This is a genomic window from Achromobacter sp. ESBL13 (genome assembly GCF_036668755.1).
Classification (GTDB): Bacteria; Pseudomonadota; Gammaproteobacteria; order Burkholderiales; family Burkholderiaceae_B; genus Achromobacter.
In genome coordinates this window covers 341,857-398,590 of record NZ_JAZEVT010000003.1, presented here as the reverse complement: position 1 = coordinate 398,590, position 56,734 = coordinate 341,857, and the positions used below count along the sequence as shown (strand labels likewise).

55 protein-coding genes (2 of these 55 running past the window's edge) are annotated in these 56,734 nt (G+C 64.3%); 37 read left to right on the top strand and 18 right to left on the bottom strand.

Features of this window, described 5'->3' with window-relative positions; all coding sequences use genetic code 11:
- A protein-coding gene (locus V6F88_RS16030; protein WP_332610669.1) for a Maf-like protein crosses the window boundary here: on the bottom strand, positions 1-107 show its 5' end (the start). Its footprint begins 496 nt before the window's first position; the window shows 107 of its 603 coding nt (coding positions 1-107); the start codon lies at positions 105-107; the stop codon falls past the left edge of the window.
- 196 nt (positions 108-303) lie between these two features.
- On the opposite strand from V6F88_RS16030, the gene V6F88_RS16025 reads away from it, so the two are divergent.
- The 18 genes from V6F88_RS16025 to V6F88_RS15940 all read left to right on the top strand — a co-directional run bounded on the left by V6F88_RS16025 (position 304) and on the right by V6F88_RS15940 (position 17,197).
- Positions 304-903, top strand: coding sequence for a YceD family protein (locus V6F88_RS16025; RefSeq protein WP_332610667.1), 600 nt, complete (start codon positions 304-306; stop codon positions 901-903).
- Positions 904-955: 52 nt separating this feature from the next.
- On the top strand, positions 956-1,138 hold the full coding sequence (gene rpmF / locus V6F88_RS16020; RefSeq protein ID WP_006218037.1) for a 50S ribosomal protein L32: 183 nt from the start codon (positions 956-958) through the stop codon (positions 1,136-1,138).
- A gap of 59 nt (positions 1,139-1,197) precedes the next feature.
- Positions 1,198-2,265, top strand: coding sequence for a phosphate acyltransferase PlsX (gene plsX, locus V6F88_RS16015; protein ID WP_046802597.1), 1,068 nt, complete (start codon positions 1,198-1,200; stop codon positions 2,263-2,265).
- Positions 2,265-3,251, top strand: a complete 987-nt coding sequence (locus V6F88_RS16010) for a beta-ketoacyl-ACP synthase III (protein ID WP_046802598.1) — start codon at positions 2,265-2,267, stop codon at positions 3,249-3,251. The genes plsX and V6F88_RS16010 overlap by 1 nt, the downstream gene beginning before the upstream one ends.
- A 94-nt stretch (positions 3,252-3,345) precedes the next feature.
- A complete protein-coding gene (gene fabD, locus V6F88_RS16005; protein WP_332610665.1) occupies positions 3,346-4,281 on the top strand; it encodes an ACP S-malonyltransferase in 936 nt (311 codons plus the stop codon).
- Between the two features lie 4 nt (positions 4,282-4,285).
- The gene (fabG, locus tag V6F88_RS16000) at positions 4,286-5,035 is read left to right on the top strand and encodes a 3-oxoacyl-ACP reductase FabG (RefSeq protein WP_332610664.1); all 750 of its coding nucleotides are present in this window, start codon (positions 4,286-4,288) and stop codon (positions 5,033-5,035) included.
- A 215-nt stretch (positions 5,036-5,250) separates the two neighbouring features.
- Positions 5,251-5,490, top strand: coding sequence for an acyl carrier protein (gene acpP, locus V6F88_RS15995; protein ID WP_003813816.1), 240 nt, complete (start codon positions 5,251-5,253; stop codon positions 5,488-5,490).
- Positions 5,491-5,675: 185 nt separating this feature from the next.
- Positions 5,676-6,905 carry a beta-ketoacyl-ACP synthase II gene (gene fabF / locus V6F88_RS15990; RefSeq protein ID WP_332610663.1) on the top strand — a complete coding sequence of 410 codons (1,230 nt, stop codon included), beginning with the start codon at positions 5,676-5,678 and terminating at the stop codon, positions 6,903-6,905.
- 486 nt (positions 6,906-7,391) lie between these two features.
- Positions 7,392-7,991, top strand: a complete 600-nt coding sequence (gene rpoE / locus V6F88_RS15985) for an RNA polymerase sigma factor RpoE (RefSeq protein ID WP_006223829.1) — start codon at positions 7,392-7,394, stop codon at positions 7,989-7,991.
- A gap of 12 nt (positions 7,992-8,003) precedes the next feature.
- On the top strand, positions 8,004-8,519 hold the full coding sequence (locus V6F88_RS15980; protein WP_050727851.1) for a sigma-E factor negative regulatory protein: 516 nt from the start codon (positions 8,004-8,006) through the stop codon (positions 8,517-8,519).
- Complete coding sequence (locus V6F88_RS15975) at positions 8,519-9,589, top strand: MucB/RseB C-terminal domain-containing protein (protein ID WP_332610661.1); 1,071 nt, start codon at positions 8,519-8,521, stop codon at positions 9,587-9,589. The genes V6F88_RS15980 and V6F88_RS15975 overlap by 1 nt, the downstream gene beginning before the upstream one ends.
- Before the next feature lie 46 nt (positions 9,590-9,635).
- Entirely contained in the window at positions 9,636-11,111 is a 1,476-nt protein-coding gene (locus V6F88_RS15970) for a DegQ family serine endoprotease (RefSeq protein WP_332610659.1), read from the top strand.
- A 228-nt stretch (positions 11,112-11,339) separates the two neighbouring features.
- Positions 11,340-13,133, top strand: coding sequence for a translation elongation factor 4 (gene lepA / locus V6F88_RS15965; RefSeq protein WP_175129663.1), 1,794 nt, complete (start codon positions 11,340-11,342; stop codon positions 13,131-13,133).
- Positions 13,134-13,156: 23 nt separating this feature from the next.
- Positions 13,157-14,041 (top strand): signal peptidase I, encoded by an 885-nt coding sequence (lepB, locus tag V6F88_RS15960; protein ID WP_104143027.1) that lies wholly within the window; start codon positions 13,157-13,159, stop codon positions 14,039-14,041.
- A 2-nt stretch (positions 14,042-14,043) separates the two neighbouring features.
- Positions 14,044-14,805, top strand: a complete 762-nt coding sequence (gene rnc / locus V6F88_RS15955) for a ribonuclease III (protein ID WP_006218051.1) — start codon at positions 14,044-14,046, stop codon at positions 14,803-14,805.
- Positions 14,802-15,692: a GTPase Era gene (gene era, locus V6F88_RS15950; RefSeq protein WP_046802608.1), complete on the top strand. Its 891-nt coding sequence runs from the start codon at positions 14,802-14,804 to the stop codon at positions 15,690-15,692. Before rnc ends, era begins: the two co-directional genes overlap by 4 nt.
- On the top strand, positions 15,685-16,272 hold the full coding sequence (gene recO, locus V6F88_RS15945; RefSeq protein ID WP_046802609.1) for a DNA repair protein RecO: 588 nt from the start codon (positions 15,685-15,687) through the stop codon (positions 16,270-16,272). Before era ends, recO begins: the two co-directional genes overlap by 8 nt.
- Before the next feature lie 16 nt (positions 16,273-16,288).
- Positions 16,289-17,197: a LysR family transcriptional regulator gene (locus tag V6F88_RS15940; RefSeq protein ID WP_332610654.1), complete on the top strand. Its 909-nt coding sequence runs from the start codon at positions 16,289-16,291 to the stop codon at positions 17,195-17,197.
- A gap of 95 nt (positions 17,198-17,292) precedes the next feature.
- Here V6F88_RS15940 and V6F88_RS15935 read toward each other — a convergent pair whose 3' ends face one another.
- The 9 genes from V6F88_RS15935 to V6F88_RS15895 all read right to left on the bottom strand — a co-directional run bounded on the left by V6F88_RS15935 (position 17,293) and on the right by V6F88_RS15895 (position 26,106).
- Positions 17,293-18,393: a pyridoxal-phosphate dependent enzyme gene (locus tag V6F88_RS15935; protein WP_332610653.1), complete on the bottom strand. Its 1,101-nt coding sequence runs from the start codon at positions 18,391-18,393 to the stop codon at positions 17,293-17,295.
- A 2-nt stretch (positions 18,394-18,395) separates the two neighbouring features.
- Positions 18,396-19,376, bottom strand: coding sequence for a succinylglutamate desuccinylase/aspartoacylase domain-containing protein (locus tag V6F88_RS15930; protein WP_332610652.1), 981 nt, complete (start codon positions 19,374-19,376; stop codon positions 18,396-18,398).
- Positions 19,377-19,425: 49 nt separating this feature from the next.
- The gene (locus tag V6F88_RS15925) at positions 19,426-20,382 is read right to left on the bottom strand and encodes a Bug family tripartite tricarboxylate transporter substrate binding protein (RefSeq protein ID WP_332610651.1); all 957 of its coding nucleotides are present in this window, start codon (positions 20,380-20,382) and stop codon (positions 19,426-19,428) included.
- Between the two features lie 91 nt (positions 20,383-20,473).
- Complete coding sequence (locus tag V6F88_RS15920) at positions 20,474-21,808, bottom strand: NTP/NDP exchange transporter (protein ID WP_332610650.1); 1,335 nt, start codon at positions 21,806-21,808, stop codon at positions 20,474-20,476.
- A 4-nt stretch (positions 21,809-21,812) separates the two neighbouring features.
- On the bottom strand, positions 21,813-22,730 hold the full coding sequence (locus V6F88_RS15915) for an aldo/keto reductase (protein WP_332610649.1): 918 nt from the start codon (positions 22,728-22,730) through the stop codon (positions 21,813-21,815).
- Between the two features lie 69 nt (positions 22,731-22,799).
- A complete protein-coding gene (locus tag V6F88_RS15910) occupies positions 22,800-23,510 on the bottom strand; it encodes a Bax inhibitor-1/YccA family protein (protein WP_006218060.1) in 711 nt (236 codons plus the stop codon).
- A gap of 118 nt (positions 23,511-23,628) precedes the next feature.
- The gene (locus tag V6F88_RS15905; protein WP_332610647.1) at positions 23,629-24,042 is read right to left on the bottom strand and encodes a hypothetical protein; all 414 of its coding nucleotides are present in this window, start codon (positions 24,040-24,042) and stop codon (positions 23,629-23,631) included.
- A gap of 62 nt (positions 24,043-24,104) precedes the next feature.
- Positions 24,105-24,575 (bottom strand): DNA polymerase III subunit chi, encoded by a 471-nt coding sequence (locus V6F88_RS15900; protein ID WP_332610645.1) that lies wholly within the window; start codon positions 24,573-24,575, stop codon positions 24,105-24,107.
- Positions 24,576-24,597: 22 nt separating this feature from the next.
- On the bottom strand, positions 24,598-26,106 hold the full coding sequence (locus V6F88_RS15895; protein WP_046802617.1) for a leucyl aminopeptidase: 1,509 nt from the start codon (positions 26,104-26,106) through the stop codon (positions 24,598-24,600).
- A 57-nt stretch (positions 26,107-26,163) separates the two neighbouring features.
- Here V6F88_RS15895 and lptF point away from each other — a divergent pair, with 57 nt between their 5' ends.
- Complete coding sequence (gene lptF / locus V6F88_RS15890) at positions 26,164-27,273, top strand: LPS export ABC transporter permease LptF (protein ID WP_332610643.1); 1,110 nt, start codon at positions 26,164-26,166, stop codon at positions 27,271-27,273.
- A gap of 51 nt (positions 27,274-27,324) precedes the next feature.
- Here lptF and V6F88_RS15885 read toward each other — a convergent pair whose 3' ends face one another.
- Positions 27,325-28,245 carry a LysR family transcriptional regulator gene (locus V6F88_RS15885; protein WP_332610642.1) on the bottom strand — a complete coding sequence of 307 codons (921 nt, stop codon included), beginning with the start codon at positions 28,243-28,245 and terminating at the stop codon, positions 27,325-27,327.
- Between the two features lie 213 nt (positions 28,246-28,458).
- Here V6F88_RS15885 and V6F88_RS15880 point away from each other — a divergent pair, with 213 nt between their 5' ends.
- The 4 genes from V6F88_RS15880 (at position 28,459) to V6F88_RS15865 (ending at position 32,878) form a co-directional block, all read left to right on the top strand.
- Complete coding sequence (locus V6F88_RS15880) at positions 28,459-29,676, top strand: ABC transporter substrate-binding protein (protein ID WP_332610640.1); 1,218 nt, start codon at positions 28,459-28,461, stop codon at positions 29,674-29,676.
- A gap of 97 nt (positions 29,677-29,773) precedes the next feature.
- Entirely contained in the window at positions 29,774-31,267 is a 1,494-nt protein-coding gene (locus V6F88_RS15875) for a CoA-acylating methylmalonate-semialdehyde dehydrogenase (protein WP_332610638.1), read from the top strand.
- Positions 31,268-31,362: 95 nt separating this feature from the next.
- Positions 31,363-32,307: a CysB family HTH-type transcriptional regulator gene (locus V6F88_RS15870; protein WP_006218069.1), complete on the top strand. Its 945-nt coding sequence runs from the start codon at positions 31,363-31,365 to the stop codon at positions 32,305-32,307.
- Between the two features lie 247 nt (positions 32,308-32,554).
- Positions 32,555-32,878, top strand: a complete 324-nt coding sequence (locus V6F88_RS15865; RefSeq protein ID WP_035212827.1) for a DUF2325 domain-containing protein — start codon at positions 32,555-32,557, stop codon at positions 32,876-32,878.
- A 223-nt stretch (positions 32,879-33,101) separates the two neighbouring features.
- Here the strand turns inward: V6F88_RS15865 and V6F88_RS15860 are convergent, their stop codons facing one another.
- The gene (locus V6F88_RS15860; protein WP_332610635.1) at positions 33,102-33,773 is read right to left on the bottom strand and encodes a C40 family peptidase; all 672 of its coding nucleotides are present in this window, start codon (positions 33,771-33,773) and stop codon (positions 33,102-33,104) included.
- Positions 33,774-34,020: 247 nt separating this feature from the next.
- Here V6F88_RS15860 and V6F88_RS15855 point away from each other — a divergent pair, with 247 nt between their 5' ends.
- The 6 genes from V6F88_RS15855 (at position 34,021) to ltaE (ending at position 42,088) form a co-directional block, all read left to right on the top strand.
- Positions 34,021-35,949 (top strand): propionate--CoA ligase, encoded by a 1,929-nt coding sequence (locus V6F88_RS15855; RefSeq protein ID WP_332610871.1) that lies wholly within the window; start codon positions 34,021-34,023, stop codon positions 35,947-35,949.
- Entirely contained in the window at positions 35,946-36,353 is a 408-nt protein-coding gene (locus V6F88_RS15850; RefSeq protein ID WP_006218075.1) for a heme-binding protein, read from the top strand. Before V6F88_RS15855 ends, V6F88_RS15850 begins: the two co-directional genes overlap by 4 nt.
- 11 nt (positions 36,354-36,364) lie before the next feature.
- Complete coding sequence (locus tag V6F88_RS15845; protein ID WP_332610869.1) at positions 36,365-37,693, top strand: MFS transporter; 1,329 nt, start codon at positions 36,365-36,367, stop codon at positions 37,691-37,693.
- Positions 37,694-38,027: 334 nt separating this feature from the next.
- The gene (acs, locus tag V6F88_RS15840; RefSeq protein ID WP_332610633.1) at positions 38,028-40,007 is read left to right on the top strand and encodes an acetate--CoA ligase; all 1,980 of its coding nucleotides are present in this window, start codon (positions 38,028-38,030) and stop codon (positions 40,005-40,007) included.
- Positions 40,008-40,133: 126 nt separating this feature from the next.
- Positions 40,134-41,021 carry a DMT family transporter gene (locus V6F88_RS15835; RefSeq protein ID WP_332610632.1) on the top strand — a complete coding sequence of 296 codons (888 nt, stop codon included), beginning with the start codon at positions 40,134-40,136 and terminating at the stop codon, positions 41,019-41,021.
- Between the two features lie 56 nt (positions 41,022-41,077).
- Positions 41,078-42,088 (top strand): low-specificity L-threonine aldolase, encoded by a 1,011-nt coding sequence (ltaE, locus tag V6F88_RS15830; RefSeq protein ID WP_332610631.1) that lies wholly within the window; start codon positions 41,078-41,080, stop codon positions 42,086-42,088.
- Positions 42,089-42,116: 28 nt separating this feature from the next.
- On the opposite strand, the gene V6F88_RS15825 is transcribed toward ltaE, so the two are convergent.
- Together V6F88_RS15825 and V6F88_RS15820 are read right to left on the bottom strand one after the other, a co-directional pair.
- Positions 42,117-43,442: an aspartate aminotransferase family protein gene (locus V6F88_RS15825; RefSeq protein WP_332610630.1), complete on the bottom strand. Its 1,326-nt coding sequence runs from the start codon at positions 43,440-43,442 to the stop codon at positions 42,117-42,119.
- A gap of 147 nt (positions 43,443-43,589) precedes the next feature.
- Positions 43,590-44,477, bottom strand: coding sequence for a GntR family transcriptional regulator (locus V6F88_RS15820; protein ID WP_332610629.1), 888 nt, complete (start codon positions 44,475-44,477; stop codon positions 43,590-43,592).
- 192 nt (positions 44,478-44,669) lie between these two features.
- On the opposite strand from V6F88_RS15820, the gene V6F88_RS15815 reads away from it, so the two are divergent.
- The 5 genes from V6F88_RS15815 to V6F88_RS15795 are packed head-to-tail and all read left to right on the top strand — an operon-like array spanning position 44,670 to position 51,002.
- A complete protein-coding gene (locus tag V6F88_RS15815; RefSeq protein WP_332610867.1) occupies positions 44,670-45,770 on the top strand; it encodes a C45 family peptidase in 1,101 nt (366 codons plus the stop codon).
- A 21-nt stretch (positions 45,771-45,791) separates the two neighbouring features.
- Positions 45,792-47,393, top strand: a complete 1,602-nt coding sequence (locus V6F88_RS15810) for an ABC transporter substrate-binding protein (protein ID WP_332610628.1) — start codon at positions 45,792-45,794, stop codon at positions 47,391-47,393.
- A 6-nt stretch (positions 47,394-47,399) separates the two neighbouring features.
- Positions 47,400-48,344: an ABC transporter permease gene (locus V6F88_RS15805; RefSeq protein ID WP_046802627.1), complete on the top strand. Its 945-nt coding sequence runs from the start codon at positions 47,400-47,402 to the stop codon at positions 48,342-48,344.
- Between the two features lie 7 nt (positions 48,345-48,351).
- A complete protein-coding gene (locus V6F88_RS15800) occupies positions 48,352-49,188 on the top strand; it encodes an ABC transporter permease (protein ID WP_332610626.1) in 837 nt (278 codons plus the stop codon).
- Positions 49,185-51,002, top strand: a complete 1,818-nt coding sequence (locus V6F88_RS15795) for an ABC transporter ATP-binding protein (protein ID WP_332610625.1) — start codon at positions 49,185-49,187, stop codon at positions 51,000-51,002. The genes V6F88_RS15800 and V6F88_RS15795 overlap by 4 nt, the downstream gene beginning before the upstream one ends.
- Positions 51,003-51,006: 4 nt before the next feature.
- Here V6F88_RS15795 and V6F88_RS15790 read toward each other — a convergent pair whose 3' ends face one another.
- The 4 genes from V6F88_RS15790 to V6F88_RS15775 all read right to left on the bottom strand — a co-directional run bounded on the left by V6F88_RS15790 (position 51,007) and on the right by V6F88_RS15775 (position 55,108).
- On the bottom strand, positions 51,007-51,351 hold the full coding sequence (locus V6F88_RS15790) for an antibiotic biosynthesis monooxygenase family protein (protein ID WP_332610624.1): 345 nt from the start codon (positions 51,349-51,351) through the stop codon (positions 51,007-51,009).
- Positions 51,351-52,451: a cytochrome gene (locus V6F88_RS15785; protein WP_332610623.1), complete on the bottom strand. Its 1,101-nt coding sequence runs from the start codon at positions 52,449-52,451 to the stop codon at positions 51,351-51,353. The genes V6F88_RS15790 and V6F88_RS15785 overlap by 1 nt, the downstream gene beginning before the upstream one ends.
- A gap of 71 nt (positions 52,452-52,522) precedes the next feature.
- On the bottom strand, positions 52,523-53,386 hold the full coding sequence (locus V6F88_RS15780) for an NAD-dependent epimerase/dehydratase family protein (protein WP_332610622.1): 864 nt from the start codon (positions 53,384-53,386) through the stop codon (positions 52,523-52,525).
- Positions 53,387-53,461: 75 nt separating this feature from the next.
- The gene (locus V6F88_RS15775) at positions 53,462-55,108 is read right to left on the bottom strand and encodes an electron transfer flavoprotein-ubiquinone oxidoreductase (RefSeq protein WP_332610621.1); all 1,647 of its coding nucleotides are present in this window, start codon (positions 55,106-55,108) and stop codon (positions 53,462-53,464) included.
- A gap of 113 nt (positions 55,109-55,221) precedes the next feature.
- Here V6F88_RS15775 and V6F88_RS15770 point away from each other — a divergent pair, with 113 nt between their 5' ends.
- The 3 genes from V6F88_RS15770 to V6F88_RS15760 all read left to right on the top strand — a co-directional run.
- Positions 55,222-55,677: an acyl-CoA thioesterase gene (locus V6F88_RS15770; protein ID WP_046802862.1), complete on the top strand. Its 456-nt coding sequence runs from the start codon at positions 55,222-55,224 to the stop codon at positions 55,675-55,677.
- Positions 55,678-55,928: 251 nt separating this feature from the next.
- Positions 55,929-56,627, top strand: coding sequence for a CoA transferase subunit A (locus V6F88_RS15765; protein ID WP_046802633.1), 699 nt, complete (start codon positions 55,929-55,931; stop codon positions 56,625-56,627).
- Positions 56,628-56,639: 12 nt separating this feature from the next.
- On the top strand, positions 56,640-56,734 hold the start of the coding sequence (locus tag V6F88_RS15760) for a CoA transferase subunit B (RefSeq protein WP_046802634.1). The gene runs 559 nt beyond the window's last position; only the first 95 of its 654 coding nucleotides appear in the window; it begins with the start codon at positions 56,640-56,642; the stop codon falls past the right edge of the window.

Below are 56,734 nucleotides of genomic sequence, written 5' to 3'. Positions count from 1 at the left end.
TCGTCCACATCGGGAGAAACGGCGGTAAAGGGCAAGCGCAGGCGCGATAGCAATTCTTTGCGGTATGGCGAGCTGGAAGCGAGGATCAGGCTAGGCTTTGAAGGCATGCGGTATTTGACGTTAAAGCGTAAGTCGCAGTATTATCTAACGTTTTGCGGGATTTTTGCAGCGCAAAGGCGCAAGGTCCGTCTCTGAACGCTGCGGCCTGAGTGCGGTGGCCTGAGAGTGGCCTTAGTGCGGTGGCCTGAGAGTGGCCTTGGTGCAGTGGCCTTAGTGCGGTGGAATCTCGCAAATGCAAAGGATTTGATCATCAAGCGCATCGATGCATTCGCATTTGCCCATAGCGGCAAGCAAGCGCAAGGCACCATACCTCTTGTGCGGTTTACGCGCGCGGTTGAAGGGTTACCCGAACAACCGCCGGGCGATGCCGGGCTTGTGACGTGGTCTGTGCGCGGTGAGATTGGCAAGTCGGGGCTGTTGCTTGGCCGGCCGCTTCTGCATGTACACGTGCAGGCGAATCCGGTGCTGGTGTGCCAGCGGTGCAATGCGCCGTTCGTGTATCCGGTCGATAGCGAAGTCCTCTTGCAGCTGGTTAAGTCTGAAGCCGATCTTGACGATGGTTTTACCAACGGTGATGTCACCGACGGTCATTCCGCCGGCAGCGACGACGAAGACGAAGAAGGAAATGGTTTTGTGTCCAACCAACCCGAAAAGGTGGTGGGTTCACATCATTTTGATCTGCTGGCCCAGGTCGAAGATGAGCTCATTCTGAGCGTTCCGTATGTGCCCAAGCATGATGTATGCCCGGGCGCGCAGGCCAACGTCAGCGAAGTTCCTGAAGAACCCGCTGTCAAGCGTCCGTCGCCGTTTGCGGTGCTGGAACAACTGAAGCACAAAGATTGAGATCAACATCGGGCCGCATCGCGTACAATGCGCCCCGTTTCTAGGAGTCATCATGGCCGTTCAACAAAACAAGAAGTCCCCCTCCAAGCGCGGTATGCACCGTTCGCACGATTTTCTGGTTGCTCCGTCGACCGCTATCGAGCCGAACACCGGTGAAACGCACCTGCGCCACCACATCAGCCCCAACGGCTTCTATCGTGGCCGCAAGGTCCTGAAGACCAAGGCCGACGAATAAGGCCCCCGGGCCGAACTCGTACTCGGACCAATTCGGCTGAACGCTGATACCTGGCACCCGTGATACGCATCGCCATAGACTGTATGGGCGGAGACTTCGGTCTGCCCGTCACGATTCCGGCTGCGATCGAGTTCGCCCGGCAATTTCCGGATACCCGGCTATTGCTGGTCGGGCTTCCCGACGCGATCGAAGCGGCGCTCTCCGAGCACCGCGACGTTGCGCGTGATCGTATGGAAATCGTGGCGGCTTCTGAAGTCGTCACCATGGACGACCCGGTCGAGGTCGCCCTGCGCCGCAAAAAAGACTCCTCCATGCGCCTGGCCGCCCAGTCCGTCAAGGACGGGCGCGCCGACGCCTGCGTTTCCGCGGGCAACACCGGCGCATGGATGGCCATTTCACGCTACGTGCTCAAGACGCTGGACGGCATTGACCGGCCCGCTATCGCCACGTCCATTCCCAACCAGACGGGCCGCGCCACCACGGTGCTGGACCTGGGTGCGAATGTGGACTGCACGGCCGAGCACCTTCTGCAATTCGCCATCATGGGCGCCGCGCTGTCACAGGCCGTCGACCACCGTGAAAGCCCGACCGTGGGCTTGCTCAACATCGGCGAAGAAGTCATCAAGGGCAATGAAGTCGTCAAGGAAGCCGCCGAGCTCCTGCGCGGCAGCCCGCTGAATTTCTACGGCAACGTGGAAGGCAACGACATCTTCAAGGGCACGGTCGACGTCGTGGTCTGCGACGGCTTTGTCGGCAATGTCGTGCTCAAGTCCGTCGAAGGGCTTGCGAAGATGCTGTCCAGCATCATCCACGAAGAGTTCAAACGCAATATCTTCACGTTGCTGGCCGGCGCCATCGCCAAGCCGGTGCTGAACCGTTTGCGCAATCGCGTCGACAACCGCCGTTATAACGGCGCCGCGTTGTTGGGTTTGCGCGGCGTGGTCATCAAGAGCCACGGTTCGGCGGATGTCTACGCCTACGGATTTGCGTTGCAACGAGCCCGCGAAGCCGTAGTGAGTAAACTGCTGGAGCGCACCGCTCAGACGGTCGCTCAGATTACCAAGCGCGTTCAGTCGGAAGAGGGCGCCGCAACGCCTCCCGCGAACGTGGCTGGGGACACCGCTTGATGGATACCGCAATGAAATATTCCGCGATCGCGGGCACCGGCAGCTTCTTGCCGGAACGCGTGGTTTCGAATGACGAACTGGCAGCGGAACTGGCGACGCGCGACATCGCCACGTCCGATGAATGGATCGTCGAGCGCACCGGCATCCGCCAGCGCCATCTTGCCGAGCGTGGCGTCACGACCAGCCAACTCGCCACGGAAGCATCGCGCCGCGCGTTGGCCGATGCGGGCGTGGACGCCTCCGAAGTCGACCTCATCATCGTCGCGACCTCCACCCCCGATTTCGTGTTTCCCAGCACGGCCTGCCTGGTGCAAGCCAACCTGGGCGCCAAGGGATCGGCGGCGTTCGACGTCCAGGCCGTGTGCAGCGGCTTCGTCTACGCGCTGACCACCGCCGACAGCTTCGTGCGCGCCGGCCGCGCCCGTTGCGCGCTGGTGATCGGCGCTGAGGTGTTTTCGCGCATTCTTGACTGGAACGACCGCAGCACGTGCGTGTTGTTCGGCGACGGCGCGGGCGCTGTGGTGCTCAAGGCCTCCGACGAGCCCGGCATCATGGCCGCGCAGTTGCATGCCGACGGCAGCCAGATGAAGATCCTCAGCGCCGCGGGCAACGTGGCCTACGGCGACGTCACCGGCGACCCCTTCTTGCGCATGGATGGGCAAGCGGTGTTCAAGCAGGCCGTCACCGTGCTGGATCGCTCGGCGCGCGACACCTGCGCCGAAGCCGGTATCGAGGTTGCCGACGTCGACTGGCTGATTCCTCACCAGGCCAACGTGCGCATCTTGAACTTCCTGGCACGCAAGCTTGCCGTGCCGGTCGAGAAAGTCGTCATCACCGTTGATAGCCACGCCAATACCTCCGCGGCCAGCGTGCCGCTGGCACTGGATGCCGCGCGCCGTGATGGCCGCGTCAAGCCCGGCCAGCTCATCCTGATGCAAGGCGTGGGCGGTGGATTCACCTGGGGCTCGGTACTCGCTCGCATGTAAGTGCGCGCCCCGGCGGATGGCGCATCGCGCGCCGCCGCCGCGAGGGCACGCCTGACATCCCACACAGATACTGAATCAATCCAACCGGTCAATCATGAAAATTGCTTTTGTCTTTCCCGGCCAAGGGTCGCAAGCTGTCGGCATGCTGGATGCCTGGTCGGGCGTCGCTGCCGTCACGGACACCGTGGCTCGTGCTTCCGAAGCGCTGGGCCAGGACCTGGGCGCGCTGATCGCGCAAGGTCCGGTGGAACAGCTGAACCTGACCACGAACACGCAGCCCGCCATGTTGACGGCCGGCGTGGCGTTCTACGCCGCCTGGATCGCCGCGGGTGGCCGCAAGCCGGACGTCGTCGCCGGCCACAGCCTGGGCGAATATGCCGCGCTGACCGCCGCCGGTTCGCTGGCGCTTGAAGATGCCGTGCGCCTGGTTCGCGTGCGCGCCGATGCCATGCAGGCCGCCGTGCCGGTGGGTACGGGCGCCATGGCCGCCATCCTGGGTCTGGACGACGACGCGGTGCGCAACGCCTGCGCCGCCGCCGCCCAGGGCGAAGTCGTCGAAGCCGTGAATTTCAACGCGCCCGCACAAGTCGTGATCGCCGGCCACAAGGCCGCTGTCGAACGCGCCTGCGAACTCGCCAAGGCCGCCGGCGCCAAGCGCGCGCTGCTGCTGCCGGTGTCCGCGCCTTTCCACTCCAGCCTGCTCAAGCCCGCCGCTGACGTGCTGGCCGGCGCACTGGCAAACGCCGCCGTGTCCGCACCGCAGATGCAGGTCATCAACAACGTTGACGTGGCCTCGCCCACGGAACCGTCCGCTATCCGCGATGCGCTGGTGCGTCAGGCATGGCACCCCGTGCGTTGGGTTGAAACCCTGCGCGCCATGAAGGCGCAAGGCGTCACGCACGTTATCGAATGCGGTCCCGGCAAAGTGCTGGCCGGGCTGACCAAGCGTATCGACCCCGAACTTACCGGCCTGGCCATTACCGATCCCGCTTCGCTTGAAGCCGCGTTGGCCGTCGTTAACGGAAATTAAAGACATGGACAACTCGATCGAACTGCAAGGCAAGATCGCGCTGGTGACCGGCGCCACGCGCGGGATCGGCCGCGCCATTGCCCAGGAATTGGCCTCGCGCGGCGCAACCGTTGTCGGTACCGCTACGTCCGAGTCGGGCGCGGCCGCCATTACCGAAGCGCTGGCGGCGTTTGGCGGCCGAGGTGTGGTCCTGAACGTGACTGACGCCGAAGCCTGCGACGCGCTGATTGACGCGCTGGGCAAGGAAGGCGGCGGTCCGCACATCCTTGTCAATAACGCCGGCATCACGCGCGACACCCTGGCGATGCGCATGAAGGACGACGATTGGTCGGCCGTGCTGGATACCAACTTGACGTCGGTGTTCCGCCTGTCGCGTGCCGTGTTGCGCAGCATGATGAAGGCCCGCTGGGGACGCATCATCAACGTCACGTCGGTCGTTGGTTCCAGCGGCAACGCGGGCCAGGCCAACTACGCCGCCGCCAAGGCTGGCGTGTCGGGCATGTCACGTGCTCTGGCTCGTGAGTTGGGTAGCCGCAACATCACCGTGAACTGCGTCGCGCCGGGTTTCATCGACACCGACATGACGCGCGCGCTGGCTGAGAGCCAGACCACGGCGCTGCTGCAACAGATTCCGCTGGGTCGTTTGGGCTCGCCCGAAGACATCGCCCATGCGGTGGCCTTTTTGTCCGGGCCGCAAGCGGGTTACATTACCGGCACCACCCTGCACGTCAACGGCGGGATGTACATGCAATAAATCACGAATTGCGCGCCAGGCGGCTCAGGCCGTCGCGCCCATGCCGGGCAACCGGCACCAGGCAGCGCGCAGTTCAACCGGAAACGCCGCATACCGATATTCCTGTGCCCTTGGGCGACAGAACCAGTGCGCGGTGTTATTTTTGTCACGGCCAGGCGTTGCTTTCCTCTACGCTTGGCTATAATTCGCGGGATTTTTCCCAATTGGAGATCTGCATGGAAAGCATCGAACAGCGCGTCAAGAAGATCGTCGCTGAACAACTTGGCGTTAACGAAGCCGAGATCAAGAACGAATCCTCCTTCCTTGACGACCTCGGTGCCGATTCGCTCGACATGGTCGAACTGGTCATGGCGCTCGAAGACGAATTCGAGACCGAGATCCCCGACGAAGAGGCCGAAAAGATCACGACCGTGCAACAAGCGATTGACTACATCAATTCGCACGGTAAGCAGTAAGCTCAACCTATATCGTTCCGGTTGCCCGACCTTCGGGCCCAGCCGGGAAACGGGGCGGTTTCAGGAATTTGCCGTGTGGTCCGCGTGCGGGAAGGGCGTTGTAATGCCCGACCCGCTTTCGCGCGGGCCACACGTGCAGCGCATCCCGAAAGCCGCCTTTCTTTTGTCTGTTTGAGGAGTCATCCGTGAAGCGACGTGTCGTCATCACCGGCCTGGGTATTGTTTCTCCCGTTGGAAACGACCTGACCACCGCTTGGGACAATATCGTCAACGGACGTTCTGGCATCAGCCGCATCACCCGTTTCGATCCCTCGGCCATCACCACGCACATTGCTGGCGAAGTCAAAGACTTCGACATCAGCACCTATATCTCGAGCAAAGAAGCCCGCCAGATGGATACGTTCATCCATTACGGCCTGGCCGCGGGGATGCAGGCATGGCGTGATTGCGGTTTGGAAGTCACCGAAGCCAATGCCGAGCGCATTGGTGTCATCGTGGGTTCCGGCATCGGCGGTTTGCCGCGAATTGAAGAAACCCAGGTCGAATACATGGCCAAGGGTCCGCGGCGTATTTCGCCGTTCTTCGTGCCGGGTTCGCTGATCAACCTGATCTCCGGTCATTTGTCCATTGCCTATGGCATGAAGGGTCCCAGCTACGCCGTCGTCTCGGCCTGCACGACCGGTCTGCATTGCATCGGCGACGCAGCGCGCCTGATCGAATACGGCGACGCAGACGTCATGGTTGCAGGCGGTGCGGAATCGACCGTGTCGCCGCTGGGTATCGGCGGGTTTGCCGCCATGCGCGCCTTGTCGACCCGTAACGACGACCCGGAAACGGCATCGCGTCCCTGGGACCGCGACCGCGACGGATTCGTGCTGGGCGAGGGCGCCGGTGTTCTGGTCCTTGAAGAGTACGAGCACGCCAAGAAGCGCGGCGCGCGCATCTATGGCGAATTCGCCGGATACGGCATGAGCTCGGACGCGCACCACATCACGGCTCCGGACAAAGACGGCCCGCGTCGCGGCGTCATCAACGCGCTGCGCAACGGCGGCTTGAACGCGGACGACATCCAGTATGTCAACGCGCACGGCACGTCGACTCCCCTGGGCGACAAGAACGAAACCGACGCGCTGAAGCTGGCGTTCGGCGATCACGCCAAGAAACTGGTGGTGAATTCGACCAAGTCCATGACGGGCCACCTGCTGGGCGCGGCCGGCGGCATCGAAGCCGTGTTCACGACGTTGGCCGTGTACAACCAGGTTTCGCCTCCCACGATCAACATCTTCAATCAAGATCCGGAATGCGATCTGGATTACTGCGCGAACGAAGCGCGGCAGATGAAGATCGACGTCGGCCTGTCCAACTCGTTCGGCTTCGGCGGCACCAACGGCTCCATGGCCGTTCGCCGGGTCTGATTTGGAAGGCTCCGCGGCAGGACGCTGGTCGTTGCGGGTGCCCGTCGGGCGGCCGGCCAATGGCCATGTCCTGTGCGCAATGGCCGGCGCCGTCGCTGCGGCCTGCGCGTCTCTGGCAGCGTTTTGGCAAGGCATGGGCGGCTGGGCATGCCTTGCGCTGCTGCTTGTGCCGGCCGGGCTGTTACACTCGGCACGGAGCGGCCTGTCCCCGGTATCGGCGTTACGTACGGCAACCGGGGCGGGGCGTTGGCAGGTGCGTCAGCCGCAAGGCTGGCAAGACGCGCGGTTGCTGGATCAGCAGCGCGGCCCCCGCTGGCTTACGCTCACTTTGCAGCTTTTGCCCACCGGGAGTACGGTCTTTACAAATAGCACAATCACCCTCACCGTCTGGCAGCGGACGTTGCAACCCGAGTCCTGGCGGCGTCTATGCCTGCTGACGGGCACGGCGCAACGAGCCCCGTCGGCGGCACGCCCGCAGGAGGCGTCATGAGCGAACGCGAAGTCGACGCGGAGTTGGTCGCGCGCGTTCAACGAGGCGATAAAAAGGCGTTCGATCTACTGGTGCTGAAGTACCAGCGCAAGATCCTGCGCCTGCTGGCCCGAATGATCCGCGACCCGTCGGAAATCGAAGACGTGGCCCAGGAAGCTTTCATCAAGGCGTATCGAGCCTTGCCGCAGTTCCGCGGCGAAAGCGCCTTCTACACCTGGTTGTATCGTATCGCCATCAACACGGCGCGCAACTGGCTGGCCTCGCAAGGCCGGCGGCCCAGCGCGCCCAATGCGATAGAAACGGAAGACGGTGAAACTTTTAACGAAACCGACAACCTAACCGATATAAGCACGCCGGAATCCATGGTCGCCAGCCGCGAAATCGCCGAGACGGTGAACGCGGCAATCGAGGAATTGCCCGAAGAATTGCGCACCGCAATTGTCCTGCGTGAAATCGAAGGTATGAGTTACGAAGACATCGCCCAGAGCATGGACTGCCCTATTGGTACGGTGCGCTCCCGCATTTTTCGTGCGCGTGAAGCCATTGCAACCAAATTGCGTCCATTGCTTGGCACCGATGCCGAGCGTCGCTGGTAAGGAGTGGCAGTCATGCAAACAGCAGCCAAGTCCGTTGAAATCGCCGAGTCCTCCTGGGAGGAATCGGTTTCCGCCTGGATGGACGGAGAAGATTCCGACGATATTCTTCCCAGTCTGTTGTCCAAGGAAGGACGTCAGACCTGGGACACCTATCATTTGATCGGTGATTCCCTGCGCAATGCCGATCTGGCATTGACGCCTAGCGCCGCGTTCCAATCGCGATTGGCGCGCGCGTTGGACGCGGAGCTGCCGATTGTGGCGGCGCCCCGGCGCCGCTCGCCGTTGCGGGTTGGTCTGTCCGGCCTGGCCGTGGCGGCCGCGGTTGCCACCGTTGCCTGGGTAGCGCAGCCTTACCTGACCGGCACGCCGGCCACGGAAGTGCGTGTGCTGGCCGATGCCAGCGGCACGCCTGCCTCCGCCACCGCCGCCGATGACGCCGGCCTGCGCGACTACCTTGAGGCCCATCGCCAGATGGCGGGTCCCAGCGCGGTGCGTCAAGTGTCGTTCGACGTCGGAGCGGGACGTTGATGGCGCTGGCGTTACCGACACGTTGGCCGCGCGCAGGTTCCTGGCATGCCCATCGCGCGGGATGGTTCGCCGCTACGCTTCTGACCGCTTTCCTGTCCGCCCATGAGCCGGCGCGTGCCGCCGACGCGGCCCCGGCCACGGACGATGTGGTCCAACTGCTGACCCGCATTCAGCAGGCCGCGCGCAAGCAGGATTACGCGGGCGTCTTCATGTATCAACAAGGCGAGATGATTCAGTCATCGCGCCTGGTGCACGTGCTTGACGGCACCGGCGAGCGCGAGCGCCTTGAGATCCTGGACGGCCAGCCGCGCGAATATCTGCGTCACAACGACGACGTGCAATGCCTGATCCCGGAACGCAAGACGGTGCTGATCGAGCGCCGTCGTGGCGACCGCTTTCCCGGCCTGCTGCTGGGCGACCCCGCCAATCTTTCCGAACACTACAAAATCCGCACCGAGTCCAAGCTGCATCGGGTGGCGGGCCGCGAATGCCGCCTGATCACGATCGAACCGCTGGACAAGCTGCGTTACGGCTACCGCCTGTGCGCCGACGTTGAAACGAATTTGCTGCTGAAGGCGCAAACGCTCAATGCCGCCCGGGGCGTGGTTGAGCAGGTGTCGTTCACGTCGCTGCGCCTGGGTTCCGAGGTGGACCCGCAACAGCTCAGTTCCCGCTGGAGCACGCGCGACTGGAAGGTGCTGGAGCCCTCGATGACCCCGGTGGACCTGATGGCCCAGGGGTGGCGCATCCCCGCGCCCAAGGGCTTCAAGGTCATCCTGCAGGTGGCGCGGTCAATGGGCCGGGGCGCAACGGTCAGCCAGATGGTGCTGTCCGATGGCCTGGCGGCCATCTCGGTGTTTATCGAACCTTATGACAGTGAGCGCGGGCATCATCCGCCGCCGGGGCCCGCGCAGCGTGGCTCCATCACGGTGTATGGCACGCGCATTGCTGATTTCTGGCTGACGGCCGTGGGCGAGGTGCCCGTAGCCACGCTTGAACAGCTAGCGCAAGCGACCGAATACGTGCCGACCGCGGCAACGGCCGCACCGCCGGCCCCCACCCCCAAGTGACGCACGCCACAGCCGCAAGCAGCAAGCAGCAACTTCGGAGTAATTTATGAAAGCAATGACGGTGTCGAACGCTTTTTTCCGGCGCTTTGTGGTGGCCGTGGCGGCGGGCGTATTCATGTCCGCTGCCTATGTGCCCGTTGCGACCGCGCAAACCCCGACGGTGGCGCTGCCCGACTTCACGGGCATTGTTGAAAAGGCGGACCCCGCGGTCGTGAACATCCGCACGACCGCCACCGTGCCGGTGCGAGGCCCTGGCCCCGGCGGCGGCAGCGATCCGTACGAATTGTTCCGCTGGTTCTTCGGCCCTGATCTTCAGCCGCCTGGCGGTGGGCAATCGCCCATGCCGCGCCAGCGTCCGCAGCCGCCCCAGCCCGAGGAACGCACCGTGCCGCGCGGCGTGGGTTCCGGCTTCTTCGTTTCCACCGACGGCTATATCCTGACCAACAACCACGTGGTGGTTGACGCAACGGACATCTACGTCACGCTGACCGACGGCCGCGAGTTCAAGGCCAAGGTGATCGGTACCGACGAACGCACCGACGTGGCGCTCATCAAGATCGAAGCCAAAGACATGATCCCGCTGGTCATTGGCGACCCCAAGAAGTTGAAGAAGGGCCAATGGGTGCTGGCAATCGGCTCGCCGTTCGGACTGGATTCCACGGTGACCTCCGGCATTGTCAGCGCAATCGGCCGCGATACCGGCGAATACCTGCCCTTCATCCAGACCGACGTCGCCGTCAACCCGGGCAACTCGGGTGGGCCGCTGATCAACCTGGACGGCGAAGTGGTCGGCATCAATTCGCAGATCATCTCCCGTAGCGGTGGTTTCATGGGCATCTCGCTGGCCATCCCGATCGACGAAGCCATGCGCGTGGTTGACCAATTGCGCGCCACCGGCAAGGTCACGCGCGGACGCGTCGGCGTGCAGATCGGCGAAGTGGGCAAGGACGTGGCCGAAGCCATCGGCCTGCCCAAGGCCGAAGGCGCGCTGGTCAGCAGCGTGGAAGCCGAAGGCCCCGCCGAACAAGCGGGCGTGCAGCCGGGCGACGTGATCCTGAAGTTCAACAACGAGCCGATCAAGCGCTGGTCCGATCTGCCTCGTATCGTTGGCGAAACCAAGCCCGGCACGCGCGCTGACATGCAAGTGTGGCGCAAGGGCAAGAGCCTGACGCTGTCGGTCAAGGTGGGCGAGATCCCGACCGAGAAGGCGGCCGCCGCGAAGAAAGCGGCGCCGGCGCCCGAAGTGACCAACGCGCTGGGCCTTGGCGTGGTCGATGTGCCGGCCGATGTCCAGAAGAAGCTGCGGATCAAGGGCGGCGTCCAGGTGAAGGTTGCCGAGGGCGCGGCGGCCAAGGCTGGCCTGCAGGAAGGCGACATTGTGTTGGCTCTGAACGACACCGATGTCACTGGCGCCAAGCAGTTCGGCGAACTGGTGGCCAAGCTGGACAAGAGCCGTTCCGCCGGTTTGCTGGTCCGCCGTGGCGAGCAGACTCAGTGGGTCGCGGTGCCTGCATCGAAGTAAGGCAGCTTCGGCCGGTTGGACCGCCTTTTTACCCTGGGGCGGCCCACCGGCAGAAAAATTTGCCCAAGACCGGCTAAAATGGCTGGTTGCCGCAAGAGGGGGCGCTTGGGCGCCCCCTCGTTTTGCCCGGGTTTCGTCCCGTCAGCGCCCCTCTCGTCAGCCGTGTCCTCGCAGGCGGCGGCGTCTTCCGGCTTATTGCCGAGTGTTCCGTCCCTTATAATTTCAAGCATGCAGCATATTCGCAACTTCTCCATCATTGCCCACATCGATCATGGCAAATCGACCTTGGCCGATCGCTTGATCCAGCGCTGCGGCGGATTGGCGGATCGCGAAATGTCGGCGCAGGTGCTCGATTCCATGGAAATCGAACGCGAGCGCGGCATTACCATCAAGGCCCAGACCGCCGCCCTGCATTACAAGGCGAACGACGGCAAGGTCTACAACCTGAACCTGATCGACACCCCGGGGCACGTGGACTTCTCGTACGAAGTCAGCCGCTCGCTGTCGGCATGCGAAGGCGCGCTGCTGGTGGTGGATGCGTCGCAAGGCGTGGAAGCGCAAACGGTCGCCAACTGCTACACGGCCATCGAACTGGGCGTGGAAGTGGTGCCCGTCCTGAACAAGATGGACTTGCCCCAGGCCGATCCCGAGGGCGCGCGCCAGGAAGTGGAAGACGTCATCGGCATCGATGCATCGGAAGCTGTGCTGGCCAGCGCCAAGACGGGCATGGGCATTGACGAAATTCTGGAAACCATCGTGGCCCGCGTGCCGGCGCCCAAGGGCGACCCGGAAGCGCCGTTGCAAGCGCTGATTATCGACTCGTGGTTCGATAACTACGTGGGCGTGGTCATGCTAGTGCGCATCATCAATGGCGTGCTCAAGCCCAAGGACAAGATCCTGCTGATGGCGTCCGGCGCCACCCACCTGTGCGAGCAGACCGGTGTGTTCACGCCGAAGTCGCAGCAGCGCCCGCATCTGTCGGCGGGCGAGGTCGGCTTCATCATCGCCGGCATCAAGCAGCTGGAAGACGCCAAGGTCGGCGACACGGTCACGCTGGCCAACAAGCCCGCGCCGTCCGCGCTGCCCGGTTTCAAGGAAGTGAAGCCCCAGGTGTTCGCCGGGCTGTATCCGGTCGAAAGCTCTGAATACGACCAGCTGCGTGATTCGCTCGACAAGCTCAAGCTGAACGACGCCGCGCTGATGTTCGAACCCGAAGTCTCGCAAGCGCTGGGCTTTGGCTTCCGCTGCGGCTTCCTGGGCCTGCTGCACATGGAAATCGTGCAAGAGCGCCTGGAACGCGAATTCGACATGGACATCATCACGACCGCGCCGTCGGTGGTGTATGAAGTCGAGCAGCGCGATGGCTCCGTGATTACCGTGGAAAGCCCGTCGCGCATGCCCGAAGTGGGCAAGATCCAGGACATTCGCGAACCCATCGTGAAGGTCACGCTGTTCATGCCGCAGGACTATGTCGGGCCCGTGATGACGCTGTGCAATAACAAGCGCGGTTCGCAGGTCAACATGAGCTACCACGGCCGCCAGGTGCACCTGGTGTACGAGATTCCGCTGGCCGAAATCGTGCTGGATTTCTTCGACAAGCTGAAGTCGGTGTCGCGCGGCTACGCCTCGATGGACTACGAATTCCTGGAATACCGTTCGGCCGACGTCGTGCGTGTGGACCTGCTGATCAACAACGACCGCGTCGACGCGCTGGCCGTGATCGTCCACCGCAGCAACGCGCGCCATCGCGCCCGCGACGTCGTGACCCGCATGCGCGGGCTGATTCCGCGCCAGATGTTCGACGTAGTGATCCAGGCCGCGATCGGCGCCGAAATCATCGCCCGCGAAAACGTCAAGGCGTTGCGCAAGAACGTGCTGGCCAAGTGCTATGGCGGCGACATCTCGCGCAAGAAGAAGCTGCTTGAAAAGCAGAAGGCCGGCAAGAAGCGCATGAAGCAGGTGGGTAGCGTTGAGATTCCGCAGGAGGCGTTCCTGGCCATCCTGCAAGTGGAAGACAAGTAGAACCAAAAGAAGGCGGTTAGCTGATGAGTTGGAACTTTGCCCTGATCCTGTTTGTTCTGCTGGTCTTGACCGGCATTATCTGGGTGCTTGATCTGGCAGTGCTGCGGCGTGGCCGTGAAGCGCGGGCCCAAGCGGCAATGGCGCAGTACGATGCGGCCCTGATCGGGGACGCCCAGGAAGCCGAACGCCTGCGCCGCGAAGCCGGTGACGTGGCGCGCCGCGTGCCCTGGTGGGTTGAATACGCCGTCAGCTTTTTTCCCGTCATCCTGTTCGTGTTCATGCTGCGTTCGTTCGTGGTCGAGCCGTTCCGGATTCCGTCGGGCTCGATGCTGCCGACGCTGCAGTCCGGCGACCTGATCTTGGTGAACAAGTTCAGCTATGGCTTGCGTCTGCCCGTGATCGACAAGAAGGTCGTGGACATCGGCAAGCCCCAGCGCGGCGATGTTTTCGTGTTCCGTTATCCCGTGGATCCGGACGTGGACTACATCAAGCGCGTGGTCGGCCTGCCCGGCGACGAGATCGCTTATCTGGACAAAAAGCTGTATGTGAACGGCACGCTGGTGCCTCACGTTCGCGACGGCGACTACTTCGAACCGGATCGTGTGTCGTATATCGCACAATATAAAGAGAAGTTGGGCGACGTTGAGCACAAGATCCTGCTAGATGAGAACAAGCCGCAGGATTATTCGCCCATGTGGCAATTTCCTCACCGTGAAAACTGCCAATACAGCCGCAATGGGGTACGCTGCAAAGTACCCGAAGGCAGTTATTTCGCCATGGGCGATAATCGGGACAACAGCGCGGACAGCCGTTATTGGGGCTTCGTACCTGAAGCCAATATCGTCGGACGCGCGTTCTTCATCTGGATGAATTTCAGCGATCTCAGCCGCATCGGCCGGTTCAACTGATTATGTCGCTAGCCACGCTAGAAAACCGCCTGGATCACCACTTCGGTGATCCAGCCTTGCTTGAACAGGCACTGACGCATCGCAGTCACGGTGCGCGCCACAACGAGCGCTTGGAATTCCTTGGGGATTCCGTGCTGAACTTCGTCGTGGCGGCGATGCTGTTTGAACGCTATTCCAAAATCGACGAAGGCGATCTGTCGCGGCTGCGGGCCAACCTGGTCAAGCAGGCCTCGCTGGCGGACATCGCCCAACGCCTGGAACTGTCGCAGTATCTGCGGCTGGGCGAAGGCGAATTGAAAAGCGGCGGGTTCCGCCGGCCATCGATTCTTGCGGACACGGTCGAGGCGCTGTTTGGCGCCGTCTTCCTGGACGCGGGCTTTGACGCCGCGCGCCGCGTGATCGTGCGCCAGTACCAACCGGTGCTGGCCTCGGTTGACCCTAAAACGCTGGGCAAGGACGCCAAGACCTTGCTGCAGGAATTCCTGCAAGGCCGCAAGCTGGCGCTGCCCCTGTACACGGTGGTGGCCACGCATGGCGCGGCCCACAGCCAGCAGTTCGAAGTCGAGTGCGCCATCCCGGCGCTCGAGATCAAGGTTACGGCGCCCGGCGCCAGCCGCCGTGCCGCCGAGCAATCGGCGGCCAAGCTGGCTTTGGAGGCTGCGCTGGCTATCAGCCCCGCCACCAAGGCTGCCCGCAAGTCGGGCAAGGCGCGCAAAACCGCGCAATTGTCGCTGCCCGTGGCAGTGGCTCAAGAGACTAAATGAGCGATACCCCTTTTCGTACCGGCTTTGTTGCCATCGTTGGCCGTCCCAATGTGGGCAAGTCCACGCTGACCAATGCCCTGATCGGTTCCAAGATTTCCATCGTGTCGCGCAAGGCGCAGACTACGCGCCACCGTATCCACGGCGTGCTGACTCGCGAGCACGAACAGTTCGTTTTCGTTGATACCCCGGGTTTCCAGACGCGTCATGGCGGCGCCATGAACCGCATGATGAACCGCGTGGTGACGCAGGCCCTGGCCGACGTCGACGTGGTGGTGCACGTGGTGGAAGCCGGCAAATGGTCCGAAGGCGATGCGAAGCTGTTGCCGCTGTTGCCGAACCCGGAACGCACCATTCTGGTCGTCTCCAAGATCGACCAAATGAAGAATCGCGACGACCTGTTCGCGTTCGTCTCCAAGATCATGGCGCTGCACCCCTTTGGCGCCGTGGTGCCCGTCAGCGCCACCAAGAAGCAGCAGCTGGACCAGTTGCTGGAAGAAATCGCCACGCGCCTGCCGGAAGGCGAGGCGATGTTCGAAGAAGACACCCTGACCGACCGCCCCATGCGCTTCATCGCCGCCGAACTGGTACGCGAGAAGATCTTCCGCCTGGTGGGCGACGAACTGCCCTACGGCTGTACCGTTGTCATCGAACAATGGGAAGAAACCGCCAAGGGCGCCAGCATCAATGCCTGCGTGGTGGTCGAACGCGACAGCCACAAGCCCATCTTGCTAGGCGCGGGCGGCATGCACATGAAGCGCATCGCCACGGAGGCGCGGCAAGACATCGCCAAGCTGCTGGACAAGCCCGTGCACCTGGAGGTTTATATCAAGGTGCGCAAGGGCTGGTCCGACCGCGAGGGTGCGCTCCGCGATCTGGGTTATGAGTAGACGGGCGCCTCGCGTCCAGGACCGCCCGGGTTTTATGTTGCACGCCACCGCGTGGCGTGAAACCTCCCTTATTGTTCAGACTTTCTCCCGCGACCATGGCTGTGTCGCCATGGTCGCCAAGGGCGCCAAGCGCCCTTATTCGGTACTGCGTCCCGTGTTGTCGGCCTTTCAGCCCTTGCTGCTGTCCTGGACCGGCAATGGCGAAGTCAAGACACTGACGCGTGCCGAAATCGCGGGCATCCGGCCGTTGACCGGCACCGCGCTGATGTCCGCCTGGTACATGAACGAGCTACTGCTGCGCTTGCTGCCACGCGAAGACGCCCACCCCTTGCTGTTCGACGCCTACGACATGGCGTTGCAGCAGCTGTCCAACGGTACCCGTGCCGCCGGCGCGCTGCGCCGCTTTGAATGGACGCTGCTGCGCGAAACGGGTTATGGCGTGGACGAACAAGCGCCCGATTTCGACGACACCACAATCGAACCCGCGTTGCGGCGCGACCTGCGCGAACGCCTGGCCGAGATCCTGGCCGGCCGCCCGTTGTCGACCCGCCGCGTCCTGATGGACCTGCAACGCATCTAGCGCGCGGCGCGCCACCATGACCTTCACGCTAAAACAGGTCGAGACCTTTCGCACCGTCTATGAAACGGAAAGCGTGACGGCTGCCGCCCGGCGGTTGGATGTGTCGCCCGCGACGGTCAGCGCCACCTTGGCCGCGCTGGAAACCAGCATTGAACTGCGCCTGTTCGAACGCGTGCGCCAGCGCATGCAGCGCACGCCCGAAGCCACCTTGCTGTACGAAGAAATCCGCCGCCTGAATGTCGGCCTGGAAAGCCTGGGCCGCAAGATCCGGGCCATACGCGGCGCCGCGCAGCCCCGGCTGCGCATCGGCTGCATCCATGCCTACGGCGGGGCGATCGTCAGCGAGTCGATCTCACGCTTTCGTACCCGCTACCCGGACACGCCGCTGTACCTGCAAATCCGCGACTCCAATACCTTGCGCGACATGGTGGTATCGGGCGAGCTGGACCTGGCGGTGGTGGCGGACGAATCCGAACTGGAAGGCCTGCGCGGCCATCGGCTGGCCAGCTTGCGCGCGGTAGCGGTGTTTCCCGCCGGGCACGCGCTGGCGCGCCTGGAACAGGTGGACGTTGCCCAGCTGGCCGACGTCGATGTGATTGCGTTGAACGCCGAGGACGGCTCGCGCAAGCGCCTGGATACGCTGTTGCGGCAAGCCGGCCACAGCCTGAAGGTGGCGATTGAAACCCCGTATTCCAGCACCGTCTGCCAATTGGCGTTGGCCGGGCATGGGGTCGGCATCGCCAACCCCGCCACGGCCGTGGGCATGGAAGCCGCGGGCCTGTGTTATCGCCCGCTGACGGCACCCGTGCATTTTGAATGCCACATGATCCTGCATGGCAGCCGGCCCTTGTCCGAGGCCGGGAAGTTCTGGGCTACCTGCCTGCGCGGCGCGCTGGCCCCGCTGGTGGATCGGTTCGGCGTTTGATTTGACGTCGGGGTCGCCCGGCAAGTCGGCCTGGGCGCTTGGCCGATGCCTCCTGCTCCGTAGCGGCCCAAGGTCAATCCGGCCACTGCGTGCCGTCAGCCCCGGCGCCCGTCCGACGTCAACATCAACACCACTGACGATTCAGCGTCCAGTACGCCTGAACGACGTAGCTGGGACACCGCCGCCAATGCCGCGGCGGATGACAGTTCGGTGCTGATGCCCCGGCGCTCAAGCCGGTGCTGCGCGGCGGCGGCAGCGGTATCGGACACTTCCACCGGGGTGCCGCCCGAGCGGGCCAAGGCTTCCAGCGATTGCAAGGTGCAGGTGCCGCCCGCGATGGAATATTGCTGGGTGGCGCCTTCCCACAGGCCGCGCGCATCGCCCGTGGCGCGAGCACGCGACAGGCGTGCATAGGGCTCGACGGCGTGCAGGCGAGGCAGGCGCGCGATGCGTCCGCTTTGCAGCAAATGCTGCCAACCCAGCAAGATGCCCCACAGCAGATCGCCTCGCGCGGTGGGCACGATGATGTCGGTATGCGTGGCGCAAACGTTCAGGATTTCGGTGGCGATGGGCTTGTAGCCTTCGACGCCATAGGGGTGCGTGCCGACGGGCGGATTCAGATAATTGGTGCCCGCGAACGCGCCGTGATTGCGGCACAGGTCCTCGACGTAGGGCCAGCGCGCCAGGCTGTCCTCGAACGCACGAAGGCGGGCGCCGAAGCGTTCCATGGCTTCGCGCTGCAAGGGCGGGCAGTTCTGGGTGATGGCAATATCCGCCTGCAAGCCCGCGGCGGCGCAGTAGGCCGCAATCGACACCCCGGCGTTACCGCTGGAAGCCGCCGCCACCCGCGTCGCGCCGGCCAGCACGGCCCGCGATATCAACTGGGCCGCCATGCGGTCCTTGTGGCTGCCGGTGGGGTTGGCGCTCTCGCACTTAAGCCACAGCTTGCCGACACCTTCGGCGTCGGCAAGGTCGGACGCTTCCAGGCAAGGCGTATCGCCTTCGCCCAAGGTCACCGCTTGAAGCACGGGCAATGGCATGGCGTTGCCGCTTTCCGCGTCGTCGTAGCGGCATTCCAGCGTGGCGGGGTGGCTGGCGGCAAGGCAGCTAGGGCAGCCTTCGGCGTAGTCGCCGGGTGCCCACAGGCTGGCGCAGCGGATGCAGCGCAGGTGGGTCAATCTTGGGTTCATCTGCATAGTCAGTATTTTGACGCTAGGGAGTCCAGGGGTAGGGCGGGGGCCACTTGCAGCAGGCAGTCGCCGTCGTCGCTGCGCGCGATGGCGCGCAGGCAAACCACCGTGCCGGCTTGCGGCGCGTACAGCGGCCTTGCGGGAACATCCGGGCGCGCGGGTTCGACCAGGCGGCCGATCATCTGGTCCGCCGTCACCGCCTGCCCCAGGTCGACGCCGGGCACGAACACGCCCGGTGCGCCCGCGCGCAGCGTGGCGGCCGGCGCGTCCAGGTCATAGAGGCGGATGTCCCGATTGGCCGGAACAGGGTGGTTGGGCAATAGCCCCAGTTCGACAAGGCAGCCCAGCAAGCCATCCCGGCAGCCGTCAACCAGGGCGCCGCGAGTCTGCCTGCCCCCGCCGATTTCGGCGCTTAGGCGCAGCACGCCGTGGCGGCTGGCGGAGGCGGGCATTGAACCTGCCTCGTTGCCGCGAAAAAACACACAGTCGGGAAAGCCGAACGCGCGGGCCAGGGCCGGCAGGCGCTCGTCATAGGCGTCGTTGCCATAACGCGTGATCACCGACGACGGCAGGTAACACAGCGAGGCGCCGCCGCTGTGCACGTCGATCATGGCCTGGATGCGGGGCAGCAGCCGTGCTTCCAGGGCCGCCGCCACGCTTTCGGTGTAGCCGCGCGCCGGTGCGCCCAGGAACGCGCGATTCAGGTTGCCGCCGTCGCTGGGCGACAGACGCGTGCCGGCCAGCGAGGCCTCGGCATTGACAGCCGGCAGCAGGTACACCGTGCCATGTTGCAGCATGCCGGGCAGTTGCTGCCACAGGTCGAGGATGGCGGCCTGGCCTTCCCATTCATCGCCATGCACACCGGCAATCAAGGCCACGGCGGGGCCTGGTCCGGCCTCGATACGCAGCACCGGCACGGTGACGCGGCGGTAGGCCGAGTCATTGGTCGCGGCGGCAACAGAGAAGTCTTCCCGGCTTACGCGGACCATGCTTTGGCTCCGGGGATGTCGGTGGCTCCGGTGGCTGGGCGCGCGCCGATCAATCCAGCGTGGCGGCCTTGATGATGCTCTCCCATTTGGGCAGCTCCTTGCGAATTTGGGTTTGGACGTCTTGCGGCGTGCCGCCCAGCGGCTCTTGCGAACGGCTGCGCAGTTCCTTCGCGACGTTGTCCGATTGCAGTGCCTTGTTCATTGCGTCGTTCAATCGATTGACCACGGCGGCGGGCGTGCCGGCGGGCGCGATCAGCGCGCTCCAGGCAGATTGCTCGTAAGCCGGATACCCTTGTTCGGCCACCGTCGGCACATCGGGGTTGGATGCCGCGCGGGACTTGGTGGTGACGGCCAATGCGCGCAGGCGGCCGTCTTTCAAGTTGCCGATCAAGGGCGGCAGGTTTTCCATCATGCTGTCCACGTGGCCGCCCAACAGATCCGACAACTGCGCGGCTGTCGCCTTGTACGGGATCTGGCGCACGGCGGCGCCTGTCTGGGCGATGAACAGCTTGACGCCAACTTCACTGGTTGTGCCGGGGTCGGCGGATGTCATGGTCAGGCGATCCGGCTGGGCGCGGCTGGCCTCAATAAAGCTCTTCAAGTCGCGATAGGGCGACGCGGCGTTGACGACGATCACATTGGGCGTTTCGGCCACCAGACCAATCGGCGTCACGTCGCGGTCCAGGTTGTAAAGCTGCTGCTTGAACAGGAAACGATGCAACACCAGCGTGCCGACGTGCGCGTAGCCGATGGTGTAGCCGTCGGCGGGGGCGCGGACCACGGCCTGCGTGCCGATGCGGCCGCCCGCGCCGACGCGGTTTTCCACCACGACGGGTTGGCCCAGCTGTCGGCTCATTTCCTGCCCGATCAAGCGTGCGGTGATGTCGGCGTTGCCCCCGGCGGCGGCAGGCACGATCAGCGTGATCGCGCGTTCGGGATAGTCGGCTTGCGCGGTGGTTGCGGCAAGCGATAGCAACAGGGCGGCAAGGCGGGCGGTGCGTTTCATGACGGTTCCCCAGGACGTTGAGAGCTGCGCCATTGTGCGCGGCAGGCCCGAAGAATCCGTTTGCTTCAATAACATGGATGTTCAAGAAAACCTAAGGGCTGAGTTTTTTGTCGTCGTCCTTGTCGTTGTCTTGCCCTTTGCCTTGCCTAGGCCCGGCATCCGCCCGCTGGCCCAGCCCATAGCCCACGGCGGCCGCGCCCAGCGCCACCGCCGCGCCCAACAGGGCAATCAGCACCGCACCATGTCCCAGCATGTCGACGCCGGCCTTGACCCATCCGCTGGCCGCGTCGCCGCCCCGGTAGACGACCGTATCGATGACGTTCTTGGTTTTGTATTTGTCTTCAGCAGGCACCGCCGTGAACAGCATTTCGCGGCCCGGCCGGATCAGCGCATATTCGCCGGCACGGCGCAGGACCATCGCGGCGGCCAGGACGCCGAAGACCGGAAACGCGGCAAGGAAAAGGAATGACAGCCCCACCGCCAGCGGCACCGCCGTCAACAGAAAGCGCAAGCCCAGCCGGGCGGCCACGCGCCCCGTGATGAACACCTGCGACAGCAGCGCCAACGTCTGCACGGTGACGTCCAGCGCGCTGAACACGCGGATGCGCTGCGCGGTGTCGGGAAAGGTGTCGGCAACCAGGCGCGCCTGTTCCATGTACAGAAAGGTGTTCAGCGTGGCCAGCAACACCACCAGCAGCGAGATGCCAAGCAGATAGCGCGACTGGAAAATGCGCAGGATGCCGGCCAGCAGCGCGCCTTCAATGGGACGCTGCATGTCGTCCAGCCCTGTCTCGGGCCGTGTGGCGGCCCGCCAGCGCAACAGCCATTGTTTGAGCGGCAGCGTGGCGGTCAGCAGCAGCGCGGATAACAGCAGCAGGCCCGCCGGGCCCAGCGCGCCGGCCAGCAGGGCGCCCAGCAACGGGCCGCATAGCCCGCCCGCGCTGGCGCCGGCGGCAATCAACGCGAAGAGGCGTTTGGCGGAGTCCATCCGGAACACGTCCGCCATCAGGCTCCAGGCGATCGACACCACGAACAGGTTGAACACCGACAACCACACGTAGAACGCGCGCGCCGCCCAGACGCTGCCGGGTTGCAGGTACAACAGCGCCGCGAAGCCCACCATGGTCAACGCAAAAATGCTGTACACCCAGGTCAGCAAGGTGGCGCGCCGGACGCGGGCGGACAGGGCGCCAAACAACGGCACGACCGCCAGCGTGGCGACAAAGGTGGCGGTGAACAGCCATTGCAGCTGATTGACGCCCGCTTGGATCCCCATGGTTTCGCGGATAGGTCGCAGCATGAAATAGCCGCAGAACAAAAAGAAAAAGAACGCGAAGCCGCAGGCCGCCGGGGCGATGTCGGTTTGGTGGATGCCCAGCGTCTGCGCGATGCGCGCGCGCGCGGACTCAAGCCCGGCCCAGGCCATGACCTTATGCCAGCAGGGCTGCAATGCGTTCGCGCAGCGCGGCGTCGGGCTGCCGCCCGAACCCGGCCAGCGCGTTGTCGGCCATGTTGGCGGGCTTGGACGTGGCGGGGATGACGGCGGTGACGGCCGGATGCCCGATGATGAATTTCAGAAAGATCTGTGCCCACGAGGTGCAGGCGATCTCAGCGGCCAACGCGGGCAGGGGACGGCCCTTGACTTGCCGAAAGAGCGCCCCGTCCTGGAAGGGCCGGTTGATCAGCACCGCAACGCCGTTGGCCTGGCAGGCCGGCAACAGGCGCTTTTCGGCGCTGCGCGCGCCCACGGACAGGTTCACCTGAAGAAAGTCGGGCTTCTCGCGCTCAACCAGTTCGGTCAGCTCGTCGTGGGCATAGTCCGTGTAGTGCGTGATGCCGATGTAGCGGGTGACCCCTTGCTGCTTCAGTTCGCGCAGCAGGGCCAGTTGGTTGCGGGTGTCGATCAGGTTGTGCACCTGGATCAGGTCCAGCTTGTCGCGCCCCAGCCGCCGTTGGGATTCGCGGATCTGGCCCATCGCGGCATCCCGCCCTTGCGCGCCGATCTTCGTGGCTAGAAAGTACGGGGGCGCCGTGGCAGCCTGGCGGGCCAGCAGCGCGCCGACCACAGCCTCGGCCTGGCCGTAGCTGGGCGCGGTGTCGATCAGCGTGCCGCCTTCTTTCGTGAACACCTCCAGCACCTGCGCCAGCGGCGCCATGGCGGCGGCATCGTCGGGCGACGCGTTGAAGGTGTCTGCCGTGCCCAGGCCGATCACCGGAATCTGCTCTTTGGACGAAGGAATGGCGCGGGTCAGCATGGCTTGTTTCACGCTGAGTGCCTGCACGGCGCCCGTGGGTCCCAGCAGGGCGGCGCAGGCGGCGGTCTGGAGGAAGCGGCGGCGGTCTTGCATCGGTAGCGCTCCAAAAGAAAAAGGCCTACACGTGAATGTAGGCCTTTGGACCGGACTGGCGGTAAGCGATTACTCGCGGTTGCCGCCGAAGATGCCCAGCAGCATCAGCAGGTTCGAGAAGACGTTGTAGACGTCCAGGTAGATGGCCAGCGTGGCGGACACGTAGTTGGTTTCGCCACCATTGACCACGCGTTGCAGGTCAACCAGCATGAAGGCCGAGAACACCAGGATGGCCATGACCGAAATGGTCAGCATCAGCGCGGGCAATTGCAGGAAGATGTTGGCCAGCGCCGCGATCAGGATCACGACCGCGCCGATGAACAGGAACTTCTGCATCCCGGACAAATCGCGCTTGATGGTCGTGGCCAGCGTGGCCATCGTGCCGAACACGATTGCCGTGCCGCCGAATGCCGTCATGACCAGCTGCGAGCCGTTGCTGAACCCCATGACGAAGCCCAACAGGCGGGACAGCATGATGCCCATGAAGAACGTGAAGGCAAGCAGCAGCACCACGCCCATCGAGTTGTTCTTGTTTTTCTCGATGGCGAACATCATGCCGAACGCGCCCACCAGGAAAACGATGGCGGACAGGCCGGGGCTGGCGCCCATGACGCGGTTGATGCCGGTGTACATGCCGACCGCCGCACCCAGCACCGTGGGGATCAGCGAGAGGGCCAAGAGCCAATAAGTGTTGCGCAGGACCTGGTTGCGAGCGACCTCGCCCGGCGCGCCAGCGACTGCGCCGGAACGATTAAAAGGGGACGGACGATATTCGTTCATGGAGAACTCCTGTATGCGCCAAAAAAAATAGCTTGAAAGCTTAGATGGGAAGGATACCTTACAGTTCCCTGAAGAATCCAGTTTTTGGAAGATTTACACCTGCGGCAATGCGCCGGTTTCAGCCGGGCCGGACTTCGTTCAATACCCGGGAAACGATACCCGGTAATTCAGCGTCCATGCGCGTCTGGATCTGCTCGATGGCGTCGGCCAGCGCGTGCCGCATCAGCTGTTCGACTTCGGCTTGCAGGCGGGCCGTCAGGACCGAGGCGTCAGGCGGGGGGGCAGCGGGAGCCTGCGTGGCGGCCGAATGAACGGCGGGCGCTTCATCCACGTTCCAGTCCTGCCCGTTGTCGTCGGCGATGTCCGTCAGCAAGGGAAAGGCGTCATCGGGGTCGGCAGCGTCGGCGTCGTCGGCCAGCTCGGTCAGCATCGGCGCGTCGGGCTCATCGGCAGGGGCGGGCGGCGCGTACAGCGTCGGTTCAGCCCGTTGGGTCAAAGTGGGGATGCCGGGGTCGTTGGGGCGAGAGGGCATGGGGGCTCCCGAATGTCAGATTGCCAGGGTGGGCGCGGGGCCCACCGGACGGATGGGGCGGATCAACCGCCGGCCTGTTGGCGGCTGAGATCGTGGCTTTGCGGCGTGTGGCCCGCGTTCTGGTAGGTGCGCCAGCGCTGGCGGGCGGCCTGTTTGTCGTCAGGGTCGTCCGACACGATTTCAAGCAGGCGTTCGAAGGTGTCGAAACCCGGCGGGCTGTCGTCGTCCAGATTCAGCAGCCACAACCCGGGCGCGTCGGCACCCGGGTTGGGCTGGGCCGCCTGGGCGGCCTGCTGCGGGTCACCCGCGGTAAGCACAACCGGCGTTTCAGCCGCCAGCGGGTCGTTGGCCAGCACGTGCGGGATGAAGGCGGTGTCGTCGAACGCCCACAGCATGCGGTCGAAAGCGGCCAGCCGCGAGCCGTCTTTACAGTACACCACCAGCCGCTGACCCGCCAAAAATTGCTTGCGCACGACCTGGCAGGCCATGCGCAAGCGGTCGGGCGCGCCGAAGGCAAAATCGATCCGCGTCATGCCCGGTTCCGTTGCGAAGGTTTCAAACCTGATCCAGCAGGTATTGCATCAGCAGCGGCACGGGGCGGCCCGTGGCGCCCTTGTCCTTGCCACCGCGCCAGGCGGTGCCGGCGATGTCCAGGTGCGCCCACGGGTAGGCCTTGGCGAAGCGCGACAGGAAGCAGGCCGCCGTGACCGCGCCGGCCGGGGGGCCGCCGATGTTGGCCAGATCGGCGAAGTTGGACTTCAGCTGATCTTGGTAGGCGTCGTCCATCGGCATGCGCCATGCCGTGTCCAGCGACTTGCGGCCGGCAGCCGCCAAGGCGTCGGCCAGGGCGTCGTCCTTGGAGAACAGGCCGCTGTTGACGTTGCCCAGGGCAACGACGCAGGCACCGGTCAGCGTGGCGATGTCGATGACGGCTGCCGGCTTGAAGCGTTCGGCGTAGGTCAGGGCGTCGCACAGAACCAGGCGGCCTTCGGCGTCGGTGTTCAGGATTTCGATGGTCAGGCCGGCCATGCTGGTGACGACGTCGCCCGGCTTGTTGGCCGTGCCGCTCGGCAGGTTTTCGCAGGCGGGGATCAGGCCGACGACGTCAAGCGGAAGTTCCAGTTCGGCCAGGGCGCGGAACGAGCCCAACACGCTGGCTGCGCCGCACATGTCGTACTTCATTTCATCCATGGTGGCGGCGGGCTTGAGCGAGATGCCGCCGGCGTCGAACGTGATGCCCTTGCCGACCAGCACGATCGGGCCTTGGGCGTTCTTGGCGCCTTTCTTGGCGGCCTTGGCGCCGGCATGGCGCAACACGATGAAGCGCAACGCTTCGGCCGAGCCGCGAGCCACCGACAGGAACGAGCCCATGCCCAGCGCTTCGACCTGCTTGCGGTCCAGCACTTCGACTTTCAGCGACTTGAATTCGCGCGCCAGGCGCTTGGCCGTGTCGCCCAGGTAGGTGGGCGTGCAGATGTTGCCGGGCAGGTTGCCCAGTGTGCGGGTCAGCTCCATGCCGTTGGCGATGGCCGCGCCTTCGCGCAGGCCCTTCTGCGCCTGGGCGGCGTCGGCGCGCTCGACGATCTGCACGATCTTCTTGAGCTTGGGCCGGGCGTCGCGGTCGGGCTTGCCGAAGCTGGCGTCGTAATGATAGGTGGCGCCGCCGGCCGCGATGGCGGCGCTGCGGGCGCGGGCAATGATGGCGACGTCGGCAATCGGGTTGGCGGCCAGCGTGGACACGCCTTCGGTCAATTGCGCGGCCACGCAGACCGAGGCAAATGCCTGTTCAGCCGACGCGTGTGCGCGGGCCGAATACTCTTCCTGCTTGCCCAGACCCACCAGCACCACGCGCTGCGCGGTCACCCCGGGCAGGGTGCGCAGCGTCAGCGTGGAGCCGGCGCGGCCGCGGAACTCGGTCTTGACCACGGCGCGCACGGCGCCGTTGGAAGCGCGGTCGATGATGTCCGCGGCGGGGCTCAACACGCCGTCCGCGTACACCCCGACAGCCAGGGCGGCGGTTTTAACCTGGTGCAGGGAAGCAGTGGTCTGTGTGCTAAATTCCATGAGGGTTTCCCGTGTGCGTCTGTGTATGATGCGGTCGATTATCCCGCATATTCTCCCATGTCTCTATTTAAACGCTCTGTCGTCAGCGAGATCACCAGTCACGCTGGCGTTGTCTTTTCCACGTTGCTCATCGTGTGGCTCAGCGTGCTTCTTGTGCGCCTGCTGGGTGAAGCAGCGGGCGGCAACATCGGAGCCGACGTCGTCCTGGTGCTGGCCGCGCTATCCACGATCACCGCCTTGCCGACCATCCTGGCCGTGTCGATCTTCATTGCCGTGCTGACTACCGTCACGCGCAATTACCGCGAATCCGAAATGGTGGTGTGGTTTGCCAGCGGTTTGTCATTGGCCGACTGGTTAAAGCCCGTTCTGCGCGTTGCGGTGCCCGTGGCGCTGGCCGTGGCGGGCTTGACGCTGGTGGCCGCGCCGTGGGCGTATCGGCAAATCGGCGAATACCACGAACGCTTCGAGCAGCGCTCGGATCTGTCCAAGGTCACGGCGGGGCAGTTCGCCGAATCGTCGGGCGGCAATCGCGTATTTTTCTCTGAAGACCCGGTTACCCCGACGGATGAATTGGGCAACGTGTTCGCGCGCGAAACGGGCCCTGAGTGGCTGAGCGTCTTGACGGCAAGCAGCGCGCACAGCGAAACGCTGCCCAATGGCGACCGCTTCCTGGTGCTGGGCGAAGGCCATCGCTACGACCTGAAGCCTGGCACGCCGGAAATACGCCTGGTGCATTTCAACAAATATGGTCTGCGCCTGGAAAGCAAGGCGGGCGAAGACCCGATTGGCGAAGCGCGTGCCGCAGCCGAGCGCTCGTCGAAAGCCCGTGCCACGATGCAGCTGGTGGCCGACAACACCGACAGCAGCTGGTCGCAGGTGATGTGGCGCATTTCGTTGCCCTTGGCCGCGTTGAACCTGGCGCTGCTGGCGATTCCGCTAGGGGCGGTGAACCCGCGCCTGGGCCGTTCGGGCGATCTGTTGATCGCCGGCCTGGTCGGCTTGCTGTATATGAACCTGATCAACCTGTCGCGCGCCTGGATTTCCAACGGCAAGCTCAGCTTCGGCGTGGGTGTGTGGGCAATTCACGGCGCGGTGGCGTTGCTGACCGTGTTTTTGCTGATGCGCCGCCTGCGGGTCAAGGCGCCCAAGGACGCCAAGCCGGCCTGAGCATCGATAACACTGCAACGAAGCGGGGGCCTAATTGGCCCCCGCCTTGCGTCAGGGCAGGTACTTCATCGTGCCGCGCTTGCCCGCCAGCAAGTCGGCGTTTTTCAGCACCGACTTGCGGATGAATTCCCACAGCACCGTCACGCGCTTGAGCTTGCGCAGGTCTTCGTGGCAATACATCCAGAACGATCGCGTGATTTCAATATCGGTTTGCAACACCGGCTTCAAACGCGGGTCCTGCGCGGCAATAAAGCAGGGTAGCACCGCCAGCGACTGCCCCTGTAGCGCGGCGTGGTACTGCGCGACCACGCTGGTGCTGCGCAGCACCACGTTGCTGGCCGGCAGCACGTCTTCCAGGTAACGCAGGCGTTCGCTGAACAGCAGTTCGTCCACATAACCGATGAAGGTGTGATGCGCCAGGTCGGCGCGCGTCTCGATGGGGGCGTGGCGCGCCAGATAACCGGGCGTGCCATACAGGCGCAGCGTGTAGTCGCACAGCTTGCTGCACACGTAGGGGCCGCGCTGAGGCCGTTCAATGGTGATCGCCAGATCGGCTTCGCGCTTGGACAGGCTGACAAAGCGCGGCACGGGCAAAATGTCCAAGGTGATGTGGGGATAGCGCCGCTGGAAGTCAGCCGCCAGCGGCGTCAGCACATAGCTGCCAAAGCCCTCGGTGGCGCCGATACGCAGATGGCCGGACAGGGCCTGGCCGATACCCGACAAGTTTTCGCGCGCGGTGTGCACCGTGCTTTCCATCTGTTCGGCGTGGACGAAAAGGCGCTGGCCGTCGTCCGTCAGCACGAATCCCGCACTGCGCGACTTTTCGAACAGCAGCGTATCCAGCTCGGTCTCCAGCGCGCGGATGCGACGCGACACGGTGGTGTGCTCAACGCCAAGCTTGCGCGCGGCCGCGCTGACCCGCTGGGTGCGGGCTACCTCCAGGAAGTACCGCAGGCTGTCCCAATCCAACACGATTTCGATCTCCGGATCCCCGCGCCCACGGGCGTGGGGCGGCTTTTTTTGGTTGTGCATCAATGCACAAGGAATGTGCATTTCTGGTGTTGCTTGTTGATTTTCACACATCTACACTGGGCCGGCAGGCCTCGGGGCATTGCCCTGGGAGTCGCAGGCCGCAAAGACGGCATCACGCTATCAATCAGCGCATAACACTCAGGAGACAAATCCATGAAATTGCACGCACGCGGGCTGGCCGCAGGCTTGTGTCTGGGCGCAATATTGGTAAGCCAGGCGCAAGCGGCCGACAAGCCGCCAGTGAAGATCGGCATCCTGACGGACATGTCCGGCACCTATGCCGGGATGGGCGGGCCCGGGTCGGTGGCGGCGGCGCAGTTGGCCATCGATGACTGCCTGGCCGCGGAATGCAAGGGCATGAAGATCGAACTGGTGTCGGCCGACAACCAGAACAAGGCGGACGTGGGCGCCGCGAAAGCGCGCGAATGGTTTGATCGCGATGGCGTGACGGCCATTGCCGACCTGACCAATTCGGCGGTGGCGCTGGCGGTGCAGGGCATCGCGCGCGAAAAGAACAAAGTGGTGATGTTCTCGGGCCCCGCCACGACGGCGCTGACCAACAAGGAATGTTCGCCCGTGGGCTTTCACTGGATGTTCGACACGTATTCGCAATCGGCGGGCGGCGCCAAGGCCACGGTGCGGGCGGGCGGCAAATCCTGGTACTTCATCACGGTGGACTACGCGTTCGGCCATTCGCTGGAAGCCGACACGGTCAAGGCCGTGAAGGCGCTGGGCGGCACGGTGGCCGGCAGTGTGCGGCATCCCTTGAACGCGCCGGATTTTGCCTCGTACCTGTTGCAGGCGCAAAGCTCGAAGGCGCAGGTGGTGGCATTGGCCAACGGCGGACAGGACACCGTCAACGCCGTCAAGCAGGCGCGCGAATTCGGCATCGTGTCGGGCGGGCAGCGTCTGGTGTCGCTGCTGATTTTCTTGTCGGACCTGCGGGCGCTGGGCCTGGAAAGCGCACAGGGCCTGTCCTATGTGGACGGCTTTTATTGGGACTATGACGACGCATCGCGGCAGTGGTCCACGCGTTTTGAAAAGGCCTTCCGGGGGTTGAAGCCGACGATGACGCAGGCCGGTGTGTATTCCAGCGTGCTGCATTACCTGCGCGCCACAGCGGCGGCGGGCGGCACCGACGGCAAGGTCGTGGCCGACAAGATGCGCGAAATGCCGATCAAGGATCCCATCATGCGCAACGCATCGATCCGGCCCGACGGCCGCGTGATCCACGACATGTACCTGTACGAAGTGAAGAAGCCCGCGGATTCCAAGGGCGGCTGGGACTATTCCAAGTTGGTGGCCACCATTCCGGCGGCCGAAGCCTTCCAGCCGTTGGCCGATTCGACCTGCCCGCTGGTGAAGAAATAACCCGGCGCGCCGGCCCTGACTCTGCCTGGCCGGCGCGTTGCAAGATCCATGAACGCGGATTCCATCCGCATCGACTACGCAGTGTGAGGAGCATCAAATGAGTGAAGTCCCCCGCGTTCCGCTATTGATCGGCGGCAAGCTCGTGCAGTCCAAATCCACCGAATGGCGTGACGTGATCAACCCCGCCACCCAGGAAGTCGTTGCCAAGGTGCCCTTTGCCACGCGCGAAGAACTGGACCTGGCCGTCTCCAATGCCAAGGAAGCCTTCAAGACCTGGCGCAACAGCGGCCAGGGCGCGCGCATGCGCGTCATGCTGAAATTTCAGGAACTGCTGCGCGCCAACACCGGCAAGCTTGCCGAGATGATCACGCGTGAACACGGCAAGACGCTGCCCGACGCCGAAGGCGAGATCGGGCGCGGCCTGGAAGTGGTCGAACACGCCTGCTCGATTGCCAACCTGCAATTGGGCGAGTACGCCGAAAATGCCGCGTCGGGCATCGACGTCTACACCCTGATCCAGCCGCTGGGCGTGTGCGCGGGCATTACCGCGTTCAACTTTCCGGTGATGCTGCCTTGCTTCATGTTCCCCATCGCCGTGGCGTGCGGCAACAGCTTCGTGCTGAAACCGTCTGAACAGGACCCGACGTCCTCGTTGTTCCTGGCGCAGCTGGCGCTGGAAGCCGGCTTGCCCCCGGGCGTGCTGAACGTGGTGCATGGCGGCCCGGATACGGCCAACGGCCTGTGCGAACACCCGGACATCAAGGCGGTGTCGTTCATCGGGTCCACCCGCGTGGGCACCGAGATCTACAACCGCGCGTCTGCCGCCGGCAAGCGTTGCCAGTCGATGATGGGCGCCAAGAACCATTGCGTGATCCTGCCGGATGCCGACCCCGAAGTGGCGCTGAACCAGCTGGTGGGCGCGGCCTTCGGCGCGGCCGGCCAGCGTTGCATGGCCTCGTCGGTAGCCGTGCTGGTGGGCGATGCCCGCAACTGGCTGCCCGATTTTGTCGAGCGCTCGAAAAAGCTGAAGGTCAATTCGGGCACCGATCGCGAAGCCGATCTGGGCCCGCTGGTGTCGCCCAATGCCAAGAAACGCGTGGAAAGCCTGATTCAAAAGGGCGTGGACGAAGGCGCCAAGCTGCTGCTGGACGGCCGCAACCTGAAGGTGTCGGGCTTTGAAGAAGGCAACTTCGTGGGGCCGACGATTTTTGACGGCGTTTCGGAGAACATGACCATCTACACCGAAGAAATCTTCGGACCGGTCCTGTGCTGCGTTGGCGTGGAAACGCTGGAAGACGCGGTGGCCTTCATCAACCGCAATCCCAACGGCAACGGCGTGGCGCTGTTCACGCAAGACGGCGGCGCGGCGCGCTACTTCCAGAACAATATCGACGTGGGCCAGGTGGGCATCAACGTGCCGATCCCCGTGCCGGTGGCGTGGTTCAGCTTCACCGGATCGCGCGGCTCCAAGCTGGGCGACCTGGGCCCCAACGGCAAACAGGCGGTGCAGTTCTGGACGCAGACCAAGACGGTCACGGCGCGCTGGTCGGCCCATGCCAAGACGGTGAACACCACGATTTCGATGCGCTGAAAGGGGGGACGCCTTGCTCCTAAGCTTATACGAATAAGTTATATGATAAGGCGTCCTTATTACTTATAATTGGCCGATCTATTAAGGGCCAATGTATGAACCTCCAGCAATTTCGTTTTGTGCGTGAAACCATCCGGCGCGACTTCAACCTCACCGAGGCCGCCCGGATGCTCTATACCTCGCAGCCTGGAGTCTCCAAGGCCATCATCGAATTCGAAGACGAGCTGGGCATCAAAATCTTCGAACGGCATGGCAAGCGCATCAAGGGCCTGACCAAACCGGGCCTGGCGGTCTCGCAAGTCATCGACCGCATCATGCGCGAAGTCGACAACCTGAAAAAAGTCAGCGATGAATTCGCTCGGCGTGACGAAGGCGGGCTGGTCATTGCCTGCACCCACACGCAGGCGCGCTACCTGCTGCCCCGCGTGATTCCCGCATTCCGCAAGCAATTTCCCAAAGTGCACTTGTCCCTGGCCGAGGGCAGCCCCGCGCAGTTGGCCGAAATGGTCTTGCACGAACAAGCCGATCTGGCGCTGGCCACCGAATCCCTGGCGTTGACGCCCGGCTTGGCGACGCTGCCGGTTTACGCCTGGGAGCACACCGTTGTCGTGCGGCCGGATCACCCCTTGGCCGAGCTGACGTCCAGCGCCGCCAAGCGCCTGTCGTTGGCGCAGCTGGCCGAACACCCCATCGTCACGTATGACCGCGCGTTTACGGGCCGCAGCACGATAGACGAGGTGTTCGCCAACCAAGGCATCCACCCCGACATCGTGCTGGAAGCCATCGATGCCGACGTGATCAAGACCTATGTGGACGTGGGCCTGGGCATCGGCATCATCGCCGGCGTGGCGTACGACCCCCGGCGCGATTCCAATCTGGTCGGGTTGCCGGTGGGCCATTTGTTCGGCACGCACACGACGCGGGTGGGGGTGAAGTCCGGCGTGTTCCTGCGCGACTACGTCTACACGTTCCTGGAAATGCTGGCGCCGTCGCTGACGCGCGCGGTCGTGACCGAGGCAGTGCAGGGCGCGCCTAAATAGACCTGAGTTCGCACCCATAAAAAGCGCGGCGTCTTCTGGACGGCGCGCTTTTTTTTGCCTGCGATCTGCCGCGGAAGCAGGCGCCGACCGGCCGGAGAGCCGCGAGTTCCCTGGGCTTGAACAAATCTCGCTATCCCTTCCAGTAAGCTCATATAAATAATTAAATAAGAACCGATCTCATTTGAATTGACTAAAAAATAGGAATCATTATCATTACATCCAGGCTCAACGACCAGTGAGGTTCATCATGACGGCAGGACTCAGTGCAGTAGTGGTTGGCGCGGATCGTCTGGGAAATATCCCGGATCTGCTTAAGGGACACAACATTTCGATCACGCACCACATCAGCGGCCGTGATCCCTCGCATCAGAAGAAAACGCTACAACTGCCTTCGGGTACGCAACTGGTTATTTTGCTGACCGACTTCCTGGGTCACAACGTCATGAAGACGTTCCGCAACGCCGCGCAGCGCGGTGGCATCCGGGTCGTGGCTTGTCGCCGTTCGGTATGCAGCATGCAGCAAGCCCTGCAACAATGCGGCTTGTGCCCGCGAGCGGGTACGGTGCACTGAATTACCGGAATGCCAGCCATCGCTGGACCAAAAAATACTGGGGAGGCCGACACGGCCTGCGGCCTTCAAGCCGCGAAAGAGCAATGAACACCAAGCACTGAACCACGCACAATGCAAAACGCCGCCAGACAGAGGTCTGGCGGCGTTTTCTTTTTGGGGGATGGCGGGGGGCGGTGTCTGGTGCGACGATGGCAGAGCGGCAAGCCCGGCGTTAATCTGGCGTTCAGTTCGCGGCGCGGGCGGAAGCCATCAGGCTGTTGTCCAGGCGGCGGGCGCCGTTGTAGCGCTTGGTCCAGTAGGCCATGGTCATGCTTTCCACACGCACCACGCCACCGGCGCTGGGCGAGTGCACGAAGCGGTCGTCGCCCAGGTAGATGCCCACGTGCGAGTAACGGCGGCCCATCGTGTTGAAGAAGACCAGATCGCCGGCCTTCAATTCGTTTTTGTCGACCGAGACGCCTTGCTGGGCGATTTCGGCGGCGTTGCGGGGCAGCTTCAGGCCCAGCGAACGTTCTGCCGAATAGGCAACCAGGCCGCTGCAATCAAAACCGGTGTCAGGGGAACTGCCGCCGAAGCGGTAGCGGATGCCCAGGTAGTTAAGGGCTTCGCTGACCATGGCGTTATCGCCGTTGACACCTGAATGGATGCCTTTGCCGGCTTGCTGGCGGTCGCGCTTGAATTTTTGCGTTACCAAGAGGCCGATGGGGTCATCGGCGGTGGCAACCCATTCCATTTCGTACGGATCAATCTCGGACGTATGGGCGGTTGACTTTTGCCCGGTACCTGCACAACCTGACAGAGTCGCTACACAAGCCATCAACGCGAGCGTACGCAGACCGCGCTTTGCCTGGCCAGTGGATGAATTTAATCGCGCGATGATGGAGTGTCGATGCATTCGCCTGGGGATGACCTGCTTTTTGACAGCAAAAGCCACGGGATTAGCCGTGGATCGGGCCGAAATGTCAGCAGAATCAACAATTATCTACAACTTCGCGGGGATTCTACCAAACTTTCATTACCAATCATTGCCGAATCAGTAATGGTTCCATGCCGCGTGGACATTTGGCAGAACTTTTTGACTTGTGGCAAGCCTCGTGCAAGGTTCGCCTACCAGAATGACCAAATGATTCGCAAAGAAATCAATCAGCCTTAAGGCGTACGAACAATACCAGGAGACACAAATGCAAAAAACCCGGGATTTCCATTACAGATCATTGCATGACCGTGATGCGTTCTGGCGCGAGGAGGCCGGGCGCGTGCATTGGGATACGCCCTTTGAGTCTGTACTGGATTTTTCGCGCCCGCCATTCGCCAAGTGGTTCGTGGGCGGCACGACCAATCTTTGCTACAACGCGGTCGACCGCTGGTTGCCCACGCAGGGCGACAAGCCGGCGCTGATCTGGGTGTCCACCGAGGTCGACGAAGAACGCATCTATACCCGGCAGGAGATGTACGAAGAGGTCAACGCGGCCGCCGCCATGCTTGTCGAACTGGGCGTGGCGCGGGGCGACCGCGTGTTGCTATACATGCCGATGGTGCCCGAAGCCGTATTCACCATGCTGGCCTGCGCGCGGATCGGCGCGGTGCACTCGGTGGTGTTCGGCGGCTTTGCGTCGGTCAACCTGGCGCAGCGCATCGACGACGCCGCGCCCAAGGTGGTGGTTTGCACGGACGGCGGCTCGCGCGGCGGCAAGGTCGTGCCCTACAAGCCCTTGCTGGACAAGGCGTTAAGCCTGGCGAAATCCCCGCCTGCCTCGGTCGTGGTGTTTGACCGGGGCTTGTCGCCCTTCGAACCCGTGGCCGGCCGCGACCACGACTACGCCACGCTGCGCGAGCGCCACCGTGGCGCCCGGGTGCCGGTGCAATGGCTGGAATCGTCCGAGCCCAGCTACATCCTCTATACGTCAGGCACTACCGGCAAGCCCAAGGGCGTGCAGCGCGATACCGGCGGCTACGCCGTGGCGCTGGCCTCGTCCATGGAATACCTGTTCAACGGCCGCGCCGGCGACACCTTTTTCTGCACCAGCGACATCGGCTGGGTAGTCGGGCATTCCTATATTGTGTACGGCCCCCTCATCGGCGGGCAGACCACGCTGCTGTACGAAGGCACGCCGGTGCGCCCCGACGGCGCCATTTTGTGGCAGTTGGTGGAACGCTTCGGGGTCAACACGCTGTTTTCGGCGCCCACCGCCGTGCGGGTGCTCAAGCGCCAGGACCCCGCGCTGCTACAGCGGCACGACCTGTCCACCCTGCGCGCGGTGTACCTGGCCGGCGAGCCCCTGGACGAGCCCACCGCCACCTGGATCTCGCAAGGGCTGGGCAAGCCCATCATCGACAACTACTGGCAGACCGAGTCCGGCTGGCCGATTCTTTCCGCGCAGCCGGGCGTGGAGAACGTGCCGACCCGATTCGGCAGCCCATCCTTTCCCGTCTACGGTTTTGACGCGCGCATCGTCAGCGAAGCTACGGGCGAAGACCTGGGGCCGGACGAAAAGGGCGTGGTGGCCATCGTGCCGCCGCTGCCACCCGGCGCCATGTCCACCATCTGGGGCGACGACGCGCGTTTCGTGCAGACGTATTTCACGTCAATCCCCGGGCGGCAGGTGTATTCCACCTTTGATTGGGGGCGCGTGGATGCCGATGGTTATTGGTTCATCCTGGGCCGCACGGACGACGTGATCAACGTGGCGGGGCACCGACTGGGCACGCGCGAGATCGAAGAATCCGTCAACAGCCACAGCGCCATCGCCGAATGCGCGGTGGTGGGCGTGGCGGATCCGTTGAAGGGCCAGGTTGCCATGGCGTTCGCGGTCTTGAAGAATCCCGACATGGCCGGCACGCCCGCCGGGGCAAAGCAGCTGGAAGGCGATATCATGCGCCTGGTGGAAGATCAGCTGGGCGCCGTTGCAAGGCCCGCCCGGATCCGATTCGTGGGCGCATTGCCCAAGACCCGGTCCGGCAAGGTGTTGCGCCGCGCGATCGTCGCCGTGTGCGAAGGTCGCGAGCCCGGAGACCTGACGACCATTGAAGACCCATCCGCCCTGGAACAGATCAAGGAGTCGCTGCAATGAATACCAAACCCGTGCTGAGCGCCGAAGACGTCAAGAAGATCCTCGCCGCGGCCGAAGCACACGCCGTGCAGAACAAGTGGGCCGTGACCATCTCGGTGGTCGATGACGGTGGCCACCTGCTTGGCATGCTGCGGCTGGACGACGCGGCCCCGATCTCGGCGCACATCGCGCCGGCCAAGGCCAAGACCGCCGCGCTGGGCCGCCGCGAGTCGCGCATCTACGAAGAAATGATCAACAACGGCCGCGTGTCGTTCCTGTCGGCCCCGTTGATCGAAGGCATGCTGGAAGGCGGCGTGCCGGTCACCGTCAATGGCCATGTGGTTGGCGCTGTCGGCGTGTCGGGCGTGAAGTCGACCGAAGACGTGCTGATCGCCCAAGCAGGCATTGCCGCGCTGGGCCTGTGAGCCAGACGCAATTGCCGGAACCGCCCACGGGCGGTTCCACGCCGGACGCCGGAGCAGGGCGCGACAGCGCCTTGAATCCCGGCGTGGCCAAACGCGAGGTCTGGGCCTGGGCCATGTACGACTTCGCCAATTCCGGCTACACCACCGTCATTCTCACGGCGGTGTTCAGCACCTATTTTGTTAGCGTGGTCGGCGGCAAAGCGCCGTGGGCCACGCTGGCCTGGACCGCGGCGCTGTCGCTGTCCTATCTGCTCATCATGTTGACGATGCCCACGCTGGGCGCGCGCGCCGACGCCGGCGGCAGCAAGCGTCGGCTGCTGTATTCCAGCACCATCGGCTGCGTGGCCGCCACGCTGGTGCTGACGCAAGCCGGCCCCGGCGACGTATGGCTGGCGCTGGCCGCCATCGTGGTGTCCAACTATTGCTACTGCGTGGGTGAATCCGTGGTGGCGGCGTTCCTGCCCGAACTGGCCCGGCCCGCCGCGCTGGGCCGCGTGTCGGGATGGGGCTGGAGCTTCGGCTATTGCGGCGGGATGCTGACGCTGGGCCTGTCGCTGCTGGTCGTGACCTCGGCCGAAGCCAAAGGCATGACGGCCGAGCATTTCGTGCCCTGGGTCATCGTCGTGACCTGCGCGGTATTCGCGCTGGCGGCGCTGCCGTCCTTCTTGTTGCTCAAAGAGCGCGCACAGCCCAAGGCCGTCAAGCCGCAAGCGCTGCACATGCTGCGCCGCCTGGCGCACGCGTGGCGCGACACCGGCCAGCACTTTCCTGAATTTCGCCGCTTGCTGATGTGCATTGCCTGCTATCAGGCGGGCATTTCCGTGGTCATCACGCTGGCCGCCGTGTATGCGTCCGAAGTCATGGGCTTCACGACGCCGCAGATCATGCTGTTGGTGTTCACCGTGAACATCGGCGCGGCGGTTGGCGCATTCTCGTTCGGCTATGTGCAGGACCGCATTGGCCACAAACCGGCGCTGGCCATCACCCTGGGCGGCTGGATCGTGATGGTGCTGGTGGCCTATTCCGCCGTAACCGCGCCCGTGTTCTGGGTAGCTGCCACGCTGGCCGGCTTGTGCATGGGCACCACGCAAAGCGCCGGCCGCGCCATGACGGGCGCGCTAGCGCCCGCGGGTCGGCTGGCCGAGTTTTATTCGCTATGGACCTTTGCCGTACAGCTGGCCGCCGTGATCGGGCCGCTGACCTACGGCGTGGTCACCTGGGCCACCGATGGCAACCATCGGCTGGCCATCCTGGTGACGGGGCTGTTCTTCGTGGGCGGCCTCATCTTGTTGTCGCGCGTGGACATGAAGCGCGGTCTGGCGCGCAGCCCCGCCGCCTGAATTTGCCGGCCCGTCGGCCCGCCAGGGGCGCCGCCGGGCTGCTATCCTTATGCACTGCCTTCAAGGCATCGCGCGTGATGTGCGATGCCTTGCGTTGATTGCCGGCATGTTGGCCTGATGGCCGATGCCGCCGGGTTGCAGCGGTACTGCGGGACACGGCATTGCGGGCTCTGGCCCGCATTTTGCGTAAGGTGCCCGTAAGAGCGTGGCGATACGGTGGTGGGTAGATAAAGAAACTGTCCCCGCGCCGCACTTCCTTCGTGAAGCTTGCGGTTCGGCGGCCAAGGCGAAAACAGCGGCATCAACAACAAAATCACCGTTTGGAGACAAGATCATGTCGAAAGCAATTGAGTCCGTCCTGGTAGAAACCCGCGTTTTCCCGCCGCCCGAGCGCGCGGCCAACGGAGCGGCGATTCCCAGCATGGACGCCTACAACGCGCTGTGCGCCCAGGTTGAAAACGACTTCGACGGTTTCTGGGCCGGCCAGGCCCGGGACAATCTGCAATGGACCAAGCCGTTCACGCAAGTGCTGGACGAATCCGACGCGCCGTTCTACCGCTGGTTCGGCGACGGTGAACTGAACGTATCGGCCAACTGCCTGGACGTGCACCTGACCAACGGCAACGCCGACAAGACCGCCATCATCTTCGAAGGCGATGACGGCACGGTCAACAAGGTCACCTACCGCGAACTGTTGGCGCGCGTATGCCGCTTTGCCAATGGCCTGACGGGCCTGGGGTACAAGAAGGGCGACCGCGCCATCATCTACATGCCCATGTCGATCGAAGCCGTTGTCGCCATGCAAGCCTGCGCGCGCCTGGGCGTCACGCACTCGGTGGTGTTCGGCGGCTTTTCGGCCAAGAGCCTGCAAGAGCGCATCGTGGACGTGGGCGCATCGCTGGTCATCACCGCCGACGAACAAGTGCGCGGCGGCAAGACCATTGCGCTGAAACCGGCCGTGGAAGACGCCATTGCCATGGGCGGCTGCGAAGCCGTGTCCAAGGTCATCGTGTATCGCCGCACCGGTGGCAAGGTCCAATGGAACGAGTCGCGCGACCTCTGGATGCACGATGTCGAGGCGAACCAGCCCGACACTTGCGAGCCCGTGCCGGTCAACGCCGAACACCCGCTGTTCATCCTGTACACGTCGGGTTCCACCGGCAAGCCCAAGGGCGTGCAGCATTCGTCGGCGGGCTACCTGCTGTGGGCGCTGCTGACCGTGAAGTGGACTTTCGACGCGCGCAAGGACGACGTTTACTGGTGCACCGCCGACGTGGGCTGGGTCACCGGCCACACCTACATCACCTACGGCCCGCTGGCCGCCGGACTGACGCAGGTGGTGTTCGAAGGCGTGCCCACCTATCCCAACGCCGGCCGGTTCTGGGACATGATCGCGCGCCACAAGGTCACCACGTTCTACACGGCGCCCACCGCGATCCGTTCGCTGATCAAGGCCGCCGAAGCCACGCCCGACGCGCATCCCAAGAACTACGATCTGGACAGCCTGCGGATCATCGGCACGGTGGGTGAACCCATCAACCCCGAAGCGTGGATGTGGTATCACAAGCACATCGGCCGCGAACGCTGCCCCATCGTGGACACGTGGTGGCAGACCGAAACCGGTGGCCACATGATCACGCCGCTGCCGGGCGCCACGCCCACCAAGCCCGGTTCATGCACGCTGCCGCTGCCCGGCATCGCGGCCGCCATCGTGGATGAAACCGGCGGCGATGTCGAAAAGGGCAATGGCGGTTTCCTGGTCATCAAGCGCCCGTGGCCGGCCATGATCCGCAACATCTGGGGCGACCCCGAGCGCTTCAAGAAAAGCTATTTCCCGTCGGAACTGCGCGGCTACTACCTGGCCGGCGACGGCGCGCAGCGCGACGCGGACGGCTATTTCTGGATTATGGGCCGCATCGACGACGTGCTGAACGTGTCGGGCCACCGTCTGGGCACGATGGAAGTCGAATCGGCGCTGGTGGCGCACGAGCTGGTGGCCGAAGCCGCCGTGGTGGGCCGTCCGGATGACACCACGGGCGAAGCCGTGGTGGCGTTCGTCGTGCTCAAGCAGGCGCGCCCCGAAGGCGAACAGGCGCAGGCCATCGCCAAGCAGCTGCGCGACTGGGTTGCCAAGGAAATCGGCCCCATCGCCAAGCCCAAGGACATCCGCTTTGGCGACAACCTGCCCAAGACCCGCTCGGGCAAGATCATGCGCCGCCTGCTGCGCGTCGTGGCCAAGGGCGAGGAAGTCACGCAGGACGTTTCCACGCTTGAAAACCCCGCCATTCTGGAACAGTTGGCCAAGCCGCTGTAGGCACGATCGGCCATAAGCGGCTGATCGACGTCCTGGCGACAGGAGCATAATGTCAGACGCCCGCACCGGTAAGCGCCGGTCCGGGCGTCTTTTCTTTTATTCCCCTCACAAGACGGAGCCATGGACGTGAGCCGCAGCAGTTTCGATCGCGCAGGGCTAGCCCTGATGTTCAGCACCATCGTGGTCTGGGCAGGCAGCTGGATAGCGATGAAACTGATCGTGCCCTACATCGGCCCGTTCGACTTCGTGGCGCTGCGATATGTCGTGGGCGCCTTGGTGCTGTTCGCGCTGGCCATCGCCACGCGCCGCCCGCTGGGCATGCCGCCCTGGAAGCTGACCTTGCTGATCGGGTTGACGCAGACGGCCGGATTCCAGGGCTTCGTGCAGACGGCGCTGGTGTCGGGCGGCGTGGGCAAGGTATCGCTGATGGCCTACACCATGCCGTTCTGGGTGGTGCTGTTCGCCTGGTGGCTGCTGCGCGAACGCCCGTCGGCCAAGCACGGCGTGGGCATCGGCCTGGCGGCGATCGGCCTGATCTGTTTCGTGGAACCCTGGAATGGGCTAGGCGACATACGCCCGGTGCTGCTTGGCCTGGGCAGCGGCCTGTGCTGGGGCGTGGGCACGGTGCTGTCCAAGCGCATGTTCGAGCGGCACGCGCCTGATGTCATGACGTTCACGGCCTGGCAGATGCTGTTTGGCGGGCTGGTCATGGTGCCCGTGGCGTATCTGGTGCCGCAAATAAGCGCCCAGTGGGGGTGGCAGTTGTGGGCGGGCATGACCTACATCGTATTGATTGCCACGGCCGCCGGCTGGCTGCTGTGGTTGCAAGTGGTGCGCCGCGTGCCCGCATCCATCGCCGGCCTGTCCAGCCTGGGCGTGCCCGTGGTGGCCATGTTGCTGGCGTGGGCGATTCTTTCCGAACGGCCGTCGCTGGGCGAGCTGGGCGGCATGGTCCTGATCCTGGCCGGCATCTTCGTGGTCAGCCGCGCGGCGCCCGCCGCCCGCGCCACCTGATCCGCGGGCTTTTCGATTTCCCCTTCCGATCTCCTTTTCCCTATCAAGGATTCCCCATGATCGATTTGCGTAGCGACACTGTCACACGGCCGACGCCGGCCATGTTGCAGGCCATGGTTTCCGCCCCGTTGGGCGACGACGTGATGGGCGACGACCCCACTGTCATCCAGTTGCAGGCTGCCGTGGCCGAGCGCGCCGGCAAGGCGGCCGGCCTGTTCTTTCCGTCGGGTACGCAAAGCAACCTGGCCGCGCTGATGGCGCATTGCGATCGTGGCGACGAATACTTGGTGGGCCAACTGGCGCACACCTACAAGTACGAAGGCGGCGGCGCGGCCGTGCTGGGCAGCATCCAGCCGCAGCCCATCGAACACGCCGAAGACGGTTCCTTGCCGCTGGAAAAGCTGGCGGCCGCCGTCAAGCCCCAGGGCGATCCGCACTTTGCGCGCACGCGCCTGCTGGCGCTGGAAAACACGTTTCACGGCAAGCTGATTCGCGCCGGCTACATCCAGGCCGCCACGGACTGGGCGCGCAAAGAAAACCTGGCCACGCACCTGGACGGGGCGCGTGTGTTCAACGCCGCGGTGGCCAGTGGCAAGCCGCTGGCCGACATGTGCCGGCCCTTCGACTCGGTTTCCATCTGCTTTTCAAAAGGCTTGGGTGCGCCGGTGGGTTCGGTGCTGGTCGGCAGCGCGGAACTGATTGCCCGTGCACACCGCTGGCGCAAGATGCTGGGCGGCGGCTTGCGCCAGTCCGGCGTGCTGGCCGCGGCCTGCCTGTATGCGCTGGACCATCATGTGACGCGCCTGGCAGAAGATCACGAGAATGCCCGGGCCCTGGCCGAAGGCCTGCGCGGCATTGCCGGCGTCAAGGTGTTAAGCCAGGACACCAACATGCTGTTCGTGGAATTCCAGCCGTCCCGTTGCGATGCGCTGACCGAAGCGCTGGGCAAGGAAGGCATCCTGATGCGCGCGGTGTACGGCGGGCCGACCCGCCTGGTCACGCACCTGGACGTGTCGGCCGACGATGTCCGGCGCGTGGTGCAGGCCGTGGCGCGCCACCTGGCCTGATCACGGCCGATAGGGGCGGCGCGCAGCGTCAGGCGCCGGCGCGCAGCACGTCCGCCAGCACCGAAAACAGCTCGTCGATCTGGTTGCGTTCGATGATGAGCGGGGGCGACAGCAGCATCGTGTCGCCCGCCGACCGGATCAGGCAGCCGCGCTCCAGGCAGGCGTTGTGCACGGCATAGGCGCGCTGGCCAGGCTGGCCCTCCAGCGGCGCCAGTTCAATGGCGGCCAGCAGGCCGATGTTGCGGATGTCCACCACATGCGGCAGCCCCTTCAGGCTGTGCGCGGCGTCTTCCCAGTAGCGCGCCAGTTCCTGGCTGCGCTGGAACAAGCCCTCGCGACGGCAGATGTCCAGCGTCGCCAGGCCCGCCGCGCAGGCCACGGGGTGGCCCGAATACGTGTAGCCGTGCGAGAGCTCGATGGCGCTTTCCGGGCCTTGCATGAAGGCGTCGTATACGTGTTGCCGCACCAGCGTTGCGCCCATCGGAATCGCGCCGTTGGTCAAGCCCTTGGCGCTGGTGATGATGTCGGGCTTGACGCCGAAATAGGGCGACGCGAACGCGCCGTCTATGCGTCCGAAAGCGCAGATCACCTCATCGAAAATCAACAGGATGCCGTGCGCATCGCAGATCTCGCGCAGCCGTTGCAGATAACCGCGCGGTGGCACGATCACGCCGGTGGAACCGGCCACCGGTTCGACGATGACGGCCGCGATGGTTGAAGCGTCGTGCAGCGCCACTATGCGCTCCAGCGTGTCGGCCAGGTGCGCGCCCCAATCCGGCTGACCGCGCGTGTACGCCATTTGCTGGCGGTCATAGGTGTGGGGCAGGTGGTCAACATAGGGCAACAGATTGCCGAAGGGTTTGCGATGCCCGCCGATGCCCGACACGGACAGCCCGCCGAACCCCACGCCGTGATACGAGCGTTCGCGCCCGATCAGCCGCACGCGCTGGCCTTGGCCGCGCGCCCGGTGATAGCCCAGCGCAATCTTCAGCGCGGTGTCCACCGCTTCCGATCCCGAGTTGGAAAAGAACACATTGGAAAAGCCTTCGGGCGCCTCGGCGCACAACGCGTCCGCCAGTTCAAAGGCCAGGGGATGGCTCATCTGGAACGACGGCGCGTAGTCCAGTTCATGCGCGGTGCGCGCGATGGCCTCGACGATTTCGGGGCGGCGATGGCCCGCGTTCACGCACCATAGGCCGGCAATGCCGTCCAGCACGCGGCGGCCATCCGGTCGGATGTAGTGCATGCCTTCGGCGGCGGCGAACAGCACCGGGTTGCGCTTGACCCGCCGGTTGGCGGTAAACGGCATCCAATACGCGTCGGTTTGGGAACGGGGGGAGGGGGACGAGGACATGGGACGATCCTGCTTCAAGGGGAGTTCAGGTTCGTCTATTTTGTATTAATACATTGATAAATACAATATGGGGCATCGATCAGGTGGTTTGTGCCGCCGCGCGCCCGCCCACCGTGGGCGCGGCGGGTGCGGGCGGAGGCATCCGCTTCAGGAGGCTTGGAGCGACGCTTTCAGGTGGCGGCGCATCAATTGCGACGCCCATTCCTGGTCGCCGGATTCCAGCGCGTCGATGATCTGCAGGTGTTCATTGCTGGAATTGACGAAGCGCGCGTCGCGATAGAACGCAGCGTGTTCTTCCAGGCGGCGAAGGTGGTTTTGTTGCTGCACCGCTTGCAGGATGTAGCGGTTGCCGGAGAAGCGCGCCAGCAGCTCGTGGAACGACGCATTCAGGCCAAAAAATTCAGTAGCCGAAATGTCGGCGTCGTCGCGCTGGATCAGGGCTTCATGGGCGGCACGCATGCGGGCCAGCGCCGGCTTGTCCACGCGAAACGTCGGTTCCAGCAGCCCGGCGCATTCCACCGTCATGCGGAAACGGTAGCTTTCATTCAGCGCTTCAGCGCTTTCCAGCGACGGGGCAAACTGCCAGCCGTGCCCCTTGCGCTTTTCGATCAGGCCATCGGCCGACAGTTGCAGCAAGGTCTTGGCCAGCACACTGCGCGGCACGTCATAGCGCTGCAACAGATCGCGTTCGGTAAAGGTTTCGGGCAGTTGGCGGGAGGCGCGGTCATCGATCAGCCGGCGCGTCAGCTCTTCCTGCGTGGGGCCGGCCCCTTCAATGGCCGGGGGCGCAGCCGCCGCCGCAGCCTGGTCGGACACGGTATAGCCGCTGTTGGGCCGATGCGTGATCAAGCCTTGAGCGGCCAGCAGGCGCAGCGCGCCGCGTACCGGTGTGCGCGACACCTCGTAAGCCGCCGCCAGCGTTTCCTCGGACAAATGCGCGCCGGGCTCGTGCCGCCGCGCCACGATGTCTTCGGCGATGTGTCGCGCCAGGTCGACTTGCAGCGGAGTAGGGCGGGCGGTAGCGGCGGGGGGCATGGCGCGTCAGAGAGCAAAAGGGCGGGCAGTAATCGTAGGGCAATGGTACCGGAGCGCCGTCGCTTTTGAATCAGGCTCGGGCAAACCCTAATATTGAACTTTTTACTATATTAGTACAAAATTTGGCCGTCGATTCTGACCGTATCATTCAGGCCGCCGTTCGGCCTTATCCGGAGTTTTGCTAGCGTGACGATGCCTACCCCGTTTCCCCTGGTCGACGTCCAGGGCAGTCCATATGAACGCGGCCGCCAGCATGGCTCGGCGGTGCCGGAGCACGTGGCGCGCAGTGTGGCCTTGTATCGGGGCCAACTGGAACGCCGTGGCGTGGACGCCGCCCGCCTGAAGGAACTGGCCGCTGCCATGGTGCCGGTGGTGGGCGATTACGACGCCGCCTACCTGGAAGAACTGCGCGGCATCGCCGATGGCGCCGGGCAATCGCTGGAAGACGTGGTGGTCATCAACTGCCGCACTGAAATGATGTTCGGCCATGCCGAACTGGGCCGTGCCCGCAATGGGCTGGACGACGGTTGCACCGGCCTGGTCGTGCTGCCCGAAGCCAGCGCCGGCGGCAAGTTGATGCACGCCCACAACTGGGATTGGCGCGAAGAATGCGTGGACACCGGCATCGTCGTGCGCATGCGCCGCGAAGACGGCCCCGACCTGTTGATGTTCACCGAGGCCGGCAGCCTGGCGCGCCACGGTTTCAACAGCGCCGGCGTATCGCTGTCGGGCAATTTCCTGTCGTGCGAACAAGACTATCAACGGCCCGCGCAGGTGCCGCTGGTGCTGGTGCGCCGCAAGATGCTGGAAGCCACCAACATTTGCAACGCCATGAAAGTGCTGTGGGCGTCGCGCCGCTTCTGCTCCAACAACCTGATGCTGGCCCAGGCCCAGGGCGAAGCCGTGGACCTGGAATGCGCGCCGGACGAGATCTTCTGGATCACGCCGCAGGACGGCCTGCTGGTACACGCCAATCACTGGATCAGCCCGCCCGCGCGCGCCAAGCTGATTGACAAGGGACTGGCCGCCAACCCCGATTCCATTTATCGCCAGCGACGCGTCCAGGACATGCTTGCGCGCCAGGGCGGCAAGGTCGGTTGGGATGCCGTCAAGCGCATCCTGGCCGATGATTTCGCCGCGCCCGACGGCGTGCTGCGTTCGCCGAAGCCGGCCAGCTTCGACAGCATTTCGGCCACCGTGGCCACCACGCTGATGGAGCCGGAAAGCGGCGTGATGTGGATCGCGCGCAAGCCCTATGAAGGCCGCAATTTTGCTGAATACCGGCTGTTCTAAGCCGCGCCAGGAGACCATTCCATGACGTCGAAAGTCCTGCGCGGCAAGCGCGCGCTAATGTTATCCGCCGCCCTGGCCGGCGCCTTGACGGGCCTGCCGGGGCTGACCCAAACCCAAACCCAAACCCAAACCCAAACCCCAGCGCCGTCCCCGCTGCCCGAGATTCGCTACGCCGAAGGCTCGGGCACGCCCACGACCGTGCCCGGCGGCCGCTCGCGCAATACGTCTACCGACAACGTGCTGGCTCACGTGGTTGAATCGCTGGTCGCGCTGCGTGCGGACATGAGCGTGGGCCCGATGCTGGCCGACAGCTGGACGCTGTCCGACGACAAGCGCAGCTACACCTTCAAGCTGCGCCAGGGCGTGACCTTCCACGATGGCTCGCCGATGACGTCAAGCGACGTCAAATGGACGTACGGCTACCTGACCGGCGCGCAGTCCGAATACGCCTGCAAGAATCTTTACGACGGCAGCAAGGGCGCCAAGGTGATCGACGTGCAAACGCCGGACCCCGCCACCGTGGTCTTCACGCTGGATGCGCCCTATGCGCTGTTCCTGGACCAGATGGCCAGCGTGCAATGCCCGATGCCGGTGCTCAGCCCGAAAAGCGTCGACGCCGACGGCAAGTGGATCAAGCCCATCGGCACCGGCCCGTACGCGCTGGCCGAATGGAAGAAAGAACAATACGTGCTGCTGACGCCGTATGCCGGCTATGCGCCGCGTCGCGAAGCGGCCAGCGGCATGGCCGGCAAGAAAGTGGCGTCGGCCAACGTGCGCTTTGTGGTGATTCCGGACGCCGCCGCGCAAAAGGCCGCGTTGATGGCCGGCCAGGTCGATGCGTACAACGCCGACGAAGACAACCTGCCCGCGAAGGACCCGCGCTGGTCCATCATCACCGAGCAAGGGCTGGACACCGTCAACCTGTTGATGCAGACGCGCGCGCCCCTTTTGTCCGACGTGAACATGCGCCGCGCCATCGCGCTGGCGCTGGATTTTCCCGCCATTGCTCGCGCGCTGAACAACGGTCAGGCGGCATACAACCCGTCGCTGGTGCCGACGGCCAGCGTGTACTACGCCGAGGCCGACAAGGCGGGCTACGAAAAGAATCTGAACGAGGTCAAGCGTCTGTTGCAGGCCGCCAATTACCGTGGCGAAACGCTGAAGTTGCAGGCCAACAAGCGCTATCCGTACCTGTACCGCGTGGCGGTGGTCACCCAGCAGTTGCTGAACAAGGCCGGCATCAAGACCGAACTGGACATGCTGGAATGGGGCACGCAGGTCACGAACTTTCGCGAAGGCAAGTTTCAGCTGATGGCCTTTGCGTATTCGGCGCGCACCGAGCCGGCGCTGATGTATCGCGACGTGATCGGCGACAAGTCCAGGACGCCCATGGCGCAATGGGAAAGCCCCGAGGCCGCGGCCATTCTTGAAGGCATCGAGGCCGAGTCCGATACGGCCACGCGCAAGCAGGCGTTCGACAAGCTGCACGCGCTGATGCTGCGCGATACGCCGCTGCTGATGTACTACAACAAGCCCGGCTACGTCGTCGTATCCAGCCAGCTACACGGCTTTACCGGCTGGCCGCTGCGCAAGCCGCGTTTCTTCAACGTCACCAAAAACTGAGGCGCCGTGCTGGGCTATCTAACCAAGCGCATCGCGGCGGCGGTGCCCACGATCATCGTGGTGACTGTGCTGGTCTTCGGCATGATCCGCGCCATTCCCGGCGACCCCGCATCGCTGATGCTGGGCGACATCGACAACCCCGCGCTGCTGGCCGAAATGCGCCACGCTCTGGGCCTGGACCGCCCCGTGGGCGAACAGTTCCTGATCTGGGTCGGCAATGCGCTGCATGGCGACCTGGGCATGTCGATCGCGCGCCGCGAGCCCGTCATGCATCTGGTCCTGACGCATTTCGCGGTGACGGCCCAGGTCGTGTTGACGGCCACGTTGCTGGCCTGCCTGGTGGCCATTCCCGCCGGCATGATCGCGGCGTGGCGACAAAACCGGCGCGCGGATACGGCCATCGTATCCACTTCGATTTTGTTCGTGTCCATGCCCAGCTTCTGGGTCGGCATCCTGCTGATCTGGCTGTTTGGCGTGAAGCTGAACTGGCTGCCCGTGTATGGCTTTGAGTCGATGGCGCAAAGCGGTCTGGGCGCGCTGAAGTACTTGGTGCTGCCGGTGTGCGCCATCGTGTTGACCGAGATCGCCGCGATCACGCGGATGATGCGCGCCAGCACCATCGAAACGCTGCGGCTGGAATACGTGGCGCACGCGCGCGCCAAGGGCCTGCCCGAAAAGCGCGTGATGCTGCGGCACGTGTTGCCCAATTCGTTCGGCCCCACGCTCACGGTCATCGGCCTGATGCTGGGCCATCTGCTGTCGGGCGCGGCGGTCATCGAAACCGTCTTCACCTTGCCCGGCATCGGCCGCTTGCTGGTCGAAAGCATCTATGCGCGGGACTATCCGGTGGTGCAGGGCTGCCTGCTGTTTATTGCGTTGTTGTACGTGGCGGTCAATCTGGTGGTGGATCTGCTGTATCCGCTGTTCGATCCGCGCGTGAAGCTTCAATAGGAACGTCATGACGGGTTTCAAAGCGGGTTTCAAACATACCAATGCCGTGGTGGGCGGCGCCCTGGTGGCGGGCGTGGTGCTGCTGGCGCTGGTGGGCTTGGTGTACACGCCGCACGATCCGCTGGAAGGCGATCTGCTGGCGCGTTTTTCACCGCCGTCCTCCGAATATTGGTTGGGCACCGACGAATTCGGCCGCGACGTGTTGTCGCGCCTGATGGCGGGCGCGGGCGTCAGCGTGGCGGTCAGCGTGTTCTCGGTGCTGCTGGCCTTGCTGTTGGGCACGACCATCGGCGTGGCGGCGGGTTATGCGGGCGGTTGGGTGGATCGTGGCATCAGCGTGCTGGTCGATTCCATGATGGCGTTTCCCGGCTTGCTGCTGGCGCTGGGCATCATGACGGTGCTGGGCCCATCCAAGTGGGGCGTGGTGCTGGCGCTGGGCCTGGCGTATTCGCCATCCGTCTCGCGCATTGCGCGCGGCGCGGCGCTGTCGCTGCGGCAGCGGGACTTCGTCATCGCCTCGCGCGCCACCGGGCATAGTGGCCTGTGGACGGTGTTCCGCCACGTGCTGCCCAACTGCGTGGCGCCGCTGCTGATCTTCGCAACGTCCATCTTCGGGTCGGCGCTGCTGGCGGAAAGCGCCTTGTCGTTTCTGGGGCTGGGTGTGCCGCCACCGTTGGCGACGTGGGGCGGCATGCTGTCCGAAAGCCGCAACGCCATGGACCAGGCGATCTGGCTGGCGTTGTTTCCGGGCGCGATGATTTCGCTAAGCCTGTTGGGCATCAACCTGTTGGGCGACGCCGTGCGCGACCGGCTGGATCCGCGCATGCGTGGGGTGACGGCATGAACGCGCCTGATCATTCCCTGGCGGGCGCTGCGCCCCTGTTGTCGGTGCGCGATCTGGAAATCCGCTTTCCCGGCAATCGCGATGCCGCACCGGTGGTGAACCGCGTGTCCTTCGATCTTCAGGTCGGCGAATCGCTGTCCATCGTGGGCGAATCCGGCAGCGGCAAGACGCTGATCGGGAAGGCACTGTTGGGTCTGTTGCCCGATGCCGCGCGCATCGCGAATGGGCGCGCATTGTTCGACGGCCGCGACGTGCTGCCGCAAAGTGCGCGCGATTGGCAGGCCACGCGCGGCACCGGTATCGGCATGGTGTTCCAGGAACCCATGGTGTCCTTGAACCCCGCGTTCCGCGTGGGCGAGCAGCTGATCGAAGCCCTGGTACTGCGCCGGGGCATGACGCGCTGCGCGGCGTGGGATGCGGCCGTTCGGATGCTGGAGCGCGTGCGGGTGCGCGATGCGCGCGATTGCATGAAGCGGTATCCCCACGAGTTCTCGGGCGGCATGCGGCAGCGCATCCTGCTGGCGGGCGTCATGCTGCTGAAGCCGCGCCTGCTGATCGCCGATGAACCCACCACCGCGCTGGACTGCGTCGTGCAAAAGGAAGTGCTGGACCTGATGGTCGAGCTGACGCGTGAGCAAGGCACGGCGCTGATCTTCATCAGCCACAACCTGGCGCTGGTGGCCGCGTACACGCAGCGCGTGCTGGTGATGTGCCGGGGGCGCGCGGTGGAAACCGGCCAGGTGTCGCAGGTGCTTTCACGCCCCGCCGATCCGTACACATTGAGCCTGCTGGATGCGCTGCCCAAGCGCGGTCCGGCGCGCGCGCCTGTGACGGGTGCGCCGATCTTGCAGGTGGATCAACTGGCCATCGACTACGCCGTGCGAGGTGGCTGGCGACGCAAGCGATTCGTGCGCGCGGTGCATCAGGCGAGTTTTCACGTGGCGCCCGGTGAAACGCTGGCCATCGTGGGCGAATCGGGCAGCGGCAAGACGACCGTCATGATGTCGATTCTGGGCCTGGTGCCGCAGGCGCAGGGGCGCATTGCGCTGGATGGGCAAGCGCTGCCGCCGGGCGGCGAGGGCGGCATCTGGCGCACGGCGCGTCGCCGCATTCAGATGGTGTTCCAGGACCCGTACTCGTCGCTCGATCCGCGCATGACCATCGGCGCACTGGTTGGCGAGGGGCTGCGGCTGGAAGCGGGCATCACGCCGGATGCCCGCCAACAGCGCGTGGATCAGGCGTTGCGCGATGTGGGTTTGGGCGACGGCTACGCCGAGCGCTATGCGCATGAGCTGTCGGGCGGGCAACGGCAACGCGTCGCCATTGCGCGGGCGCTGGTGATGCGGCCGGAAGTGATCATCGCGGATGAACCCGTGTCGGCGCTGGATGTGACCGTGCAGAAGCAGGTGCTGGAAACGCTGATGTCCTTGCAGCGTTCCTATGGTTTCGCGTGTCTGCTGATTTCCCATGATCTGGGCGTGGTCGAGCAAATCGCCGACCGCGTGGTCGTCATGCTGCGCGGGCATATCGTCGAAGAAGGTTCGCGCGACGAGGTGTTCGATCATCCGACGCATCCGTACACGCGCCGGCTATTGCAGGCCGTGCCGGAATTGCGCGGCAATGCGGCGGAAGGATTCCGTGTGCAAGTGCGCGAGCTGCCTGCCGGCAAACGCCGCGCCGATGCGGACTACTTCGATCCGTCCCATAGCGCCGACGTGGCAGCGCCTGCCATGACCGCAGTGGCCGCATCCGGCGCCACGCATCGCGTTGCGCTGGCAGCCGGCGTGGCGTTGGCCGAAACCGTAGCCGCCTGACGCGTCAGCCGTGCCGGCTGCGGCTGTCGGCGGGCGCTTCGTCGCGCGCGTTCATGCCGTAGTCGCGCAGCACGTGCGCGACGCGCAGCCGGTAGTTCTGGAATACGCCGCCGCGTCCTGCTTCCTGGGCGCGGCGATGCGACTCCAGCGAGCGCCAGCGCTTGACGGCGTCTTCATCGCGCCAGAAAGACAGGGACAGCAGCTTGCCCGGCGTGCTCAGGCTTTGAAACCGTTCCACCGAGATGAAGCCGTCGATGGTCTTGAGCTCGTCGATCAAACCGGCGGCAATGTGCAGATAGGGATCGGGGTCGCCATTGGCGGGTTCGACTTCGAATATCACGGCAATCATCAGGTGGGCTCCTTTGAAAACGCAAACTGCGGCACGCGTGCATTGGGCAGCGGCCGATACCGGAAACGGGATGCCAGGGCGGCCGCGTCGGCGCCTGCGTGCAATAAATGGAGCAGCGCGTGGGCAGCGTGGCGGCGCGCAAGCCCTTGGCCGGGGCAGGCGTGGCGTTGCGCGCCGAATGTCCAGCCGGCATCGGGCTGGACCGTTGCCGCCGCCGCCAATACCAGCAGCACGGTCTGGCCGGCCTCGATCCGCTGGCCGCACACCGTGACGGCGTCAGCCAGGAACCGCCGCGTGTTGTGCAGGGGCGGATCGTGGCGGATGACGTGGTCGACCATCGCCTCGGCGTCGGCGGGGCTGGCACCGGCAGACACACCGCGCCTGCCGGCATGGATCAGCGCGTTGCCCAGCAGCCCGGCGCCGGCTTCGCAAGACTGAAACAACAGGCCGGCCAGATTTGCCGCCAGCACGGCAGCGGGGATCAGCGCGCGGGCGCCGTCTACTCGCAGCTTGCGCAAGGGCGGGGCGGCGTCGGCGGCAAGCAGGAAGGATTCCAGGCGGCGTTGCAACGCGTCGGCAGCGTTATGTCCGGCGGCTATCTGGTCCGCATTGGCGGTGGCGGGCAGGGCGGACAGGAACGCTGCAATCTGCGCAGCGCTATCGGCGTGCAGGGCGGGCACCAGCCCCAGGAAGGCTGCTTGGGCATGCACGGGCGCGGCGCTCAGGTAGCGGTCTATGGCAGCGGCGTCCAAGGCTGGTATCGCGGGCCATCGCGGGGTACCGGCTTGCGTGCCTTGTTCCTGCATGAAGGCTGCCAGCAAGGCCTTCAGCCGCGTGTGCATGTCGCTGTCGTTCATGCGTATGAAGCGGCCAAACAGCGTGCCTGCGGGGCCGGCGCGCAGGCTGGGCGGCACAGGTTCCGACGGCGGACGGACTCGCGCAGCCGGATTGCGCATCACGGCCGTGATCGTGTCAGGGTGGCTGGCCACCCAAAGGCCCAGCGCGTCGTCCCGGTACAGCGGCTTTTCGCGCGCTAGCGCGGCGTAGTAGGGGTAAGGGTCGTCGTGCGTGACAGCAAGCAGGGGATGGGCGGGAAGCATGGCATGGCCAGTATGAGATCCGGCTGCCAGTATCTGCCACCCGGGCACGCAACGATTCGATGCCAGCCGAACTATGCCTGCGGCGTGCCGGGAACGTTGGCGCCGCCTAGCGCCAGCAGCGCCGAGTAACCCCGACGTGAATCCGGCCATTGCAGCGTGTAGCCGCTGGCGCGCAGCCGCGCGTTGCTCAGCTTCTTGCTGCCCACATTTGCCGGGGCAGGGGCGACACGCGGCGCGGGCGCACCGATCATCGCCGCGAGCTCGGCGTAAAGCGTGTGCAGCGGCAGTGGTGTGTCGTCGCAGCCGATATAAACCGGTTCAACCTTGGGCAACAGCGCCAGATGCACCACGGCGGCGGCCGCGTCGTCGATGTGGATACGGTTGGCCCAATGTTCAGGCTGCGTCGGCGCGCCCGCCGCGCCGCTGCGCAGGCGCTCGATCAATTGCAACCGGCCAGGTCCGTACAGCCCCGCCAGCCGCAGCGCGGTAGACGACAGGCCGCGCTGGGCCAGCGCGGCTTCTGCTTCAAGCAGGATCTGGCCATTGAAGCCTTGCGGCGCGGGCGGCGTGTCTTCGGTGACCCAGTCGCCATGGTGTTCGCCGTACACGGCGCTGGATGACACGAACACCACGCGCTTTAACCGCGACGTATCCAACACGTTCAGCACGTTCTGCAAGCCGTCGATGAAGACGCCGCGATACAAGGCCGGGTCGCGCCCACCGGGGGCGGGCAGGTGGATCAGCCGTGTCACGCCGGGGGGCAAGGGGGGCAGGGAGTCCGCGCGGGTGATGTCGCCTTGCAGCCATTGGATGCCGCTGTCGTCGTCCGGCGGGTGGCGGCGCAGCGCGTGCACGTGGTCGCCGCGTGCCAGGAAACGTCGGGCCACGCGCTGCCCCAGGTCGCCACAGCCGATAAGAAGTACGCGTTCAGTCATGGTGCCGCCTTGTTCGTAAAAAAGGCGCCTGGGCAGGCGCCTTGAAGCAGGGCGGGCAAACCGCCCTTGCGGGTATTACATGCCGCTATACACCGGCCCTTCGCCGCCTTGCGGGGCCACCCAGACGATGTTCTGGGTGGGGTCCTTGATGTCGCAGGTCTTGCAGTGCACGCAGTTCTGCGCGTTGATCTGCAAGCGGTCCTCGCCGTGATCGTCCTTGATGAACTCGTACACGCCGGCCGGGCAGTAGCGCGATTCGGGGCCGCCGTACTTGGCCAGGTTCACCTGCACCGGCACCGACGGGTCTTTCAAGGTCAGGTGAACGGGTTCGTTTTCTTCGTGGTTGGTGTTGGAAATGAACACCGAGCTGAGCTTGTCGAACGTCAGCTTGCCGTCGGGCTTGGGGTAGTCGATGCGCGCGCATTCCGACGCCGGTTGCAGACAGGCATGGTCGGGCTTGTTGTGGCGCAAGGTCCACGGCATCTTGCCCTTCAACAGCAGCTGTTCGACGCCCGTCATCACGGTGGCCACCGTACGGCCCTTCTTGAACCACTGCTTGAAGTTGCGCGCCTTGTTCAGTTCGGTGTGCAGCCAGGACGCTTCGAAGGCCTGGGGATACGCGGCCAGTTCATCTTGGCGGCGGTCGGCCAGCAAGGCGTCGAACGCGGCTTCGGCGGCCATCTTGCCCGACTTGATGGCGGCGTGGCTGCCCTTGATGCGCGATGCGTTCAGGAAGCCGGCTTCGCAGCCCACCAGTACGCCGCCCGGGAACGTCAGCTTGGGCAGCGACATCAGGCCGCCCGCCGTAATGGCGCGTGCGCCGTAGGCAATGCGCTTGCCGCCTTCGAACGTACCGCGTATGGCGGGGTGCGTCTTGTAGCGCTGGAATTCGTCGAACGGCGACAGCCAGGGGTTGGCGTAGTCCAGGCCGACGATCATGCCGACGGCCACCAGATTGTTGTCCAGGTGGTACAGGAACGAACCGCCGTAGGTGTCGGAATCCAGTGGCCAGCCGGCCGTGTGGATGACCAGGCCGGGCTTGGATTGCGCCGGGTCCACTTCCCACATTTCCTTGATGCCGATGCCGTAGGACTGCGGGTTGCGCCCGTCGTCCAGCTTGAAGCGTTCGATCAGCTGGCGGCCGAGCTGGCCGCGCGAGCCTTCGCCGAACACGGTGTAGCGGGCATGCAGTTCCATGCCGGGCTGGTAGTGGTCGGTGTGCGAGCCGTCGCGGGCCACGCCCATGTCGCCGGTGGCCACGCCACGGACGGCGCCGTTTTCGTCGTACAGCACTTCAACCGCGGCAAAGCCCGGGAAGATGTCCACGCCCAGCGCTTCGGCCTGCTCGCCCATCCACTTGACGACGTCGCCCAAACGGACGATGTAGTTGCCTTCGTTGTGGAAACAGGGCGGCAGCAGCCAGTTCGGCGTGGCGCGCGCGCCGGTCTGGGACAGGAACATGAACTTGTCCTGCGTGACCGGCACGTTCAGCGGCGCGCCTTTTTCTTTCCAGTCGGGAATCAGTTCGGTCAGCGCCAACGGGTCCATGACGGCGCCGGACAGGATGTGCGCACCCAGCTCCGCGCCCTTCTCAAGCACGCATACGCCGATTTCCTGATTCTTTTCAGCGGCCAGCTGCTTTAGACGGATTGCGGTGGCCAGGCCGGCGGGTCCACCGCCAACCACGACCACGTCATATTCCATCGACTCGCGTTCAGACATTTGCAAAGCTCCCCGTATGTATTCCATATTTGGCTGGAAGTAATATCGGCGATTGTATTGCAGGCGGAGGCCGTGTACGCCTTCGTATTTCTTTTAGCCTTCAGGAGTAATTGGTGAACCCGGACAATCTGTCTGCGCGGATTCTGGCGGTGGGCGATACCCATCAGACTGAATTGCCTTTGCGGTGGGGCGACTCTGACGCCTTGAATCATCTGAACAACACGCTGTATTTCCGCCTCATGGAAGAGGCCCGCATGCAGATCCTGTATGACGCGGGCTTTGCGTTGCCCGCCGATAACGGCGCCATCCTGGCCCACGCCTCGTGCGATTTCCTGCGCCCGCTGACCTACCCGGCCACGGTGCGGGTCACGCACAAAGTCACGCGCATCGGCCGTTCCAGCGCCGAATTCGAGCTGCTGCTTGAGAAGGTCGGCGACGACGCCGGGCCCTATGCACGTGGTCGCAACGTGCTAGTCTGGATGGATTACGTGGCCAATACGTCCGCACCGTGGCCGCCCGAAGTGCTGGCCCAAATGGCGACGCAATTCCAGGCGGCTGCGTCAGAATAACGGCGCTAAAACGCCGGTCATGCCGTTAAAATCAAGCGCAAAATCACAATAGAAATAAAGGGGCGCGCCACCCTCGGCGCCGCAACCCGGAGACATCGGGCAGTGTCTTGATGCCATCTGGGGGCCGACGCCGGCAGCCGCGCTCCAAGGAAAAACAGGGCTTACCCCGGCTTTCTTTGATCCCATGGGACACACCGCGCAAGCGGCGGGGCGGGCTCTCTTCGGTTAGACCTTAACTAGGAGTTGGAGCGATGGACAAGGTTTTTGCAAGCGCCCAGGAGGCGCTGGCAGGCATCGTCAAGGACGGTCAGATGATCGCCGTGGGCGGTTTCGGCCTTTGCGGTATTCCCGAAGCCCTGATCGCCGCGCTGCGCGATTCGGGCGTGAAGGACCTGACTTGCATCAGCAACAATGCGGGCGTCGACGGCTTTGGCCTGGGCCAGTTGCTGAACACGCGTCAGGTGCGCAAGATGATCGCGTCCTACGTGGGCGAGAACAAGGAATTCGAACGCCAGTACCTGTCCGGCGAACTCGAACTTGAATTCACCCCGCAGGGCACGTTGGCTGAAAAGCTGCGCGCCGGCGGTGCGGGTATTCCCGCCTTCTTCACCCGCACGGGCGTGGGCACCATCGTGGCCGACGGCAAGGAAATCCGCGAATTCGACGGCCAGCAATACGTGATGGAGCGTTCGCTTGTGCCGGACGTGTCGCTGGTCAAGGCGCACATCGCCGACCGCAGCGGCAACCTGGTATTTCGCAAGACGGCCCGCAACTTCAACCCGAACGTCGCGATGGCCGGCAAGTTCACGGTGGTCGAGGTTGAACAGATCGTTGACACCGGCAGCCTGGATCCCGATCAGATCCACCTGCCCGGCATCTATGTGCAACGGATCGTGCTGAACACGACGCCGGAAAAGCGCATCGAACAACGCACCACTCGCCCGGCCTAAGGAGAAGACGACATGGCATGGTCCCGCGATGAAATGGCGGCGCGCGCCGCGCGCGAGCTGCAAGACGGTTTTTACGTGAACCTGGGTATCGGCTTGCCGACCCTGGT

Bases quoted from the DNA above. Each gene is read 5' to 3' on its own strand.
- rpmF (WP_006218037.1), top strand. From the start codon at position 956: ATGGCCGTTCAACAAAACAAGAAGTCCCCCTCCAAGCGCGGTATGCAC.
- V6F88_RS16010 (WP_046802598.1), top strand. From the start codon at position 2,265: ATGGATACCGCAATGAAATATTCCGCGATCGCGGGCACCGGCAGCTTC.
- fabD (WP_332610665.1), top strand. From the start codon at position 3,346: ATGAAAATTGCTTTTGTCTTTCCCGGCCAAGGGTCGCAAGCTGTCGGC.
- fabG (WP_332610664.1), top strand. From the start codon at position 4,286: ATGGACAACTCGATCGAACTGCAAGGCAAGATCGCGCTGGTGACCGGC.
- acpP (WP_003813816.1), top strand. From the start codon at position 5,251: ATGGAAAGCATCGAACAGCGCGTCAAGAAGATCGTCGCTGAACAACTT.
- rpoE (WP_006223829.1), top strand. From the start codon at position 7,392: ATGAGCGAACGCGAAGTCGACGCGGAGTTGGTCGCGCGCGTTCAACGA.
- V6F88_RS15980 (WP_050727851.1), top strand. From the start codon at position 8,004: ATGCAAACAGCAGCCAAGTCCGTTGAAATCGCCGAGTCCTCCTGGGAG.
- V6F88_RS15975 (WP_332610661.1), top strand. From the start codon at position 8,519: ATGGCGCTGGCGTTACCGACACGTTGGCCGCGCGCAGGTTCCTGGCAT.
- V6F88_RS15970 (WP_332610659.1), top strand. From the start codon at position 9,636: ATGAAAGCAATGACGGTGTCGAACGCTTTTTTCCGGCGCTTTGTGGTG.
- lepA (WP_175129663.1), top strand. From the start codon at position 11,340: ATGCAGCATATTCGCAACTTCTCCATCATTGCCCACATCGATCATGGC.
- lepB (WP_104143027.1), top strand. From the start codon at position 13,157: ATGAGTTGGAACTTTGCCCTGATCCTGTTTGTTCTGCTGGTCTTGACC.
- rnc (WP_006218051.1), top strand. From the start codon at position 14,044: ATGTCGCTAGCCACGCTAGAAAACCGCCTGGATCACCACTTCGGTGAT.
- era (WP_046802608.1), top strand. From the start codon at position 14,802: ATGAGCGATACCCCTTTTCGTACCGGCTTTGTTGCCATCGTTGGCCGT.
- recO (WP_046802609.1), top strand. From the start codon at position 15,685: ATGAGTAGACGGGCGCCTCGCGTCCAGGACCGCCCGGGTTTTATGTTG.
- V6F88_RS15940 (WP_332610654.1), top strand. From the start codon at position 16,289: ATGACCTTCACGCTAAAACAGGTCGAGACCTTTCGCACCGTCTATGAA.
- V6F88_RS15935 (WP_332610653.1), bottom strand. From the start codon at position 18,393: ATGCAGATGAACCCAAGATTGACCCACCTGCGCTGCATCCGCTGCGCC.
- V6F88_RS15930 (WP_332610652.1), bottom strand. From the start codon at position 19,376: ATGGTCCGCGTAAGCCGGGAAGACTTCTCTGTTGCCGCCGCGACCAAT.
- V6F88_RS15925 (WP_332610651.1), bottom strand. From the start codon at position 20,382: ATGAAACGCACCGCCCGCCTTGCCGCCCTGTTGCTATCGCTTGCCGCA.
- V6F88_RS15920 (WP_332610650.1), bottom strand. From the start codon at position 21,808: ATGGCCTGGGCCGGGCTTGAGTCCGCGCGCGCGCGCATCGCGCAGACG.
- V6F88_RS15915 (WP_332610649.1), bottom strand. From the start codon at position 22,730: ATGCAAGACCGCCGCCGCTTCCTCCAGACCGCCGCCTGCGCCGCCCTG.
- V6F88_RS15910 (WP_006218060.1), bottom strand. From the start codon at position 23,510: ATGAACGAATATCGTCCGTCCCCTTTTAATCGTTCCGGCGCAGTCGCT.
- V6F88_RS15905 (WP_332610647.1), bottom strand. From the start codon at position 24,042: ATGCCCTCTCGCCCCAACGACCCCGGCATCCCCACTTTGACCCAACGG.
- V6F88_RS15900 (WP_332610645.1), bottom strand. From the start codon at position 24,575: ATGACGCGGATCGATTTTGCCTTCGGCGCGCCCGACCGCTTGCGCATG.
- V6F88_RS15895 (WP_046802617.1), bottom strand. From the start codon at position 26,106: ATGGAATTTAGCACACAGACCACTGCTTCCCTGCACCAGGTTAAAACC.
- lptF (WP_332610643.1), top strand. From the start codon at position 26,164: ATGTCTCTATTTAAACGCTCTGTCGTCAGCGAGATCACCAGTCACGCT.
- V6F88_RS15880 (WP_332610640.1), top strand. From the start codon at position 28,459: ATGAAATTGCACGCACGCGGGCTGGCCGCAGGCTTGTGTCTGGGCGCA.
- V6F88_RS15875 (WP_332610638.1), top strand. From the start codon at position 29,774: ATGAGTGAAGTCCCCCGCGTTCCGCTATTGATCGGCGGCAAGCTCGTG.
- V6F88_RS15870 (WP_006218069.1), top strand. From the start codon at position 31,363: ATGAACCTCCAGCAATTTCGTTTTGTGCGTGAAACCATCCGGCGCGAC.
- V6F88_RS15865 (WP_035212827.1), top strand. From the start codon at position 32,555: ATGACGGCAGGACTCAGTGCAGTAGTGGTTGGCGCGGATCGTCTGGGA.
- V6F88_RS15860 (WP_332610635.1), bottom strand. From the start codon at position 33,773: ATGCATCGACACTCCATCATCGCGCGATTAAATTCATCCACTGGCCAG.
- V6F88_RS15850 (WP_006218075.1), top strand. From the start codon at position 35,946: ATGAATACCAAACCCGTGCTGAGCGCCGAAGACGTCAAGAAGATCCTC.
- acs (WP_332610633.1), top strand. From the start codon at position 38,028: ATGTCGAAAGCAATTGAGTCCGTCCTGGTAGAAACCCGCGTTTTCCCG.
- ltaE (WP_332610631.1), top strand. From the start codon at position 41,078: ATGATCGATTTGCGTAGCGACACTGTCACACGGCCGACGCCGGCCATG.
- V6F88_RS15825 (WP_332610630.1), bottom strand. From the start codon at position 43,442: ATGTCCTCGTCCCCCTCCCCCCGTTCCCAAACCGACGCGTATTGGATG.
- V6F88_RS15820 (WP_332610629.1), bottom strand. From the start codon at position 44,477: ATGCCCCCCGCCGCTACCGCCCGCCCTACTCCGCTGCAAGTCGACCTG.
- V6F88_RS15815 (WP_332610867.1), top strand. From the start codon at position 44,670: ATGCCTACCCCGTTTCCCCTGGTCGACGTCCAGGGCAGTCCATATGAA.
- V6F88_RS15810 (WP_332610628.1), top strand. From the start codon at position 45,792: ATGACGTCGAAAGTCCTGCGCGGCAAGCGCGCGCTAATGTTATCCGCC.
- V6F88_RS15800 (WP_332610626.1), top strand. From the start codon at position 48,352: ATGACGGGTTTCAAAGCGGGTTTCAAACATACCAATGCCGTGGTGGGC.
- V6F88_RS15795 (WP_332610625.1), top strand. From the start codon at position 49,185: ATGAACGCGCCTGATCATTCCCTGGCGGGCGCTGCGCCCCTGTTGTCG.
- V6F88_RS15790 (WP_332610624.1), bottom strand. From the start codon at position 51,351: ATGATTGCCGTGATATTCGAAGTCGAACCCGCCAATGGCGACCCCGAT.
- V6F88_RS15785 (WP_332610623.1), bottom strand. From the start codon at position 52,451: ATGCTTCCCGCCCATCCCCTGCTTGCTGTCACGCACGACGACCCTTAC.
- V6F88_RS15780 (WP_332610622.1), bottom strand. From the start codon at position 53,386: ATGACTGAACGCGTACTTCTTATCGGCTGTGGCGACCTGGGGCAGCGC.
- V6F88_RS15775 (WP_332610621.1), bottom strand. From the start codon at position 55,108: ATGTCTGAACGCGAGTCGATGGAATATGACGTGGTCGTGGTTGGCGGT.
- V6F88_RS15765 (WP_046802633.1), top strand. From the start codon at position 55,929: ATGGACAAGGTTTTTGCAAGCGCCCAGGAGGCGCTGGCAGGCATCGTC.